At 57.6% G+C, this 56,042-nt stretch carries 55 protein-coding genes and 1 pseudogene (1 of these 56 running past the window's edge); 31 read left to right on the forward strand and 25 right to left on the reverse strand.

Annotated features, from left to right (window positions below; all coding sequences use genetic code 11):
- Nucleotides 1-384: 384 nt before the first annotated feature.
- Nucleotides 385-1,908: an aldehyde dehydrogenase (NADP(+)) gene (locus PL597_RS14395; protein ID WP_416372233.1), complete on the reverse strand. Its 1,524-nt coding sequence runs from the start codon at nt 1,906-1,908 to the stop codon at nt 385-387.
- Between the two features lie 255 nt (nt 1,909-2,163).
- Between PL597_RS14395 and PL597_RS14400 the strand changes: the two genes are divergently transcribed.
- Together PL597_RS14400 and PL597_RS14405 are read left to right on the forward strand one after the other, a co-directional pair.
- A complete protein-coding gene (locus PL597_RS14400) occupies nt 2,164-2,682 on the forward strand; it encodes a Dps family protein (RefSeq protein ID WP_191218736.1) in 519 nt (172 codons plus the stop codon).
- A gap of 146 nt (nt 2,683-2,828) precedes the next feature.
- Complete coding sequence (locus PL597_RS14405; RefSeq protein WP_191218735.1) at nt 2,829-3,554, forward strand: cysteine hydrolase; 726 nt, start codon at nt 2,829-2,831, stop codon at nt 3,552-3,554.
- Between the two features lie 297 nt (nt 3,555-3,851).
- On the opposite strand, the gene PL597_RS14410 is transcribed toward PL597_RS14405, so the two are convergent.
- The 8 genes from PL597_RS14410 to PL597_RS14445 form a co-directional block, all read right to left on the reverse strand.
- A complete protein-coding gene (locus tag PL597_RS14410) occupies nt 3,852-4,541 on the reverse strand; it encodes a CbtA family protein (protein ID WP_191218734.1) in 690 nt (229 codons plus the stop codon).
- A 10-nt stretch (nt 4,542-4,551) separates the two neighbouring features.
- Nucleotides 4,552-4,731, reverse strand: a complete 180-nt coding sequence (locus PL597_RS14415) for a CbtB domain-containing protein (RefSeq protein WP_020808383.1) — start codon at nt 4,729-4,731, stop codon at nt 4,552-4,554.
- A gap of 17 nt (nt 4,732-4,748) precedes the next feature.
- Complete coding sequence (locus PL597_RS14420) at nt 4,749-5,060, reverse strand: DUF302 domain-containing protein (RefSeq protein WP_271365536.1); 312 nt, start codon at nt 5,058-5,060, stop codon at nt 4,749-4,751.
- Nucleotides 5,061-5,149: 89 nt separating this feature from the next.
- The gene (locus PL597_RS14425) at nt 5,150-5,908 is read right to left on the reverse strand and encodes an aquaporin (protein ID WP_191218732.1); all 759 of its coding nucleotides are present in this window, start codon (nt 5,906-5,908) and stop codon (nt 5,150-5,152) included.
- Nucleotides 5,901-6,245 (reverse strand): nitrile hydratase, encoded by a 345-nt coding sequence (locus PL597_RS14430; protein ID WP_376751450.1) that lies wholly within the window; start codon nt 6,243-6,245, stop codon nt 5,901-5,903. The genes PL597_RS14425 and PL597_RS14430 overlap by 8 nt, the downstream gene beginning before the upstream one ends.
- Nucleotides 6,242-6,916, reverse strand: a complete 675-nt coding sequence (locus PL597_RS14435) for a nitrile hydratase subunit alpha (RefSeq protein ID WP_191218730.1) — start codon at nt 6,914-6,916, stop codon at nt 6,242-6,244. The genes PL597_RS14430 and PL597_RS14435 overlap by 4 nt, the downstream gene beginning before the upstream one ends.
- Nucleotides 6,913-7,245: an SH3-like domain-containing protein gene (locus tag PL597_RS14440; protein ID WP_191218729.1), complete on the reverse strand. Its 333-nt coding sequence runs from the start codon at nt 7,243-7,245 to the stop codon at nt 6,913-6,915. Before PL597_RS14440 ends, PL597_RS14435 begins: the two co-directional genes overlap by 4 nt.
- 446 nt (nt 7,246-7,691) lie before the next feature.
- The gene (locus tag PL597_RS14445) at nt 7,692-8,468 is read right to left on the reverse strand and encodes an alpha/beta fold hydrolase (protein WP_191218728.1); all 777 of its coding nucleotides are present in this window, start codon (nt 8,466-8,468) and stop codon (nt 7,692-7,694) included.
- Between the two features lie 214 nt (nt 8,469-8,682).
- Between PL597_RS14445 and PL597_RS14450 the strand changes: the two genes are divergently transcribed.
- Together PL597_RS14450 and PL597_RS14455 are read left to right on the forward strand one after the other, a co-directional pair.
- Nucleotides 8,683-9,147, forward strand: coding sequence for a hypothetical protein (locus tag PL597_RS14450; RefSeq protein ID WP_271365538.1), 465 nt, complete (start codon nt 8,683-8,685; stop codon nt 9,145-9,147).
- Entirely contained in the window at nt 9,128-9,598 is a 471-nt protein-coding gene (locus tag PL597_RS14455) for a very short patch repair endonuclease (protein WP_210256925.1), read from the forward strand. The genes PL597_RS14450 and PL597_RS14455 overlap by 20 nt, the downstream gene beginning before the upstream one ends.
- 471 nt (nt 9,599-10,069) lie before the next feature.
- On the opposite strand, the gene PL597_RS14460 is transcribed toward PL597_RS14455, so the two are convergent.
- Both PL597_RS14460 and PL597_RS14465 read right to left on the reverse strand, forming a co-directional pair.
- Nucleotides 10,070-10,990, reverse strand: a complete 921-nt coding sequence (locus PL597_RS14460; RefSeq protein ID WP_137411795.1) for an efflux RND transporter periplasmic adaptor subunit — start codon at nt 10,988-10,990, stop codon at nt 10,070-10,072.
- A gap of 4 nt (nt 10,991-10,994) precedes the next feature.
- On the reverse strand, nt 10,995-11,711 hold the full coding sequence (locus PL597_RS14465) for an ABC transporter ATP-binding protein (RefSeq protein WP_271365539.1): 717 nt from the start codon (nt 11,709-11,711) through the stop codon (nt 10,995-10,997).
- Here PL597_RS14465 and PL597_RS14470 point away from each other — a divergent pair.
- Nucleotides 11,710-13,248 (forward strand): IS3 family transposase, encoded by a 1,539-nt coding sequence (locus tag PL597_RS14470; RefSeq protein WP_271365541.1) that lies wholly within the window; start codon nt 11,710-11,712, stop codon nt 13,246-13,248. The genes PL597_RS14465 and PL597_RS14470 overlap by 2 nt on opposite strands.
- A 33-nt stretch (nt 13,249-13,281) precedes the next feature.
- On the opposite strand, the gene PL597_RS14475 is transcribed toward PL597_RS14470, so the two are convergent.
- Together PL597_RS14475 and PL597_RS14480 are read right to left on the reverse strand one after the other, a co-directional pair.
- Nucleotides 13,282-13,548, reverse strand: coding sequence for a hypothetical protein (locus PL597_RS14475; RefSeq protein WP_271365542.1), 267 nt, complete (start codon nt 13,546-13,548; stop codon nt 13,282-13,284).
- Nucleotides 13,549-13,982: 434 nt separating this feature from the next.
- Complete coding sequence (locus PL597_RS14480; RefSeq protein WP_271365543.1) at nt 13,983-15,992, reverse strand: 3-hydroxyacyl-CoA dehydrogenase NAD-binding domain-containing protein; 2,010 nt, start codon at nt 15,990-15,992, stop codon at nt 13,983-13,985.
- Between the two features lie 225 nt (nt 15,993-16,217).
- Here PL597_RS14480 and PL597_RS14485 point away from each other — a divergent pair, with 225 nt between their 5' ends.
- The 13 genes and pseudogenes from PL597_RS14485 (at nt 16,218) to PL597_RS14545 (ending at nt 31,053) form a co-directional block, all read left to right on the forward strand.
- Nucleotides 16,218-16,943, forward strand: coding sequence for an alpha/beta fold hydrolase (locus PL597_RS14485; RefSeq protein WP_191217404.1), 726 nt, complete (start codon nt 16,218-16,220; stop codon nt 16,941-16,943).
- Nucleotides 16,944-17,025: 82 nt separating this feature from the next.
- Complete coding sequence (locus PL597_RS14490) at nt 17,026-18,090, forward strand: AbrB family transcriptional regulator (protein ID WP_080796449.1); 1,065 nt, start codon at nt 17,026-17,028, stop codon at nt 18,088-18,090.
- Between the two features lie 227 nt (nt 18,091-18,317).
- Nucleotides 18,318-18,818, forward strand: coding sequence for a tripartite tricarboxylate transporter TctB family protein (locus PL597_RS14495; RefSeq protein WP_187772264.1), 501 nt, complete (start codon nt 18,318-18,320; stop codon nt 18,816-18,818).
- 9 nt (nt 18,819-18,827) lie between these two features.
- Nucleotides 18,828-20,339, forward strand: coding sequence for a tripartite tricarboxylate transporter permease (locus PL597_RS14500; protein ID WP_080794152.1), 1,512 nt, complete (start codon nt 18,828-18,830; stop codon nt 20,337-20,339).
- Nucleotides 20,340-20,504: 165 nt separating this feature from the next.
- Complete coding sequence (locus PL597_RS14505) at nt 20,505-21,503, forward strand: Bug family tripartite tricarboxylate transporter substrate binding protein (RefSeq protein ID WP_080794151.1); 999 nt, start codon at nt 20,505-20,507, stop codon at nt 21,501-21,503.
- Nucleotides 21,504-21,594: 91 nt separating this feature from the next.
- On the forward strand, nt 21,595-22,797 hold the full coding sequence (locus PL597_RS14510) for a CaiB/BaiF CoA transferase family protein (RefSeq protein WP_149148372.1): 1,203 nt from the start codon (nt 21,595-21,597) through the stop codon (nt 22,795-22,797).
- Complete coding sequence (locus tag PL597_RS14515; RefSeq protein ID WP_191217405.1) at nt 22,798-24,168, forward strand: MmgE/PrpD family protein; 1,371 nt, start codon at nt 22,798-22,800, stop codon at nt 24,166-24,168.
- A 110-nt stretch (nt 24,169-24,278) separates the two neighbouring features.
- Nucleotides 24,279-25,079 (forward strand): enoyl-CoA hydratase/isomerase family protein, encoded by an 801-nt coding sequence (locus PL597_RS14520; protein ID WP_149148370.1) that lies wholly within the window; start codon nt 24,279-24,281, stop codon nt 25,077-25,079.
- A 10-nt stretch (nt 25,080-25,089) separates the two neighbouring features.
- Entirely contained in the window at nt 25,090-27,156 is a 2,067-nt protein-coding gene (locus tag PL597_RS14525; protein ID WP_271365545.1) for an acetate--CoA ligase family protein, read from the forward strand.
- Between the two features lie 77 nt (nt 27,157-27,233).
- Nucleotides 27,234-28,436 carry a 3-oxoadipyl-CoA thiolase gene (gene pcaF / locus PL597_RS14530; protein ID WP_271365546.1) on the forward strand — a complete coding sequence of 401 codons (1,203 nt, stop codon included), beginning with the start codon at nt 27,234-27,236 and terminating at the stop codon, nt 28,434-28,436.
- Nucleotides 28,437-28,546: 110 nt separating this feature from the next.
- Nucleotides 28,547-29,440, forward strand: a complete 894-nt coding sequence (gene gcvA / locus PL597_RS14535) for a transcriptional regulator GcvA (RefSeq protein WP_149148368.1) — start codon at nt 28,547-28,549, stop codon at nt 29,438-29,440.
- Nucleotides 29,441-29,444: 4 nt separating this feature from the next.
- Nucleotides 29,445-30,569: pseudogene (locus PL597_RS14540) on the forward strand (adenylate/guanylate cyclase domain-containing protein); the annotation flags it as partial.
- 205 nt (nt 30,570-30,774) lie between these two features.
- Nucleotides 30,775-31,053, forward strand: a complete 279-nt coding sequence (locus tag PL597_RS14545) for a hypothetical protein (RefSeq protein WP_271365548.1) — start codon at nt 30,775-30,777, stop codon at nt 31,051-31,053.
- Here the strand turns inward: PL597_RS14545 and PL597_RS14550 are convergent.
- From PL597_RS14550 to PL597_RS14585, 8 genes are read right to left on the reverse strand one after another with little or no spacing between them, the layout of a single operon-like run.
- On the reverse strand, nt 31,050-31,892 hold the full coding sequence (locus PL597_RS14550) for a Pnap_2097 family protein (protein ID WP_271365549.1): 843 nt from the start codon (nt 31,890-31,892) through the stop codon (nt 31,050-31,052). The two genes, PL597_RS14545 and PL597_RS14550, sit on opposite strands and share 4 nt — an antisense overlap.
- Nucleotides 31,889-33,145, reverse strand: a complete 1,257-nt coding sequence (locus PL597_RS14555; RefSeq protein WP_191217409.1) for an MSMEG_0569 family flavin-dependent oxidoreductase — start codon at nt 33,143-33,145, stop codon at nt 31,889-31,891. The genes PL597_RS14550 and PL597_RS14555 overlap by 4 nt, the downstream gene beginning before the upstream one ends.
- A gap of 11 nt (nt 33,146-33,156) precedes the next feature.
- Nucleotides 33,157-33,435: an MSMEG_0570 family nitrogen starvation response protein gene (locus PL597_RS14560; protein ID WP_191217410.1), complete on the reverse strand. Its 279-nt coding sequence runs from the start codon at nt 33,433-33,435 to the stop codon at nt 33,157-33,159.
- Nucleotides 33,428-34,399 (reverse strand): sll0787 family AIR synthase-like protein, encoded by a 972-nt coding sequence (locus PL597_RS14565; protein WP_191217411.1) that lies wholly within the window; start codon nt 34,397-34,399, stop codon nt 33,428-33,430. The genes PL597_RS14560 and PL597_RS14565 overlap by 8 nt, the downstream gene beginning before the upstream one ends.
- Nucleotides 34,396-34,938 carry an MSMEG_0567/Sll0786 family nitrogen starvation N-acetyltransferase gene (locus PL597_RS14570; protein ID WP_191217412.1) on the reverse strand — a complete coding sequence of 181 codons (543 nt, stop codon included), beginning with the start codon at nt 34,936-34,938 and terminating at the stop codon, nt 34,396-34,398. Before PL597_RS14570 ends, PL597_RS14565 begins: the two co-directional genes overlap by 4 nt.
- The gene (locus PL597_RS14575; protein ID WP_191217413.1) at nt 34,935-36,056 is read right to left on the reverse strand and encodes an MSMEG_0568 family radical SAM protein; all 1,122 of its coding nucleotides are present in this window, start codon (nt 36,054-36,056) and stop codon (nt 34,935-34,937) included. Before PL597_RS14575 ends, PL597_RS14570 begins: the two co-directional genes overlap by 4 nt.
- A complete protein-coding gene (locus tag PL597_RS14580) occupies nt 36,049-37,059 on the reverse strand; it encodes a Nit6803 family nitrilase (protein ID WP_191217414.1) in 1,011 nt (336 codons plus the stop codon). Before PL597_RS14580 ends, PL597_RS14575 begins: the two co-directional genes overlap by 8 nt.
- A gap of 44 nt (nt 37,060-37,103) precedes the next feature.
- Entirely contained in the window at nt 37,104-37,586 is a 483-nt protein-coding gene (locus PL597_RS14585; protein WP_080794113.1) for an MSMEG_0572/Sll0783 family nitrogen starvation response protein, read from the reverse strand.
- Nucleotides 37,587-37,855: 269 nt separating this feature from the next.
- On the opposite strand from PL597_RS14585, the gene PL597_RS14590 reads away from it, so the two are divergent.
- The 10 genes from PL597_RS14590 to PL597_RS14635 all read left to right on the forward strand — a co-directional run bounded on the left by PL597_RS14590 (nt 37,856) and on the right by PL597_RS14635 (nt 49,056).
- Nucleotides 37,856-39,226: an aminotransferase-like domain-containing protein gene (locus PL597_RS14590; protein ID WP_191217415.1), complete on the forward strand. Its 1,371-nt coding sequence runs from the start codon at nt 37,856-37,858 to the stop codon at nt 39,224-39,226.
- A gap of 361 nt (nt 39,227-39,587) precedes the next feature.
- A complete protein-coding gene (locus PL597_RS14595; protein ID WP_416372232.1) occupies nt 39,588-40,826 on the forward strand; it encodes an ABC transporter substrate-binding protein in 1,239 nt (412 codons plus the stop codon).
- A 59-nt stretch (nt 40,827-40,885) separates the two neighbouring features.
- Nucleotides 40,886-41,779, forward strand: coding sequence for a carbohydrate ABC transporter permease (locus PL597_RS14600; protein ID WP_236760885.1), 894 nt, complete (start codon nt 40,886-40,888; stop codon nt 41,777-41,779).
- 16 nt (nt 41,780-41,795) lie between these two features.
- Nucleotides 41,796-42,674: a carbohydrate ABC transporter permease gene (locus PL597_RS14605; RefSeq protein ID WP_416372234.1), complete on the forward strand. Its 879-nt coding sequence runs from the start codon at nt 41,796-41,798 to the stop codon at nt 42,672-42,674.
- Nucleotides 42,675-42,678: 4 nt separating this feature from the next.
- Nucleotides 42,679-43,755, forward strand: coding sequence for an ABC transporter ATP-binding protein (locus tag PL597_RS14610; RefSeq protein WP_191217418.1), 1,077 nt, complete (start codon nt 42,679-42,681; stop codon nt 43,753-43,755).
- Nucleotides 43,756-43,770: 15 nt separating this feature from the next.
- A complete protein-coding gene (locus PL597_RS14615; protein ID WP_080794098.1) occupies nt 43,771-44,319 on the forward strand; it encodes a carboxymuconolactone decarboxylase family protein in 549 nt (182 codons plus the stop codon).
- A gap of 56 nt (nt 44,320-44,375) precedes the next feature.
- Nucleotides 44,376-45,098: an alpha/beta fold hydrolase gene (locus PL597_RS14620; protein WP_121459738.1), complete on the forward strand. Its 723-nt coding sequence runs from the start codon at nt 44,376-44,378 to the stop codon at nt 45,096-45,098.
- A gap of 57 nt (nt 45,099-45,155) precedes the next feature.
- A complete protein-coding gene (locus tag PL597_RS14625) occupies nt 45,156-46,853 on the forward strand; it encodes a glycoside hydrolase family 3 protein (RefSeq protein ID WP_246666584.1) in 1,698 nt (565 codons plus the stop codon).
- 371 nt (nt 46,854-47,224) lie between these two features.
- Nucleotides 47,225-47,686, forward strand: a complete 462-nt coding sequence (locus PL597_RS14630) for a DUF4126 domain-containing protein (RefSeq protein ID WP_137411834.1) — start codon at nt 47,225-47,227, stop codon at nt 47,684-47,686.
- Nucleotides 47,683-49,056, forward strand: coding sequence for an FAD-containing oxidoreductase (locus tag PL597_RS14635; protein WP_191217419.1), 1,374 nt, complete (start codon nt 47,683-47,685; stop codon nt 49,054-49,056). Before PL597_RS14630 ends, PL597_RS14635 begins: the two co-directional genes overlap by 4 nt.
- An 80-nt stretch (nt 49,057-49,136) precedes the next feature.
- On the opposite strand, the gene PL597_RS14640 is transcribed toward PL597_RS14635, so the two are convergent.
- The 3 genes from PL597_RS14640 to PL597_RS14650 form a co-directional block, all read right to left on the reverse strand.
- The gene (locus PL597_RS14640) at nt 49,137-49,949 is read right to left on the reverse strand and encodes an alpha/beta fold hydrolase (protein WP_137411836.1); all 813 of its coding nucleotides are present in this window, start codon (nt 49,947-49,949) and stop codon (nt 49,137-49,139) included.
- Between the two features lie 396 nt (nt 49,950-50,345).
- Nucleotides 50,346-50,651 (reverse strand): hypothetical protein, encoded by a 306-nt coding sequence (locus PL597_RS14645; RefSeq protein WP_077983164.1) that lies wholly within the window; start codon nt 50,649-50,651, stop codon nt 50,346-50,348.
- A 76-nt stretch (nt 50,652-50,727) separates the two neighbouring features.
- On the reverse strand, nt 50,728-51,090 hold the full coding sequence (locus PL597_RS14650; protein ID WP_137411837.1) for a hypothetical protein: 363 nt from the start codon (nt 51,088-51,090) through the stop codon (nt 50,728-50,730).
- 236 nt (nt 51,091-51,326) lie between these two features.
- Here PL597_RS14650 and PL597_RS14655 point away from each other — a divergent pair, with 236 nt between their 5' ends.
- Nucleotides 51,327-53,015 (forward strand): dihydroxyacetone kinase family protein, encoded by a 1,689-nt coding sequence (locus PL597_RS14655; RefSeq protein ID WP_271365554.1) that lies wholly within the window; start codon nt 51,327-51,329, stop codon nt 53,013-53,015.
- Nucleotides 53,016-53,070: 55 nt separating this feature from the next.
- Here the strand turns inward: PL597_RS14655 and PL597_RS14660 are convergent, their stop codons facing one another.
- The gene (locus PL597_RS14660; RefSeq protein ID WP_080794082.1) at nt 53,071-53,529 is read right to left on the reverse strand and encodes an Lrp/AsnC family transcriptional regulator; all 459 of its coding nucleotides are present in this window, start codon (nt 53,527-53,529) and stop codon (nt 53,071-53,073) included.
- A gap of 123 nt (nt 53,530-53,652) precedes the next feature.
- Here PL597_RS14660 and PL597_RS14665 point away from each other — a divergent pair, with 123 nt between their 5' ends.
- Together PL597_RS14665 and PL597_RS14670 are read left to right on the forward strand one after the other, a co-directional pair.
- Nucleotides 53,653-54,936 carry a cystathionine gamma-synthase family protein gene (locus PL597_RS14665; protein ID WP_271365556.1) on the forward strand — a complete coding sequence of 428 codons (1,284 nt, stop codon included), beginning with the start codon at nt 53,653-53,655 and terminating at the stop codon, nt 54,934-54,936.
- A 179-nt stretch (nt 54,937-55,115) separates the two neighbouring features.
- Nucleotides 55,116-56,042, forward strand: the 5' portion of a protein-coding gene (locus PL597_RS14670; RefSeq protein ID WP_077983203.1) for a cache domain-containing protein. Its footprint extends 471 nt past the window's final position; 927 of the gene's 1,398 nt are visible here — the first part of the coding sequence; its start codon is at nt 55,116-55,118; its stop codon lies off the right edge, out of view.

Raw genomic sequence — 56,042 nt, forward strand, 5'->3', positions numbered from 1 at the left:
GCCAGTGCAATATTCTGCTCCACCATCCACCGCACCCCTTTTTGAGGGGCCAAAGATGGCCGATTATCGTTAACCGTCAGTTAATCTGCCAAAGTAGTGCTAACGTAGCTGAAGTTCCCGAAGTACCATATTCACGATTGACTGCGGGGTGGGTAGCCAGAGGTCGAATCGTGTCCCGTACCGTCTTTTCCCTCGCCGGGACCTGCCTTTGGCGTCACCACCGGGCAGCCGCTCAGCGCCTACAATATGTGCCTCGATGAGCGTGAATGGACTTCAGCGCGGCGGCACATTTGGCCGCCTCGGTCGGCCATCGGCGACAAGGCGAGGTCATTCCTTTTCGGGCGAAAGGGCCTTGCGCACAAGTTTTTGCCGTTGTTGGTATCTTTATCGTTTGTTGAACGCGGAGGGCGTCAGCGACGCAGGGAAATCCTGGTAGGAAACGGGCCGCAGGAACCGATAGATCGCCATCGTGCCGACCGAGGTGGACCTACCGTCGGACGTCGCCGGATAGGGGCCCCCATGGACCATGGCCGGCGAGACCTCCACACCCGTTCCGAAACCGTTCACGAGCAGGCGTCCCGCTAGCAGTTCAAGGGCCGGAATGAGCGGTTTTGCGATCTCAAAGTCATCTTGGTCAATGTGAAGGGCAACCGTCAATTGACCTTCCAGCGCGGTCAGAACGCGCTGAAGTTCGTCATGATTCGCGCAACGGACCACAAGGCTAGCCGCACCGAAGATTTCCTCCTGAAGCTGGGCATCTTGAATCAATGCCGATCCTGTGGTCGCGAAAAGCACCGCTTGGCCCTCGAGCATGGTTCCAGGTTTTCCTCGACCTACTACCTGAACGCTCGACTTGGACTCCAGCGTTGCAGTTCCACGTCGGAAAGCATCACAGATCCCGGCGGTCAGCATCGTTTGGGCTGCCGCTTCCGCGATGTGGGTCGCTGCCTTGTTCAGAAACTCATCGAGACCCATTCCCTCGACTAGAAGAACCAGGCCTGGATTTGTGCAGAATTGGCCAGCGCCAAGCGTTAGTGAGCTGATGAACCCCTTCGCAATCTCATTTCCTCGGTTCGCAAGAGCAGCTGGGAAAATAATCACCGGGTTTATGCTGCTCATCTCCGCGTAAACAGGGATCGGCTGCGTTCGACGCGATGCAATATCGAGCAAAGCCAGACCTCCGCGGCGGGAACCCGTGAATCCGACTGCACGGACGCGACTGTCTGCGACCAACGCCTGGCCTACCTCGAACCCGGCGTCGAACAGCAAGCTGAATACGCCCGGGGCTAACATGGAATCGGCGACGGCTTTCTGAACGGCCCTTCCGACCAGCTCGGAAGTGCCCGGGTGGGCCGAATGAGCCTTGACGATCACCGGGCATCCCGCAGCAAGGGCAGAAGCCGTGTCACCACCCGCGACGGAAAAAGCCAGCGGGAAATTCGAGGACCCAAACACGGCTACAGGACCCAACGGGATGTTGCGAAGCTTGAGATCAGGCTTCGCGTTGGGCTTCCGCTCGGGGTCAGCAGGATCGACCCGAAGCTCCTGAAAACGACCGTCCCGCGCCTCCTTTGCAAAAAGCTTCAATTGCCCGACGGTGCGCGCACGTTCGCCTTCAATCCGGCCTTCAGGAAGCCCCGTCTCCGCGCCAGCCCTTTCCACCAGTTCGTCTCCGAGATCGAGGATGTTCTCGGCGATGCGTTCAAGAAATAGAGCGCGTTCCTCCAGCGTTGTTTCGCGATAGGTCCCAAATGCTTCCCAAGATAACGCCAACGCCTTCTCCACCTGATCTGGTGTCGCTCCATGAAAGGCCCCGCCCAGCCGGTTGCCAATCGTCTGCTCGGTGGCAAAGAACGCCGTTCCTTTGCCCGAGAAGCTCTCGCCGCCGATTAGAAGTTCGCCCTTGATAGCCGTTTGTCATTCTCCGATTTCGATTATGCCGACATCGTCTGCGCGACCGTCGCTTCAGTTAATTGTCTACTATCAGCGTTGATATGAACGTGATTGGCGGATCCGCTCCGCTCGTACGCAAGACGATCGGTTTTTGGAGACGATATTTGCAAGATCTCCGCGCTCAACGCTCGCATAGTCCGTGCGTACTCAGATCGGCCCGACGGAACGCATATTGTGGTTCGGGACCGCGGCAAACGCAAGGAACCTCACATGGACCAACAGCTACACTTACGCCGTATGGCAAGCCTCAGGACGCCGACAGGCTTGTCCGAGAATGCCGTTAAGGACATCTCTGCCGCTGCTACGACGCTGCTCGCCGATGTGTTTGCGCTCTATCTAAAGACCAAAAACTTTCACTGGCATATGAGCGGCGCGAGTTTCCGCGACCACCATCTCATGCTTGACGAGCACGGCGAGCAGTTGCTGGCGATGACTGACCCGCTTGCAGAAAGGGTTCGAAAGCTCGGTGGACCCGCCCTCAGGTCTATCGGTGATATCGCAACGCGCCAGCGTATTGCCGACAACAACGCCGATTTTGTTCATCCTCATGAAATGCTGGCGGAACTCCGTGAAGACAATGCCGGCCTTGTTGCAAGCTTGCGCAACCTCCATGGCGTCTGCGATGAGCACGCTGACATAGCAACGACAAGCCTTCTGGAGAACTGGATTGATGAAGGCGAGCAACGAGTCTGGTTTCTCTTTGAGATCCTGCGTGACACCAACCGCTGAGTGGACGCCAACTTTCCGTGCAGCTACAGCCTCGCCAACATCGCAAGCCCGGTTGGCGCGGGTTTGGGCTTTCAAGCCGGCTGTCCCACTAATGCACATCAAAACGCCAGCGGGCCGAGTCTCGGTGGCAACATTAGGAGATTCCAATGACCAGCGTAATTCCAACCGCGTATAAGGATCCGGAAAACCCTGCGCTTCCCAAGGTTGAGTTCGATATCGATCTGTCGACCACGGCTCTTGTGATCACTGATCCTCAGATCGACTTTCTCAGCCCCAAGGGGGCAGCTTGGGGTGCATTTGGTGAGAGTATCACCGAGCACAATACCGTGGAGAATATCGGCCGCCTCTTCGAAAACTCGAAGCGAGCCGGCATCAGTGTCGTCATCTCACCGCATTATTACTACCCGGTCGATCATCGCTGGGACTTCGCCGCGACAGGTGAGTCCCTCATGCACAAACTGCGTATGTTCGACCGTCGCGATCCGCTCTCACTTGAAGGTTTCGACGGATCAGGCGCTGATTGGATGCCTGAATATAAGCAATACATCGAGGACGGAAAGACCATCGTCTGCTCGCCCCACAAGATTGCCGGGCCACAAACGAATGACGTGATCTTCCAACTGCGAAAGAAGCGCATCGACAAGGTTATCCTTGCGGGTATGGCGGCCAATTTCTGCGTCGAGTCACACCTTCGCGACTTCGTGGAACACGGGTTCGAAGTTGCCGTGGTACGCGATGCTACTGCGGGCAGCAAACTACCCGAGGGAGACGCCTACATGGCGGCCCTCGTAAACTTCCGGTGGTTCGCGAACGCGCTATGGACGACCGACGAGGCTTCAAACCACCTTGAATTAGCTGCACGCAAAGCTTAAGGGGCTTCCCCGCCCTTCGGGGCGGGATTGCCTGTCTGACATCAGGCAGCGAGGGCGAACGCTTTTAGATGAGATTGCGCTGCGAGCGCAGCACCGGCTGCCTGCTCGGAGCGGGCCGTTCGGGTCCGGAGAATACCGGTGGTGGCGGGAGTATGGGCTCGCCGCGGGATCGTCGCTGAGCCATTGCTTGGCAGCGATCGCCAAGGTCATCGCCGTATGTCGGGGTTCAACAAGGCGGCGGATCACGGAAAGCCCCTCGGTATATACGCGAGGGGCTTTGTCACCTGTAAAGATTGGCTAGCTGCTGAGCGTCGCCAACCGCGGACGTGCAGGAGACCTTATCATCCCGAGGGAGAGCCCCATTACGAGCCAAGTCACGAGGTTTGCCGCAAGGGTCCCGATCACGAACTCATGATGCAGAGTTGCGGGCACCAATGTCTCCATTTCTGGGGCAGCTGGAGCGCCAATTAGGAATGGCATTGCCACAAGAACCGCCGCAGCAATGAGGGCCAGAGGACTACGATAGTTGACGGCGGACACGATCGCACCGGCAGTGCAAGCCGTGCAAGTAATCCACCAAACCTGACGTTGAAGGAGGTCCGGGGCGGGCATCCCGGGAAGCTCCGGCGGAAGGCCTAGTGCGGGAACGAGGCTGAAGATAAGGTATCCGGCAGCGCCCCAGGCAAGACCGGATTTCCAAGAGGCCAAGCTCCCTTTTAGTTCGGCGAGCACAGTCATCATAAGCGCGAAGCCGACATGCGCCAGCATCATGCCGACGACCGTCAACGTGTTTCTCGCGAATGCGGACATCTCAGGGTGCTCGTGCCCCCCCTGTTCGCCAGCATAGGCGTGTTCAGCTGCATGCTCGGATATCTCTGCTTGGAGGATCATCGGCACAGTAATCGAGATATTGAGCGCCGAGGCGAAAATGCCGCCGATGGATCCCGCGATTATCGCCGCGAAGAAGAGCTTTTGAAGATAAGCCATTGCATCAACCTCAATGGCACGGAAAACTTAGGGTGTGACGGACATCATGGGCGGCATTGTGGACTGCTGGGATTCCGGCGAAGCCCACACCGCCAACTAGCAGTACGCCCAGAAAGCCGAGCATGAGTAGTGCGAGCGCTTTTGCTGGCGCTCGTACGTGGGCAATTTTTTGTTCAGTAATTGTCGTCATAACGGTTCCTCTGTCTCTTAGGATACTTCGTTGCTGGTGGCCGCAATTGCAGCGGATTTGAGTGCCTCGGACATCTTCTGAATTGGCCCGTCGATCGAGAGGCCATGTCGCCGGGCGATGTAGGCAGGCTCGTTGTACGACAGCCACTGTTTACCTTGATGGGTCCACGCAAGTGCCTTGAGCGGCAGATCGATACCTGAATGCGGCGCGTCGATGAGCAGAAGAGTGCCGACTTTCGGATTGCCGAAGATGAGTAGTACTGCGTCTTCCATAACCAACCCGTCATCCCTTGCGTCCGCTGCGAAGTCGATGAGAGCAAATACTTTCATTCCGGCCCTTTCCACCGCGGAACGAAACCGCTCGATCACAATGCTCGGCGGTAGCCGGGTCTCCAGGACCGTCATACCCTCAGGTCTGATCATTGGGCTGACCTCGAAATTGGACGGCGTTGGCGAGGTATGTCCCGCGTATTCTCGAACGCGACTTTGGTGATACCAAGCGCCACAAGCAAACCGACAACCTGAGCCACGGCAAACGTAGCCGCGGACGCCACGCTCAACGCGACCGGGCCAGCGGCGAACGCTGCGGCAAGAGTGACCGCGGGATTGGCAAAAGACGTTGAAGGAGTGGCTAAAATGGCTGCAACAAGCCAGGCGCCAACGGCGAACGGACCCGTATCTGGCTTGCCACTGCGTTCGCAACCGATGACGATCGTAAGCAGGCCCGTTGAAGCTACAATCTCGCTGATGACTAGGCCAATTGAGGGCGTGTGGCCCATGATCGGACTGGAGGATGCTCCGAACATCGTTGTGGCAATGATCGCGCCAAGGGCCCCGCCCAACATCTGGGCGATTACATACGCGATCGTGCATGTAGTCGGACGTTCACCTCGGAGCCACTGCCCGACAGTGATCAAGGGGTTATAGTGGCCCCCGGAAACTCTTCCGAGAGCGATGATCAATCCCACTAACGAACCGGCGATGGAGATCGCGATAACAAGCGATGTGGCGATCGGTTCCCCCGCGAGCTTATGCTCGACGGTGAGGCCGGAGCCCACCATCGCAACCGCCAGCAAGCAAGTCCCTACTGCCTCGACAAACGAACGCCTAAGTACCGGTATCGTCCCATCTGCCTCGAAGAAGCAAGCCGCTTCGCGCGTCACTGTGAGGTCAGCCATTAGCTTGGCCTTGTGACTTCGAGCGCGCCTCGACTTCAGCCATTTTGGTGGCGATATCGCTCGGGGTCAGAATACCTTTCTGGAACAGGATGTTCGCGAAGGCGATGATCCAGCGCTCATAATAGGAGAGCTTCCCGATCATTTCCGAGCCGAGCGCTTCGACGCCGCGGCGCTTCTCCTCCGTATTGATGATCTTGTGAAAATCAAGGACGTCCGCGAGTGCGTGGCAGCGCTTTTCCCACGGCAGAAGTTCGTGTTCGACACGTTCAATTTTTCCGCCAATGTCCCCGCCGATATCATTGGGGAGTTTCTTTACGAGGCCTTCGCTGGACATCATGCAACCCTCTTTTGATATTCGACAGGGATGACGCCGATCATCGCGTCGCGCGTCACCAGTGCAGCAAGTTCCTCTTCAGATAGTCCTTCAGTTCCCGCCGGCCGCATCGGCAGCACGAGGTAACGAACCATGGCCGTGGAATCGCTGACGACGATCTCGACATCATCGGGAATGTGCGTCCCGAACTCCTCGAGAACAGCACGAGGTTCGTAAACGGCTCGGGCCCGATACGGCTTGAGCTTGTACCAGTCCGGCGGCAAGCCCAGTACGGGTCGCGGGTAGCACGAGCACAGCGTGCAGACGATGAGGTTGTGGACTTCAGGCGTGTTTTCCAGAACGATCAACTGCGTGTCGTCGTAGAACGTGACGCCCAGTTCCTCGCAACCCTTTCGCCCGTCATCGAGTAGACGTTTGCGGAATTCGTCGTCGACCCAGGCTCGCGCAACGACCTTGGCACCGAGTGCCGGCGTGCGGGAATCCAAGACTTCGATCTGTCGCCGGATTTCGTCTGCGCCGAACAATTTGCGTTCGACGAGAAGCTCGCGAACCGCTGTTTCCATCATGTCGTAATAACTGGGAGGCTCCGTGATGGAGATGTCTTCATGCGGATGCGCGTGGTCGTGATGATGATCGTGCTCATCGTGATCGTGATTGTCGTCGTGCAAGGTCAAATCCTTTCGAGCCAGGTTTCAAAGACTTCGATCCTCAGGCCGTCTGTTGCTTGGCCCTCGTACTCAGCCCAGATTTCGGTCATCGGGATCGCAATACGGTAGTAATGACCTTTCGACCCGGCATTCCGGCCATAGCCTTCCTCCTCGTTGTCGACACCCATCGTCGGGATGACTCGTTCAACGATGCCAGCCTTGCCGCGGAGGTACGTGGGAAGTCGGTAGTGGCCGACTGGAAAGCGCACTGCCGTCCGTACCTGGTCGCCTACCTGGAAGTCGGGGACTTCTCCGAGGGCGGGTACGACGGATTGCGCTATCGACTGTGAAGTCATTTCAACGCTCCTTCATTTGGATAGCCCAAACTGAGGTCGTTGCTCCGAACAATATTGTAAAATTCAGCAGCCGCGGTGCTGGCTTAGTTTAAAGGCGTGAATCCCAGCCCCGACGCCAGCCGTATCGCAAAAGAATATTCCGCCCGCGTCTGTTTTGGGTCGCAGAGGGATGGTGGCCACGCCACCCGGCGGGAAGTATCACTGTTCGCGCGCTAAAGCGGAAGTGCCGCTCCGGTAGTCGTCGTCAGTAGTGCCAGGTCCGCCCCACTAACAGCACAACGCCGAACGACGTCAATCACATAACGACCGATGTGGAGAACTTTATCAAGACGCTCCCTCTGTGCGCGGCCAGCAGAGTTTTCTTTGGAAGGACCAGGTGGGCGCAACCCGCATGCAAGAGACGAGTGGTGGGCCAGCGGCTTACGAGACTCCGCTGACCCGCTGCTTCATTCAGCGTTGGCAGCATCTTCTATGATTTTAGCCACCTTATCAGGGTGCGAAACCATCACGACGTGCGATGCGCCCTTGACGACGACAGTCTCCTTGGAGTGGGCGCGCTCGGCCATCCAGCCGATCGCCTTTGGCGGGATGTTCTTGTCCGCGTCGCCATAGATGAACCAGGACGGGATTTCCTTCCATGCGACGTCCTTCGCCTTGTCTTCCAAGGCAGCTTGCGTGACCGGACGCTGGGTGGCAGCCATCAGCTTGGCTTCCGAACGCGGAACATCGGCTGCAAACTGTTCCGGAAATTTCGCCTGATCGATGTAAAGGTCTTTGCCATTATTCTCGAGAGCGACCGGCGCGGCGAGCGTCGGTGGCAGTGTGCTGCCTGGGAACTTCCCTGTCAGATCGAGAGCGGACTCTCCGGCGTCCGGCGCAAAAGCTGAAACGTAGACGAGAGACTTCACGGATTTCGAGCCGGCAGCTGCTTGGGTGATAACGGCCCCGCCATAAGAATGGCCGACAAGGACGACATTCCTGTTGAGGCTGTCTACGATGCGCCGGACATAGTCGGCATCCCCGGTAACACTACGAAGCGGATTGGCGACGGCAACAACGGGATAACCGTCCTTCTCCAATTTGGCGACAACGCCGTTCCAGCTGGAGCCGTCGGCGAATGCCCCGTGGACAAGAACAACCGTCGGCTTGTCTGCAGAATGTGCATATGCGGGAACGCCGAGCATCGTCATCGAGAGCAGGGCGAGCAGGGTCTGTTTGCGCATGGTAACTCCTTGTAATTTTGTCGGACGTCGAACGACGACGATAGGGAAATGGTCTCACTATTCAGGGTCTTCGGCTTGTATAATCGAGTAGTCGAAGCGGGCGGAGATATTCCTCAGGCGCTGTCGGCGGATCAAACATGTTCAAAACGATGCGGAAACGCGATTTTGAAATCGTCTTGGCGTATGGGTTTGCGTGTCCCCCGCCTGCGACCTTGTGCCCAAGCAGAAGAACCAGATCGGCATGAGCGGTTCATCGAAGTCGTTGACCAAACCGTTCCTCGCTGTGCAGCTCCACGCAAGACCGAACGTCGAACGCGCTGACGTGAATTCCAACACTATGGTCTTCTTGCTCGACGAGAAGGAGAACAAGGTCGAGCCCTACAGTGTTTTCCCCAAAAAGGGCGAGTACGGTTCACCCATCTGGAGGATAATGTTCGCGAGCAAGCACGGTCGCTTCAAGATCAAAGCCGACAAGACCGCCGATCTGTCACTTCGCATAGTGAGCGGGGAGTCGGGCGAGCTCGAGATAAAATCCTTCGATGCCCACATCATTGCCCAATTGCGCTACGAGTATGCCCTGAACCTAGTGAACAAGCTGGGCGTCGAATTCACCCGCATAGGCTTGGACTTCGTCGCACCAGCCGCTTCCGAGAACGAGAATGAAGGGACCGAAGCCTGAAAGGGCGAGCCAGCGACGTACAACGCCCACCGATCTTCCGGCGTCCGACGTCAGCCCGGAGCGTCGCCGCAACATGCAGGCGATCCGCAGCGGCGACACGAAGCCTGAGATAGCCGTTCGAAAGCTGCTCCATCGGCTGGGTTATCGGTTCCGACTGCGACGGTTGGATCTTCCCGGCAAGCCAGACATCGTCTTGCCGCGCCACCGGTTGGCCGTCTTCGTACACGGTTGTTTTTGGCATAGCCATGACTGTAAACGGGCGACGATGCCGAAGACAAGAACCGAGTTCTGGGAGGCCAAGCTTACGGCGAACGTGGCACGCGATACGCGGGTGATCGAAGCGCTGCGTGAGCTTGGATGGCGAACCGTCGTGATCTGGGAATGCGAAATTGGTGATCACCAGCTCATCTCTCATCGCATCACTGCCGCCCTTGCGTCTGGAAAAAGCTAAGTTCAACCAAGAACGGTCGTTCCGTTCACGGCCATTTCGGACGACGAGATTGCCAATGCATAATGGGCGCTTCTTGCCTAATCGCAAATTGTCAACGCTGGGCGGGCTCGAGGCTAAGAATTTACAAGTCTCCATGCCCTCAGGCCCCCGCAACCAATTCCTACATACTTCCCTATTTGTCCAAGTCTGACAAAGACTTACTGGCCAAAATCGGCATCCAAACCAAAGCCCCGCAGTCGATCGACGACGTGGGGCTTTTCGCGTTTGTGGAGCAGTAATACCAAGAATCATTGAATATGACTCTTGGTATTCCTTTTGCAAATATCTCAAGCGTCTGATGCATTTGAGATATTTGCAATCTCTTCAAGGCGAGGATGCGTCAGCATCTCGGGCCTTGGTATATATGCAGGCCGCGGGCGTGAAGGTCCTTGAAGTTACCACACCAGATCGTCACGACCGTCGTAGCACGACCTATTTGTAGACGCGAATAATGACCCGTTGCCCTACCCGGAACGGAGCGTCGCGGCTCACCATCACGATGGAGGTTGCTGTGCGAATGTCATTGCGTTCGCCGGGCATGCCGGTTGACTGCATCAGAACGGGAGAAATCCGGCTGATGCGACCCTCATATGCCTGCCCCGTTCTGTCTTCTGCAAGCACCTCAACAGGCACACCGGGTTTGACGTTGTCGAGAAACTGCTCGGGGATTTCCGCCCTGACGATCTTCTGGCCTTCCGGCAGGATGGTGAACATCTCGGTCGCGCCGCTGGCGGCGGCAAATTCCCCGACTTTAATCCCCTGCCTGATGATGAAACCGTCGACCGGAGCGCGGATTGTTCGTATTTCGACTTCGCGGGCGGCGATATCGCGCCGCATCTTTGCGGCAGCGAGAACCGAGGCGGCCACCTTCAGTTCGCCGGTGAGATTGTCCCTGGCTGCTATGGCTTCATCGAGAGCTTGGTCCGAGACGGCATTTCCCGCTGCGGCGCGCTTGACCCGATCTGCCTGGCGAGAAAGGTTTTTCATCTTCATCTGAAGAAGATTATGTTGCTCTTCGGCCTGCAGAGCTTCCTCCGATGCGATCTTCGCCGATAACGTTTCCTGACTGGAATCGAGTACCGCCATGACGTCCCCCGCTTTGACCTGGTCACCCTCGTTGACCAGCAGGGACGCAACGATGCCATCGCGGGGGGAGGCGACCCGCAGAAGACCGCCCGGGATATCTACGACCCCCCTAGCGGCAGCCAGGATGGGTGGACCGACCAGATCCGGCCGGTCGGTATCTTCCTCGGCGTTTGGGGAAAGTGCGGTGAAATACAAGAGCGCCACGCCGATCATCCCAGCCGAAACCGTTGTCACTGCCGGACGTTTGATACGAGGGAGAAATTTCATGTCTTCAGGATCCTGTGGAACTTTTACCGGAGATGGGCCTGATGTCTCGGAGCAGGCGTCCGTCCTCCATCTGGAGGACACGATCAGCCTGCTTGACGAGACGCATGTCGTGCGAAACACACAGCACCGCCGAACCGGAGTCTTTTGCGATGGACTGGAGAATCTCGACAATGTTTCGACCGTTTTCGCTGTCGAGGGCGCTGGTCGGTTCGTCTGCGAAGAGAATGGCGGGTTTTTTGACGATAGCGCGGGCAATCGCAACACGCTGTTTTTCACCGCCGGACATTTCCGATGGCCGTAGATGACTTCTCTTTGACAAGCCGACGCTTGCCAATGCGCTTGCGGCCCGTTCCCGGGCCTCTGCAGCGGGAACAGACATGTAATCAAGCGGCATCTGCACCTGCTCGACCGCGGTGAGGCCCGGGAAAAGATTAAACCCCTGAAAAACAAATCCGCAATTCTTCAGGCGAAATTCGTCCCGCGCTTCATCGCTTAAGGCAGACAGCATGACATCACCTGTGCTCACCGACCCGTCGTCTGGCTTCGTCATGCCGCTGAGGATGGCAAGCAGCGTGCTCTTGCCACAGCCCGAAGGGCCAATCAGTAGCGTGAATTCTCCAGCGAAAATGTCGACCGACTGTTGATTTGCACTGAAAGCTGACCCGGGATTGCGGGAAAGGGGGTGCGGACGAAAACTTGGACCACCAAGGAGGTAGTTCATGTATTCCTACGCAGATAGACTTCGAGCGGTTGAGCTCTATATCCGGCTTGGGAAGCGGCTTAACGCGACCATTCGCCAGCTGGGGTATCCGACGAAGAATGCGTTGAGGGGCTGGTACCGCGAGTACTTGCAGCATCTCGACCTGCGTGTTCAGGCGGTAGCCCGCGCGCCAAAATTTTCAGAGGCTCAGAGGCAGGCGGCACTTGAGCACTTTCGCACCCATGATCGTTGCATTTCTGCGACGATGAGAGCGCTTGGCTATCCCGGTCGAGGAACTCTCACCAAATGGGTTCGCGAGGCCTTTCCGGAGACACGGACATCGATGGCGGGTCGATCGTGGCATCCTGGCTATTGCGAGGATGTCCGGCAAGCAGGCGTCATCGGGCTATGCAGTGGAGATGAAACCGCTCAACAGGTAGCTGACCGACTAGGCGTCTCAAGGCCAACATTGTACAGCTGGAAGGACCAGCTTCTCGATCGTGAGGCCCCGTCATCCATGAAACGCCGCAAAGCCCATCCCAAGGTGCCTGAACGTGAAGAGCTCGAGCGACAACTTGAAGCCCTTCAGCGTGATGTCCGCCAGTTACAACTCGAACATGATCTCCTGAAGAAGGCCAATGAACTCATAAAAAAAGACCTGGGCGTCGATCTGCAGATCCTGAGTAATCGGGAGAAGACACAACTGATTGACGCCCTTAAGGACACCTATTGCTTGCCGGAACTGCTCACCCAGATGCGAATAGCCCGAAGCTCCTACTTCTACCACCGCGCCCGCTTGTGTCTGGCAGACAAGTATGCCGCCGTCCGCCACAGCCTTGCGGAAATCTTTGAGGCGAACCGCCGTTGCTACGGTTATCGCCGACTGCAGGCGTCGTTGGCCAGGCAGAGCGTGACTATCTCGGAAAAGGTTGTCCAGCGATTGATGAAGCAGGAGCGGTTGGTCGTTCCCAGACCACGTCGACGGCGGTTCGGATCCTATCTGGGAGAGATCAGTCCAGCGCCCGAGAACATAATCAATCGCGACTTCCATGCAAAAGCGCCGAACCTGAAGTGGCTCACAGACATCACCGAGTTCCAGATCCCCGCTGGCAAAGTGTACCTTTCGCCTATCATCGACTGCTTCGACGGCATGGTGATCAGCTGGTCCATCGGAACCCAACCAGATGCGGGTCTCGTCAATACCATGCTGGATGCAGCCATCGGGACCGTAACCGACGGAGATGAACGGCCAATCATCCACTCCGATCGCGGAGCCCATTACCGCTGGCCTGGCTGGCTCAACAGGATCAGCAATGCGCAGCTGGTTCGCTCTATGTCCCGAAAGGGATGCTCGCAAGACAACGCCGCGTGCGAAGGCTTCTTCGGCCGCCTGAAAACAGAGCTCTTCTATCCACGAGACTGGAAGGCCATCACGATCGAGCAGTTCGTCGCCGAGGTGGATGCCTACATCCGGTGGTACAATGAGAGGCGCATCAAAATATCGCTGGGATCGCTCAGCCCGCTCGAGTATCGTAAAAGTCTCGGCCTGATCTTATGAACAGTCCAACTTTTTATCCGCACCCCCCCCGGGTCAGCTCTCAGTGCAAATCAACAACCAGTCGAAGGTCGCTGTCAGCCAGTCGCGCAGGGCGGAGAAGAGCGGTCCCACATACTGCTGGAGAGCGAGCGTCAGTAGGACGAAGCCAACGATGGTCAGACCCGAGATCAGGAAAACAGGGTTATGCACGTCGAGGCCGAACGGCCCGATCCGGGGTGTGATGTTGTCTTGTCCAACCATGTAAGTTGTATCGATCAGTTCGGTTGGACCTTCGGGAACGGGAATGCCGCTGTCGCTCATAGTGTTCTCCAATGATAACGAGTTTTCCGTCTGGGTGACACGCGCTGCGGACTGCAGCAAATCAGGACGGAGAAAATCCCCGTAGGTTCTTTGAAAGTTTGGAACATCTTGCCCGCATAATGCAGTATTGCTGACAGGACGACGCGGCATGGATCATGCATCGACCAGATTTGGTCTATATGCGACCTCCATATCTTTCATGTTCCACCCCGAACCGTAATTGCGGAACTCGAAACATGGTCATTTTGAACTGTCCGGGCAATTCCTCCAGATTGGGCTAGGGGCCGAACGGTTGCTTGAAAAGCGTGACTGCCTGGTCGTGTGCTCCGTCAACTATTTGGAGCCGGCTGAGCGGAAACTGATCTTCGATGGAAGAAAATCCGGATCGGCGGCTTTAGTATCAGCTGCATGTCGATTCCACGCATCTGGTTTACTCATGATCGACTGCGTTCGGAGTTCGGCAATTCTAACTGCTCGGCAAGGTACATCGGACCACCGCGGTGACGGGGGAAACCGAAGCCGGTCAGCATAACGATATCAATATCCGACGCGCTCTCGGCTATTCCTTCGTCAAGCAAAGCCTGGCCCTGGGTCTGCATGACGTCGAGGATGCGTTGCATGATCTCTTCGTTCGAGAAGCGGTGTCGTGTTACTCCGGCTTTCAATCTTTCCTCTTCTATGATGTGGGCAACCTCGGGATCGATCTTCTTCGGACCCGTAGTGTAGTCATACCACCCCCTTTTAGTCTTGTGCCCCAGGCGACCGGCTTCGCAAAGCCGGTCTGCAATGCGGCTGTAGGGGACGCTCTCGGATGAAGCCTTGTTTTTGCGTTGCGCCCAAGCAATATCCAGACCGCTGAGATCCTGCACTTCGAAAATCCCCATGGGGAAACCGAAGTCACGCATTGCAGCATCGATCTGTTCGGGCAGAGCGCCGAGTAAGAGCATGAGTTCACATTCGCGCCGGTATGCAGCCATGATCCGGTTGCCGATGAAACCATGACAGACACCGGAAACGACGGCTGTCTTTCTGAGTTTTTTTGCGAGCGCTGCCCCGGTAGCGAGCGCACGATTCCCGGTATGGCGTCCCCTTACGATCTCTAGAAGCCTCATCACATGAGCTGGCGCAAAAAAATGAAGTCCGAGAACCCGGGTGGGATCAGCCGTCGTTTCAGCCAGCATATTGATGTCAAGATAAGAGGTGTTGGTGGCGAGTACCGCATTTTTGGGCATGACGGCGTCAAGTCTGGAAAAGACGTTGCGCTTGGCTTCCATGTCTTCAAACACCGCTTCGATCACGAGACCGCAAAAACGAAGAGCTGCTGCGTCTGTCTCGGCCACAAAGCGATTGATCGCGTCATTCGCGGCGTCTTGTGAAACCACGCCGCGGGCGATGCTTCCATCCAGCATCTCCTTCACACGCGTTCGGGCGGCTTCAGCAGCACCGGAATCACGCTCCAGAAGGCGAACCTCAGACCCGGAAAGAAGAAGTGCGATCGCAATGCCGGCACCCATTGTGCCTCCACCAACGACGCCGACGCATTGAAGTTCCGCCGGTGCACTTTCGATTGTGGCGAGGCTACGTCCTGTGCTCCGCTCGGCAAAAAAGGCATAGCGCAGTGCCGCGGCCTGCTCGGAAGACGCAAGGCGAAGGAATCGTCGTCTTTCTTCCTTGAGAGCTTCGCGCGCCGGCAGGTTCAGGTTGTCCCTCAGGGCATGCAGCGCTTCCACAGGCGCTTCTGCGCCGCGTGCCTTGGCCTTGATTGTCTTCCTCAATTCATCCCAATCGACGCCATCTACATTGCGACAGGGCCGGTCAAGCAAGCTCAACGGCTTGGGCTTGCCGGAGAGCGCCGAAGCGAAGGCAAGTGCGGATGAAAGCAGATCCCTCTCGCAAAGGCGATCGACAAGACCGGACGACAATGCCTTCAGCGCCGTTACGGGTTTGCCGCCCGTCACCATGTCAATGGCGTCGCTCATCGGAATAAGACGCGGTAGCCGGACTGTTCCGCCTGCGCCCGGCACCATCCCGAGCGTCACCTCGGGCAAGCCGAATTTTGCACTGACGTCAGCGATGCGGGCTGCGCAGGCAAGCGCCAGTTCCAGTCCGCCGCCGAGCGCCGTGCCATGGATAGCGGCAACCCAAGGAATGCGGGCAGTTTCGATAGCATCCAGAACCTCGGGCAGCACGGGCGAGAGCGGCGGCTTGCCGAGTTCGCTGATGTCCGCTCCCGCCACGAATGTTCGGCCTGCACAGCAAAGGACAGCAGCCTTTATGTCCTGATCGCGATCGATCTCCCGAACCATTGCAAGAAGTTCTGACCGGACACCCTGACCGAGCGCATTCACAGGCGGTGAATCAATCGTGACGATTGCAATCCCTTCGTGCAATTCGCAACCTACCAGAGTTGCCATACTCTCCTCCCGTTTGATGGTCTGCATCATCAACCGGCGCCCTGCGCAAATGCAGGCGCATAATACCGGTCATCCGGGTTTCTATAGCGACGAACGCTCAATTGGTAACATAACCAATAGTTTGAAATTGCCCTGCCGATAGTTGGGTTCAACACGCAAGGGTTTCTGGTAGCGTCTTCTTTGGAGTGAGGAAGACTGATAATTTCGATGACGCTACATATCGATGCGGATCCCGAAAACGGACGCCCGGCGCTTTTGCTGGTCCACGGCATGCTGTCCAGTCGGAATCACTGGCGGCCCAATCTGTGCCTCTCGCGGGAGTTCCGCATCATCAGGATTGATTTGCCGGCACATGGTCTTTCGCCTGCGCCAAATAGTGAGGTCGACGCCACACCTGAAGCTCTGGTGATGGCGATCGAGGCCGTCCGGGAGCGTCTCCAGATCTCCAGGTGGCATATTTGCGGCCAGAGTTTCGGCGCTGCCCTGACGCTTCGCTATGCGTTGACCTTTCCCGACCGGGTAGTTGCCCAGGTCTTTACCAACGCCAATGGTGCGTTGCGGGAGGCGTGGGATGTCTCTCAGCAGCGCCAGAACCTTAAGCAGATAGAAGAGATATTGAGAGAAAGGCACGTTGCCCTGCGTCGAATGGCCTATCATCCCTGCCACGCGAAGCGCTTCCCGCCCGATCTCAGAGAGCTTTTGAGCCAGGACGCGGATAGCAGCGATATCCGTGGCATAGTCATGCTTCTGGCGCAGGCAACGCCGCATCTGTCCGTTCGCGGACGGCTGGGCGAGTTACGTGTGCCGACACTGCTGATAAATGGCGCCTGGGAAAAGCGGTTTCAGAACGCGCGCAATTGGCTGCGTGACTCTCATCCGCATATTGCGATCAAGGATTTGCCGGGCGGCCACTCAATCAACATCGAATGCCCCGACGGGTTCAACACAGCTGTGTCGCTGTTTCTTGCGGAACACCGCTGATGTGCATCATCGCCCTGCACGCATCTCGTCAAAAAAACACGCCGCTCACCGGGTGGGCGCGAAGCGCGTTCGGGCGGTGACGATGTTTCGGTATGTTGGATGGCTTCTGCTCGTTTATGCGTTCGGTTCGCTGGGCGGGCTTGTCGCCGTCAGCGTCGGTTTGCCTTTGCCATGGATGATAGGCCCCTTGCTGTTCACGGCAATGCTCTACCTGACCGGTATTGCCGATATCGTCATTCCCGTAAACACGCGCCCCGCCGGACAGATCGTTGTGGCATCGCAGGTGGGCGTCTATTTTTCACCCGCTGCCTTTGCAATGTTGCTGACGCTTTCTCCGCTTCTCGTGGGAATGGCGTTGGCAACGGCGCTGTGCGCATTTTCCGTTGCGCTGTTGCTGGCGCGCATTGCGCGACTGAATCTGACGGCTGCCTTTCTGTCATCCTTACCCACAAGTCCGGTCGAGGCTGCGATTATGGCGGAGCGTTTCCAGTGCAATCCAGGCCCCATCATCCTGGCTCAGACCGTTCGGATCGCAGCCGTCGTCGTCCTTCTTCCCGTCGTCATATATGCGATTGACGGCTGGCCGCTCTCTGCCGGTATGCGCACTTCCGCTGTCTTCGATATGGCGGGTACTGCAATTCTGCCGGCAGTCGGCGTGGCAGGCGGCTTGCTGTTCCGCCTCCTGCGCGTCGCAAATCCCTTCTTCCTCGGGCCGCTTGCAGCATCGTCGGCCGTTGCGGCCATGGGGTTCGGACCTTTCGTCTATCCTCCCATCATCCTCTCGGCTGCACAGGTCATTCTGGGGGTCTGGTTGGGGTCGACCTTCCGCAGGGCCCTGTTTCAGGCCGCCGGGCGACTTGTCATTACGTCTGTCCTTGCGACACTTGCTTTGCTGGCCATGACCTCAGGCGTTGCTGTCGTCATTGCTGTGGGGCTGGGGCTCGATTGGGAACTTATGGTTCTTGGTGCGGCGCCGGGCGGGGTAACCGAAATGGCGCTCACGGCGAAATACCTCGGTCAGGACGTCGCACTCATCACCGCATTCCATCTGACCCGAATCTTCATTTTTATACCCAATATTCCGTGGATCGTAGGGCTGATCCATCGTTATGAGAAACGCCGTTCAACGGGTGTCGGTGAGGAATAATCGGCTCTGAAGGCGCGCGCGGTTCGGGCTGGAATTGCTGCCCAAAGAAATGGGGCTTGTTGGCCAAATCAATTCTCAGTTCAATTCGCCAACCTCATCTCCGATAACGATGCCAGGTCCGTTTCGAATTGTTCCAGGCCATGGAGTTTCGAGACGGCCGCTTTGTACACCCCTTGAGGAGGGGGTGGGGCGCGAGAGTTTTTCGTGCTGCCCAGAGGAGGAAAATTATGAACAAGGAACCTGTATCGGCAGGCAAAGAGCGCTTTGCTGGCTCCGTAAGCATTTCCCTGCCCGCGCTCGAGGTGGTTTTCGGCTCGGTGCTTCTCGCAATATTGATCTGGTATGGCTTGCAGGCACGAAGCTTGCCCAAGCCGTTCAACGCGACTGACATCGGTGCAGGAGGGTTCCCTCTGCTGATTGCGGCCGGTACTTTGATCGCGACCATCCTGATGATCGCATTCGGCGTGGCGGGCCTGCTTCGTAAGAGCGAGCGAGAGACATCGCAGTGGCGTCGCCCCCTTTATGTGTTCCTTACCAGCGTGATCTTCATTGCCCAGGCTGCCTGGTTCGAGGCGATGGGCGTCTACCTCTGCGTCGGTATCTTTTCGATGGCAGTAATGCTTGCCGCCGGCGAACGTCGTCCCCTGCACGTCATCGGCGTTCCCCTGGCCTTGGTCGCATTCATATACGTGGTGTTCGACACCGCCTTGAATGTCGTTTTTCCCTGAGGAACCGAAATGTTTGAAAATCTCCTGTTGGGCTTCTCCGCGTTTGGTAATCCGATGGTATGGGTAAGCTTGGTCTTTGGCTCGCTTGCCGGTTATCTGATCGGCGCTATTCCTGGACTTGGGCCGAGCCTTGGCGTTGCCTTGCTTATTCCCTTTACCTACGGCTTGGACCCGGTCATTTCGATCGTCGGATTGGTCGCGCTCTATGCCGCAGCCGAATATGGTGGTGCGATCACCGCTATCTTGATCAATTCGCCGGGAACGTCGGCCGCAGTCGCCACCGCATGGGACGGCTATCCGTTGACGCAGCAGGGGAGGGCGGGCGAAGCGCTGATGGTGTCGATTATCGCGTCCGGTATCGGCATATTCGTCAGCGCTCTCTTCCTGCTTTTCACAGCGGTTCCGCTGTCGGAACTTGCACTTCGTTTTGGCCCCGGCGAATATTTCGCGCTGGCCATTGTCGGCCTTAGCCTGGTCGTTGGTCTGGCCGAGGGCTTGGTCGTCAAAGGCGCCATTGCGATGGGCATCGGACTGGCGCTCGCAACTGTGGGCCTCGATACCCAGACCGGCACACCGCGCTTTGCCGTATCCACGGAGCTTTTTGAGGGTCTTCCTCTGGTGCCGGTGCTGCTTGGCCTTTATGCGCTATCGGAAGTGCTGTTCATGGTGGAGGAGGGTGCTGCCAAAAAGGTAAAAAGCCCTCCGGTTGGCGGCTTCATGTCGTGGAACTGGAAAGGGCTTTGGCCACTCAATGGCGTCATCATGAGAAGTTCTGTTCTCGGCTACGTCATTGGCATTATTCCCGGCGCGGGCGCTTCGATCGCTTCCTTCATTGCCTATGCAACGGCCAAGAGAACCTCCCGGCAGCCGGACCTTTTTGGCAAGGGGTCTGTAGAAGGCGTTGCCGCATCCGAGGCCGCCAACAACGCAGCCGTTTCGGGTGCTATGGCGCCGCTCCTTGCCCTCGGCATTCCCGGATCGCCGACAACGGCTGTGATGATCGGAGCCCTGATGATTCAGGGAATCCAGCCAGGTCCCTTGCTTTTCAGTCGCAACCCTGAAATCCCCTATACAATCTTTGCCTCTCTTTGGATCGGCGTGCCCATTATGATGCTGATCGGCCTTGCTGGCGCGCGCGGCTGGGCTCAGGTGGCCAATATTCCCCGGCCGGCTATCGCTGCTATCGTTTCGGCCATCTGCCTTGTCGGCGCCTATTCATCAGAAGGCACGATGTTTCCTGTCTACGTAATGACGGCCTTCGGCATCCTCGGCTATCTGTTGCGGAAGATACAGATACCGTTGGCGCCGATCATCCTTGCACTGGTGCTCGGTGAAATGATGGAGACGAACTTCCGCCGCGCTTTGATTACATCCCATGGAAGCCTCGACATCTTCTACTCGTCTCCCCTGACCCTGGTTCTGCTGTTGATCGCAGCTCTCGCCTTCGTTCTACCCGCTATCGGCTTTATCCGGCGTCGGCGGCGTATCGCGCGGGATGAGGGTGAGACCGCAGCAAGCTGAGGTCGACGTAAAGGGCCGGCCCATGTCGGCTCTCCACCCGCCAAGACCAATTTTCTCGTTCATCTGGACTGACCAAAGCTTAGTTCAGTTCTTTGATAAAATCAGCACACTGATGAGGCGCCGGAGAGGAGCCGGTTTTTCATCTTGACCCCTGGGAGGAACGTGATGTCATTCAATCTGTCCAACTTCGTGCGTGCCGGCAGCCTCGCGGCCTGCATGGCAGCCACTGCCGCCTTCGCGGTGAGCCCAGCCTTTGCGGAGACGTCCTGGAAGCCGACTGGCCCCGTCAACGTCGTCATGCATACCAAGCCCGGCGGAACGGCGGACATCTTCATCCGCACTCTTGCCCAATCGCTCGAACCGTTGATCGGACAGACGATCGTTGTGGTAAACGCACCGGGTGCGGGTGGTGCGACGCAGATGGCACGTGTGGCCAGTGCGAAGCCTGACGGCTTAACCCTCGGTATCAATACCATGACGCATTTCACCAGCATGCTGACAAATCTGAAGGGAACGTTCTCGGCCGATGACTTCGCCTGGATCGCCTCGACGCAGGAAGACCCGATCATCTATTTCACGCGCGCAGATTCCGACATCAAGTCAATCGGCGATCTGGTCGCCAAAGCAAAAGAGCGTTCCGGGACGATCAATATAGGCGGGTTCGGTCCGGTCGGATCCATGCAGCATCTGGGCACGTCAATGCTTGAACATGCGGCCGGCGTAAAGTTCAACTGGGTGGGTTTTGATTCTACGCCAGACATCATGACGGCACTGCTCGGTGGGCACATCGACGTCGGCGTCTCCAACCTCGGTCCCACTGCGCCTTTCTTCGAGTCCAAGCGGATCAATGGTCTCGGTGTTCTCGGAGAGAAGCGACTTGAGGGGGCTCCTGATGTCCCGACTTTTGGCGAACAGGGCTTCAAGGTCGATACCAGCTGGGTGCAGGTACGGGGAATTTTCGGTCCGAAGGACATGCCTCCCGAATTGCAGCAGCAGATCGCCGATGCTTTCCACGAAGCGATGAAGGCGAAGGTTTATCAGGATTATGCTCATAGCACCGGCGTAGTCGATTCCTGGATGGGGCCGCAGCAGTATACGGCGTTCGTACGTTCGGTCAGCGATACCGCGACGAAGCAACTTCAGACCGCGGGCCTCCTGCAATAACGCGAATGTCCGCATGCGACGGGCTGCATGCGGACAAATTCTTCGGCGATTTTCTGCCGATGTGATCGGGACTTCGAAAAGGGAATCTCACATGAAAGCGCTTGCCGGACTCCGTGTCATCGACACGACCCATGTTCTTGCTGGTCCTTTTGCCAGTTACCAGATGGCCGTCCTGGGTGCCGAAGTGATCAAGATTGAAGATCCCTCCGACCCGGATCAGGCCCGCCTTCAAGGGGCGGATCGCGCCCTGAGCAATTTGGGTATGGGGACGGCTTTCATGTCGCAAGCCTCTAATAAAAAGGCCATGGCGCTCAACCTGAAGGTCGAGAGTGCGCGCGAGGTATTAAAGCGTCTCATCAAGACAGCCGATGTCTTCGTTGAAAACTACCGACCCGGAGCCTTTGAAAAGCTTGGGCTCGGCTATGAGGACATGCGAGCGCTCAATCCCGGCATCATCTATTGTTCGATCTCCGCATTCGGAGCGACCGGTCCACGGCGCGAACAGACCGGCTATGATTCCGTATTGCAGGCTTTCTCCGGAATGATGGCAATGACCGGCGATCAGGACGGCGATCCGTTGAAATGCGGAGCGCCGGTTGTCGACTATGCGACCGGCACAACGGCGGCGTACGCGATCACGGCGGCACTGTTTCAGCGTGAACGCAACGGCGGAAAGGGACAGTTCATCGACGTATCCATGCTCGATGTCGCCCTCATGCTTTGCAGTCCCTCAGTGACTGGCTACCTCTGGAACGAGAGCCATCCCAAGGCAAAGGGCAACCGCTTCCCCTTCGCCACAATCGGGCTCTATCCCGCATCCGACGCGGAGTTGATGGTCGCGGCCTCCAATCTTGAGCAACAGCGTCGTCTCTGGATTGCTCTCGGGCGCGAGGACCTGATCAAAACCACCAACGACGAGCGGCTGGATGGCCATGCCGAGGAAGAACGGGCTCTCAAGCAGATATTTGCGACCATGCCCGCCGACTACTGGGAAAACTTTCTGAACGAACGCCGAATTCCTGCAGCGCGGGTACGTCAGCTAAAGGAGGCCTTGGCAGATCGGCAGATCGCCACTCGGCAGGTTCTCCACAAGCATGACGCGCCGGGAAGCCAGATTGACGGCCTGGTGGTGCCGGTTGCTGGTTTTACCATGTCTGACAGTCCTCCGGGCCTTACCTTCCCACCACAGACGGTGGGGGCGCAGACCGAGGAGCTTTTGCAGTCACTTGGCTTCGACGGGGAAACGATCGCGCAACTGCACGCCGACGAGGCCATCTTTGCAGGGGCCGCATGAATGACCAATCCGCTTTTGAGATTGGCCGAAGTTGCGGCGGACTGGCGTCACCGCCCGGTCGAAGAACCGGTGCGTTGGGCAACGCGTCGCGCCATCCTCGACTGGTTTGCCACAACGCTTCCCGGATGCGTTCGGGCGCCGGCGACGATCATGGCCCCCGCGATGATGGAAACGGAAGGAAGCGGCCGCGCCTGGTGCTATGTGGACGAAAAATCATGCAGCCCGCGACGTGCGGCTTTCCTGAACGCTGTTGCCAGCCACACGGTGGAATTCGACGATATCTTCAAGGATGGCGGCTACCACCCCGGAAGCCCCACAATCTCGGCAGCCCTGGCGTTCGCACAGCATTTGGATTCCACGCTCGACGACCTGCACCGCGCCATCATCGCGGGTTATGAGGTCGGCTGTCGTATATCGCTTGCAATCCAGCCCAGTCATTACGCGTTCTGGCACACGACCTCTACCGTGGGAACAATCGGCGCCGCGGTGGCGGGTTCGATCTTAATGGGCGGCGACAGTCGCGTTATCGGCCACGCCATAGCGCTTGCGACAAGTTTTGCCGGGGGGCACCAGCAGAACCTGCAGGGAGAAGGAATGGCAAAAGCGCTCCATCCGGGGCATGCTGCGGATGCAGGGCTCATGGCAGCATTGGCCGCTGCGGCCGGCGTGACGGGGTCATTGGAAAGCCTGCATGCCGATAAAGGCTTCGCAGCTGCCACGAGCGAGACCTCCGGTGACTGGGGGCGCGCCCTTGACGGTCTCGGTACCTGGACGCCGATCACGCGCATGACGGTGAAGGCGCATGGCTGTTGTGGGCATATCTTTCCTGCGCTTGATGGGATTGGCAGCATGCGCAAGCAGCACGGATTTAATCCCGCGGACATAGAGCGCATCGAGGTGTCCGGTTATCGGGCGACCCAGAGCATGTGCGATAGACCGGAGCCCGTTTCTGCACAGGATGCCCGCTTCAGTCTGCAATATTGTCTTGCAGTCTACCTGTTTCTCGGAGGGGTCAGGCTCTCGGCGTTCGAACCGGCGATAATGGGACGCGCTGACATACGTGATTTCATGCAGAGAATACGGATTAGTGAAGATCCGGTTCTTTCCGCCAATTATCCGGTGAAACGGCAGGCGCGGCTAACGGTCACACTCAGGGGCGGACATACGCTCCGGCATCTGCAGGAAACGCGGCGCGGTGATCCCGAAGACCCGCTGAGCGACGCGGACCTCATCGCGAAATTCCACGAGCTCTCCTCCGGTACCATCTCCAGGGGAGATCGCGAAAGCCTTGTCACGACGGTTCTTCTTGGTGAGGAGCTGCCGGCTCGGTTGAAGCGAAGGGCGAGCGAGGATTGCAGGGCGCAAAATTGAGAAAAGTTACAGCAGGATCGGCCAGATGGCTGTCCGGCTTCACATCCAAAAAAGCGGAAAATGATGCTTGCCCTTGGCAAGGCTCGTAAAGACCAGAAAGGACCAAAACCATGACCATCAATGTGCGCGAACACGAATTCGTTGCGATATCGCACAAGAACGGCATCGCAACCGTGACATTGAACCGGCCCGATGTGCGCAACGCCGTGAACGACCAGATGCGCGCGGAGTTGATCGAGCTTTTCGAACAGCTCGCGACCGACAAATCGGTTCGGGCGGTGATTTTGACCGGAGCCGGCAAAGGCTTTTGCTCGGGCGGTGACGTATCGGGAATGCGTGCTCGTCTGGACGCTGCGCCCGGCGATGTCGCCTTCAATGGCTGGACCCGTCAGCGGAGCACGCATAAAGGCGTGGCAGTCATCCATGGGATCACCAAACCTGTGATTGCGGCGGTGAACGGAGCGGCATTCGGACTTGGGCTCGATATGGCGCTTGCCTGTGATTTCATCATCGCATCCGAGGGCGCAAAGATGTCGATGAGTTTCATCAAGCGCGGGCTGGTCTCAGATGGAGGCGGAATGTATTTTCTGCCACGCCGCGTCGGACTGTCCCGAGCCAAGGAACTGATCCTTACCGCGAGGGTCGTCGAAACCGCCGAGGCGCTTCAGATCGGGATGATCGATCGCGTTGCTTCGCCGGAATCGCTGCTCGAGGAAGCACAAGTCTGGGCCGAACAACTAACCATCGGCTCGCCGGCTGCAGTCGCTCTAACGAAGTCGATCCTCAACAAGACCTTCGAAAGCTCGGACGAGACGATTTTTGCGCTTGGTCGTGAGGCGCAGGCGATCTGCTATACAACCGCCGAACACCGTGCGTCGGTCGAGGCATTCCTCAACAAGTCGAGCGAATAAGGAGGATAAGATGACGTTCATTCAGGCATTGCTCAACCCTGAAAGTGTCGTGGTCGTTGGCGCATCCTCCGATCCGACAAAACTGACGGGGCGGCCGATCTCCTATCTGCAGCAACACGGCTACAAGGGGAAGATATACCCGATCAACCCGCGTGCAGAAATGATCGGCGATATTAAATGCTATCCCGATGCAAAAAGCCTTCCCGAGGCGCCGGATGTCGGCCTCATCCTCGTCGGCGCAAACCGGGTCATCGACTCCGTTCGCGACCTTGCCGCAGCAGGAACCAAGGCGGCCGTCGTTCTCGCAAGCGGTTTCGGTGAAGCCGGAGAAGAGGGTCAGCGGCTTCAGGCGGAGCTGCGCGAAGCTGCCGGCTCGATGCGTATCCTTGGACCCAATACAATCGGCCTAGTCAACCTCAGCGACAGAATCATGTTGACTGCGAGCGGTGCGATGGACATGACCGACTTTCGCAGCGGGACGATTGCTGTCCTGTCGCAGAGCGGTGGTATTCTCGGTTCACTGCTGTCTCGCGGGGTCGCTCGCGGTATCGGCTTCTCCAAGCTCGTTGCGACAGGAAATGAAGCGGATCTGGAGGTTGCGGACCTGCTCGAGGCAATGGCGGACGATCCGGCTACAACCGTCATCGCGCTCTATCTCGAAACTATCCGCAACGTTGAAAAATTCCGCCGGGCGGCGGCCAGGGTGACGGCGGCAGGTAAGTCCATCGTGGCCTACAAGGTCGGCCGATCGGAAACGGGGGCGCAATCGGCGGTTTCGCATACAGGCGCCTTGGCGGGCTCGGATCGTGTCTATGATGCGCTGTTCGCACAACTCGGTATCATCCGGGCGCAGACCTTTGCAGATCTTCTCGATATTCCGATCGCCCTGGCACAGGGCCGTGTTCTTGCGGGTCGAAGGATAGCTATTGTCACCTCGACGGGCGGGGCGGCGACAATCGTGGCTGATAATGTTGGTCTGGCCGGCCTCGAAATGCCAAAACCGGACGCTGAGACGGCGCAGAAACTGCTCGAACTCGATCTCAAGGAGGCAGTCCTCGACCGCAACCCCATTGATGTTACGCTCGCGGGCCTACGGCCCGACCTGTTCAGGGCCATCCTGAAAATACTTGCCGAGAGCCCCAGCTATGACGCCATCGTGGTTGTTGTCGGTTCTTCGTCGATCGGCCAGCCGGACGTTGTGGCCCGGCCTCTTTTGGACTCCATGAACCTTAGCCGCAAGCCGGTCATGGCCTATGTGAGCCCCGATGCACCGGGAATCGTCCAACATCTGAATGCAAGCGGCATTCCCGCCTATGCAGCTCCCGAAAGCTGTGCTGCGGCTTTGAAGGCACTTGTTCAAGGCCCTCCTGTCCCGGCTTCGTCCGAAAGGAAGACACAAAATATCGATATTTCCGATTTGATCCCCGGCGCATTGAACGAGGCTGACGCGAAGCGACTGTGTGCGCGCTTCGGCTTCCCGATCACGCGTGAGGTGACAGCTTCGACGCCGGTCGAGGCCGCAACCAAGGCAAAGGACTTCGGCGCTCCGGTAGTGATCAAGATCCTTTCGGACGAAATTTTGCATAAATCCGAGGTTGGTGGCGTCGTCGTAGGGGTCCCTCCAGAAGAGGTTGAGGCCGCCTGCGAGGCGATGCTGGTGAGGGTAGGGCGCGCAACGACAGCACGGATTGACGGGTTTTTGATCCAGGAACGTGTCAAAGGAGGCGTTGAGTTCATCCTCGGCTATAATCAGGATCCTCAACTCGGGCCTGGAATTCTCTTGGGCGCCGGTGGTGTGCAGACCGAACTTTATCAAGACGTTGCGATGCGACTGCTGCCCGTAACGCGCGATGAGGTCAGGGCTATGATTGGTGAGCTGAAATGCGCCGCTCTCCTTGATGGATTTCGCGGGCGTCCGATCGCCGACACCGAAGCCCTGATTGACGCCGTCTTGTCCTTTGCCGACATGGTGCTTGCCCTGGACGGCCGCCTGGCGGAGGCGGAAATCAATCCGGTCTTCGTGCTCGAAAAGGGTAGTGGTGTGCGCGCCGGCGATGCGTTGGCCGTTCTTCGATAACAACACCATTCGCCCGGCCAATTTGGCCGGGCCTTTCCCAACTTACTCTCTCACGTCGATTTTTGTGGTTTGCAGCTATGTCCGATGTCTACCTCTGTGACTTTATCCGTACGCCCATTGGCCGGTTCGGCGGAACACTTGCGTCCATGCGTCCGGACGATCTCGGTGCCGTTGTGCTGAAGGCTCTGATGGGGCGTCATCCTGACCTTGACTTTGAGGCCATCGATGAGGTCGTATTCGGCTGCGCCAATCAGGCCGGCGAAGACAACCGCAACGTTGCCCGCATGTCCTTGCTTCTGGCAGGGGTGCCGATAAGCGTTCCAGGAACGACAATCAACAGGCTGTGCGGTTCCGGCATGGATGCGATCATTGCAGGCGCGCGTGCCATCAGGTCGGGAGAGGCGAACCTCGTCATCGCGGGCGGCGTTGAAAGCATGAGCCGCGCGCCGTTTGTCGTACCGAAGGCGGAGTCCGCTTACAGCCGCTCCGCCATGATCGAAGACACGACCATCGGCTGGCGATTGATCAATCCGCTTATGAAAGCGCAGTATGGCGTGGATTCGATGCCGGAAACCGCTGAAAATGTGGCTGAGGAGTTCGGCATCTCAAGGCAGGACCAGGATAGATTCGCCTGTCGCTCACAGACAAAGGCGCTCGCAGCCCAAGCCAATGGCCGCCTGGGACAGGAAATTGTCCCTGTCGAGATACGCCAGCGGAAAGGCCAGACTGTTGAGTTTACTCAGGATGAACATCCGCGCTCGACAACACTTGATGCCCTTGCGGCGCTTAAAGCGCCATTTCGGGACGGCGGCAGCGTTACGGCGGGAAACGCCAGCGGCGTCAACGACGGAGCAGCAGCTGTGATCCTCGCCAGCGATGATACCATAAAGCGTCACGGCCTGACGCCGATCGTTCGAATACTCGGAGGCGCCGCTGCTGGTGTTGCGCCTCGCATCATGGGCATGGGCCCGGTACCTGCTCTCAGGAAACTGATGACGCGCCTCGACCTGCAACAGACCGCTTTCGATGTCATCGAACTGAACGAAGCTTTCGCCAGTCAAGGTCTCGCCTGCCTGCGCGAGCTTGACATCGCGGACGATGATCCGCGGGTAAACCCAAATGGCGGAGCCATTGCGCTCGGTCATCCACTCGGCATGTCAGGCGTCCGTATCACCGGAACGGCCGCGCTTGAACTTGCAAAGACGAGAGGCCAATATGCAGCAGCCACGATGTGCATCGGGGTTGGCCAAGGGATAGCGGTCGCGATGGAGCGAGTATAAGGCGCGATACCGATGATGGTGAGCCACTATAAAATCTGCCTCGGCGGCCAGCACCGCCAGTTCGCTGACGGCGGATTTGCGCCCAGCATCCAATGCGTTATGAATGAATCATGAGCAATTCAATCCCGCCCCTCAACCCGCTGCGGACCTTCGAAGCGGCAGCACGCCTGTCCAGCCTGACCCATGCGGCGCAAGAGTTGAACGTGTCGCAGGTTGCTGTCAGCCGGCAGGTCAAGGTTCTGGAGGATTACCTTGGCGTCGTCCTGTTCAAGCGGCTGCATCGCGGCATCGAGTTGACCGATGAAGGACAGCAGCTCTACGACGGTGTCACCCGCGCCTTCCTCGAGATAGGTAACGCTGCCAAGCGCGTGTCGCGGCGGGGCAGGCGAGACATTCTGGCGATCCAGTCCTACACAACATTCTCTCAGCGCTGGCTCATCCCGCGCCTGACGGAGTTCCATGACGCCTTCCCCCGCATCGAGGTGCGCTTGAGTTCTTCCATCGCGCCGGTGGATTTCGAAACCCAGAATCTGGATGCCGCCATTCGTGCGGGGAAAGGAAACTGGCCTGATCTCCATTGCGAAAAGCTCGTCGACGTCGAGCTCATCCCGATCTGTTCGCCGGCATTTCAGGCGGCCCATAAACTCAAGGACCCTACCGACCTCAGCCGTGTCAGGCTTCTCCACTCCATGGCTCGCCCCACCGACTGGCATGCATGGCTCAAGCGCGTGGGGGCGGCAGTCGACCCCGAGCCCGGCATCCGCTTTGAAAGCTCCGCCCTTGCCTATGAAGCTGCGTCGCTGGATATTGGCGTCGCCATCGCGACGAAAGTCTTCGTCACCCGCCACCTCCAGGCGGGCAGCTTCGTCGCCCCTTTCGACATGACCTGCTATAGCGGCGAAGGATATTTTCTAACCTGGCCCAAGAACGTTTCGCCGTCTCTGCCGCTCCAGAAGTTCCTGGTTTGGATGCGTGAGCAGATCAACGCGGAGGACGGTTCCTAAAGCGATGATCGAGATCATTGAATGGCTAACAGGAGACGAATGCCACGAAGCCGACGACGCCGGCCTGGCCGCAGGCTTGGGACAGCGTCTCACGACAGCAGGCTTGCCTCTCGACCGGCTGACACTCCATCTTCGGACACTTCACCCCGAAATTCTCGGACGGACTGCAGCCTGGGCGCCCAACGAGACGGCGGAGGCGCGGGACAGAGAGTATGGCATCGAAATATCTAAGGCACTGGCTGACAACCCGATCCGACGTGTTATGGAGACGCGCGAGCCGCTGATCGTGCGGCTTGACGGCTCGAGCGACCCTGCCTGGATCCATACTGACCTTTTCGAGGGGCGCGGGCTCGTCGAATTCGTCATTTTCCCTTTGTGCAATGCCGACGGGTTGGTCAGCGCGGCGTCTTTCTCAACGACCCGACCAAGCGGGTTCGCTGCTTCCGAGCGTGCGGCATTAAACCGTATCGTCCCGGCGCTGCGCAATGCTTGCGAACTGCGCACTCTCAGGAGAGTCGAGTTGACGCTCCTCGATACCTATGTAGGCCCTACAACAGCACAACGAATCCTGGCCGGCGGCATCCGCCGCGGCCAACTTGAAACACTCGAAGCCGCTTTGATGCTTTGTGATCTGCGCGGATTCACGCAGCTGTCGAACAGACTGACCAACGAGCGCGTGCTCGAACTGCTCAACGCTTATTTCGATCATGTCGTACCGGCGATTACTCATGCGGGCGGCGAGGTGATCAAATTCATGGGTGACGCTGTCCTTGCTTTTTTTCATTACAACGAGGCCGCCGCGGCCTGCTCTGCTGCACTGCAAGGCGCTCAGGATGCGCTGGAGAGTCTGGGCCGGTTTACAGCGCCCGATGCGAAACTCCAGGCCGGTATCGCACTACACTACGGAGAAGTAAGCTACGGCAACATCGGCTCGGGCCTTCGGCTCGATTTCACCGTGATCGGGCCGGACGTCAATCTTGTGAGCCGAGTTCAGGCCATTTGTAGCGAGACAGGCCGTTCGCTGTTGATGTCGGAGCGATTTGTAAAGCTTCTCAATTCGAGCGGGACGACGACCATCGGTCGCTACGACCTAAGGGGATTTGACGAGCCGGTCGAGCTCTATACACTCGGTAATCTTGCTCTGCCCGGCGGACAGAGGCCAGAGGAAAGGAAAGTGCGCAACACGGCCGACACGCCGGCAAAAGCGCAATCAACTGGCAAGCGGATTATGCGTTCTCCAAAGGTCTGAGTGTTCAAGCGATCAAAGAGTGGCCCGCAGGCTGTGAGGGCGTCGGCAGTGCGGACAACCCCTTGGAGCGACGGGGATCTGACTGTTGTCCGTGACAACCCTGATCGCATCTATTGCAAAGCCGCCAATGGAGGTCTCGCGCAATGAAATCGATGCTGCATATGTTGATCCTCCGATGGATCAGATGCATCCTCTTCCCAACGGCAGCAATTCTGAGCCGGAGCCACTTTTCGGTGCAGATCAATGGCTGGACGCCAGCGCCTTGGCGGGGCCGCCGGTCGTGCTCTTTTTCCATGCCGCGCCAGTCGACGGCGACGTCATGGACCGGATGCATTCTCCCCAAACCCACCGTGAGGATCGTTAACTCTGTGCTCGCGTTCGGATGCGCATTGCGGCCAGCGGACGATCATCGACACCGAATATCCCGATAACATATCCACGAGCGGTGCGCTTGAATGTCACTGTTATGATTTCGCCAGGCTCGACATTCCCAACATACGAAACTTCTCTTGCAGCGATGAAATCTGTTTGTGTTTCCCCCGCCTGAAAGAGTGCACGATCGGAGAGGGCGCTGTAAGACGGGAAGTAGAGCAGGCCTGCGGCGTTAAAGTCCGTGGCCGGGCAAGGCAAGATTTTTTCACCCTTGCTTGCTTCAGACCCTTTATTTACCTCAAGCCATGCGTGCCTGTCTTGGAGCATCCGACGTGCGGTGGCGGCTGCCCTGTCGACGATACGCTGGACCGGCACTGGAGCATCTGGTGGAACGGCCAGTGCTTTCGGGCTGCGTCTGACAATCGTGCGATTGCTCCCGTCTGCTGATCGACCGACGAAGGTGGACGCCAATGTCAGGCCACCGATAACTTCGCCGTCGAAAGTTATTGTTTGTCGCGACGCCAGATGCCCTTGCGCCGAGCGGTAGAGTTCTCCTGATAGTTCAAGATTCCCCCCCAGATAAGGTGCCGCCGGCCTGATCATACGCAAGCTGGTGGAACGGAAGGCCGCGTAGAGCGGCTCTCCCTTGGCGCATGTGAAGAGGGTCTCGGTTTGCCCCATCGCTCTTGCGATGAGCCGCCAATGCAGATCACCTGCACGTCGCAGGAGCCACTGCTCGGAAAGCCCGCGATACCCCATTTCCGCCATGCCGAGAACATGTCGCTCGGTGAGGGGCGTCTTTTGCTGGACGAGCAAAGGTCTGGCGCTCATGCCGCAAACCTGGCCTTTTGAAGCGCGACAATTTGCTCGGCCAGGTAATGGCTATCCTCGTCAATGCCGAGAAATCTCCCCGAACCCCAGGTATTGAGCCAACCCAGGCCAATAAAATATAGCCCCGGCGATTTGGTCACCCCGCGATGGAATTTCGGCTTGCCTCGCTCATCAAGGCAGTCCACCTCAAGCCAGGAGTAGTCGGGGCGAAAACCTATCGCCCAGATTATCGACGAGATTCCGGCAGCTGACAGGTCTATTTCCTCGATTTCACGTTCCGGTTTCCACACCTTCTCGAATGGTGGTTCTTCCGGTGCGGTTATTCCTTGGGAACTGATCCATTTGTCGATCTGCTGGCGAATTCCCATGTAGCTACGGTCTGCGTCATCAAGGTTTTTCTCGAGGTCAGGAAGGAAATTCATTGTCAATCCCTTACCGTCTGCTGCCGAACCGTAGAGCCTGACACCTTCGAGCGCGTATTTCCGAAGATCGATTTCCTTTCCGCCATCGCGCCCTGACATATAGTGATTGGTTTGGGTAAGAGCTTTTACCGGGTCCGGATGCTCATCGATGGTGACGGCGTAAGTGCCGGCATCGTATAACCAGTCGGTGGCGTCGCGACCGCGATATTTCCTCGGGCTACGCGGAGCAGGACCGACGGCCAGATGTACCGGCCGGCTTTCAAGATGAAAATCATCCATAATCTGCACACCGGATTGGCCCGTGCCAACGATGAGAGTTGCGCCGTCTGGCAGCTGTGAAGGTCTCCGGTAGTCGCGCGAGTGCATCTGCACGATGGATGGATCGATATCTCTGGCAAATGGAGGTACGATAGGGTGATCGTAGCCACCTGTGGCGACAACGACCTGATCGGCCAACCATGTGCCTGCAGTCGTCTCGACACGATAGCCGCCCTCGGGGCGGGGTTCCACCTTGGTGACATCCACGCCTTCGACCAGGGGTGGGTTAAAGCTTTCGGCAAAGCCGTCGAGATAATCGACGATCTCGTCCTTTAGCATGAAGCCGTCCGGATCCTTTCCCTTGTAAGACCAACCCGGCAGGCGGCACTGCCAGTTTGGCGTCACTAGACAGAAAGAGTCCCAACGGTTATTCCGCCAGCTCTCGAACCGGCGGTGACGCTCGATCACGATATGCTCGACTCCTTCGCGGGTAAGGTACCAGCTTACGGATAAACCCGCCTGTCCGCCCCCGATGATGACAACGGGGATATTCGACTCTCGACCATCAGTCATGGCTTGTTCCTTCAGGAGAACGATAGGCAAGCGACTTGGCCCTCAGCGGCCTGGCGCGTAGCGGTTTCTTCAATCTTGGCCAATTGGTCCAACGCGGACGAGCAGGTGAAGCCGTACTTGGCGGCGACACGTTCCGAAGCTTCGTTTAAGCCAGCTCGCACGTGCTGTAGAAATTCTGGGACGGGATAGGTTTCTCCGACCTGGAGGTGGTTTTGTATTGCTGTCGAGGGAGAATAGCATTTCTCCTCCATTCCATCCGGCCAGCGGATCGTGAAGTGAACTTCAGGCATTGGAAGCCTCCTTGGAAAGCGTGAGGTAAGGTGAGATTCCGTAATTCCAGAATGTCGCCTTTGAACCTTCATGTTTGAAATTTATCTGTGCGTGATTGGTGGCGTGGCCTATCGCAACCGCGCTTATGTCGCGTGCTGCAAAAGCTGCGCAGACTGAGGTTGCCTTCGCGGGATCGACAGAAAGCAAAAATCCAAAGCTTGGGAATGTTCGCAGCCACCGACCAATCTCGACGCCGTCAGGCCGAGGGATGGCCTCAAGGTCAATATCGAAACCGCATCGTGAGCATTCCGCCAGCATCAAGGCCGTGCCGGCGATCCCGCCCTGGCTGATATCCTTGCCCGATCTCGCCAGACCTGATTCAGCCAATTGCGGCAGAAGTTCATAATCGCCACGAAGCCGGGAATGAGGCGCGTCGAGTGCAGCGCACCAGTTGTCGAAGCGTGGACGATAGCGTCCTCTATGATCTATCGCCGCGACAAGAACGTCACCGGCTTTTGCCGTGAAGCTGGAAATCAGTTGTCTTGCATGTCCTAGAACCGAAACTGAAAGGTTGAGCTCGGTAGTGCGCAGATTGGTGTGCCCGCCGACGATAGGAATACCGTAAGCTGACGCTGCATCCTTCAAGCCTTTGAGCAGAGGTTCAGCGGTCGCGACATCCGGAGCCCAAACGGCGTTGAGAAGTGCGGTTGCGCGCCCCCCCATGGCGGCGATGTCGGAGAGGTTGACCATTACGCCGCACCAACCCGCGAACCACGGATCATCATTGACGAATTGGGGCATGAACCCTTCACCCGCGAGCAGATCCCAGCCTCCTTCGGGACGTTTGATGGCGGCTGCGTCATCGCCGGGCCTGCCGATCGTCGAGGCGGAAAGCCCGAGAGCTTTGGTGGAGGCAGCAATATCGAGTTTTCCGAGTATCGAAGGGTGGGCGGCGAGCTCTTTTGCCAGGGCTTCCAACATCATCCCGCCCTCCGAGATCTTGCGCACCAACCGGTCTCGGGGCTGAGAATAGCGGGATAATGATCCAGCGCCGCGCGCATATGCATGTGAGGAACGCCGTGAAGATCGACCGGGCCAACACAATCCCAATGAAGGCGACGGAACAGTGGAACGTTCTGCTGTTGAACGTGAGCGTTGAACTGGACGCACCCCATGCCGTTCGCGGAGCAGACCGCCAGGCGGATCAACTCGGCGCCGAGCTTGCCTACCCGTCGATAATTACAGTCGACAGCGAGCCTCGAGCCCCACCAGATTCCGGGAGAATTTTGATGGATGCGGACCGTGCCCACGACTTCGGCAGGTTCTGCCGCCATCGTCGTAATCGCTGCAAGAGGGATCGCCACATCATCGACCTCGTCACGGTCGTGCAGTTTGAAAATCCGTTGTTCGTCAACAAACACCGCGTGACGAAGCCGCGCGACGCCCTGGAGCTCCCAGTTTTCGGTCGCGGCACGAATAATGAATTCCGGGCTTACAAAGGACGAATGGCTCACGCCGCTCATGCTGGCACCCTCAACTTCTCGTAGGTTGAAAGGGCCGAACAGGCGCCGCATTTGCCACAACCTGCCTTGATGTCGGTTGCCCTGAGCCCGCCATCCAAAATGATATTGGACAGAGGTTTCAGGATGCTCGCCATAAACTCGGAGCTTGGCGCGGCGTGGCTCTCCAGCGGGGTGCCGGAAATCGGAACGAACGGAACGACAAAAGGATACACCCCCATCCGTACGAGACGGTCGGAGACATCGAGGATTGCTTCGGCTGTATCGCCAAGACCGGCGAGGATATAGGTTGAAACCTGCCCGCGCCCGAAAACCTTGACAGCTGCTTCAAAACTCGAGAAATATTTTTCAAGCGGCACGGTTGCCTTGCCTGGCATTATCCGATTGCGGACGTCAGGGGTCACTGCCTCAAGGTGCATGCCGAGCGCATCGGCGCCAGCGTCATTCATTCGCTGAAGCCAATTGTCGTCTTCAGGCGGCTCACACTGAACCTGGATGGGTAGATTGACGGCTGCTTTTACTGCACGAGCGCTTTCTGCCAGGATCGCTGCACCGCGATCTTGGCCTGGCGGCGTGCCGGTCGTCATGACCATGTGCTTCACGCCGTCCAGTTCAACTGCGGCTTTGGCTACTTCAGCCAACTGTTGAGGCGTCTTGTGCGCGATCGTACGCCCGGCTGCAAGACTCTGTCCGATTGAACAGAACTGACAGGTTTTCTTCCGGCTCTCATACCGGATGCATGTCTGCAACACCGTGGTGGCGAGGACGTCGCGAGAGTGAAGAACCGCGATCTTGTTGTAGGGGATACCGTCTTCGGTCGTCAGATCATAGAATTTCGGCCGGTTCGGAAATCGGACTTTGGCAACTTCTATTCCCTGCCTGGTGATGCGGGCACGTCCATTGTCGTCCGGTGCTTCCACAAGGTAGGGGCTGTCGAAAGCCGGTGCGGTATGGACCGGTATCATCACAGTCGTCTCGCCAAAACTTACGGCCTTGTGGTCGGAGGGACCGGCACCGCCGCGACGGCTCTCGTGTCCGGCGCGTGGATCCACGAGCCGCATCCCCTTTGTTTGAAGGTCGTTGATGAGCTCAGGAATGACCATGTCGACGTTATCACGCATCTTCACGCTCCTGTTTCACGGGGGTTTGCTCTGCGTTGAGCAGCGGCAGGTTTGGTTCAAGTGTTTCCAGTGCCTTTGCGGGCCGGGCATCATGAACGAGGTGGAGAAGTTCCGGTCTCGCATAATGGCCGACGCTGTCCATCATCCGCTTGCGCTTTGTGATCAGCTTCATATCGAGATCGGCGATGAGGACGCCCTCCGAGGCAGTCAACGGTGGCACGACGTGGCGACCCTCGGGGGTTATGATGCAGGTCATGCAACCATCCCGAAGTCCTTTTTGCAGTTTGGGATCGGGATTGATCGAGGCGATCTGTTCCTCGCTCAACCATGCCGTCGCATTCACGACGAAACATCCCGATTCCAGGGCGTGGTGGCGCATTGTCACCTCGATCTGCTCTGCGAAGATCGGTCCTACCAATGAGCCCGGGAAATGTGCTGCGTGAATTTCTTCGTGCTGGGCCATGAGCGAATATCGGGCGAGGGGATTGTAATGTTCCCAGCAGGCCAAAGCGCCCACGCGCCCGACAGCCGTATCCACGACTTTCAAGCCGGACCCGTCGCCCTGACCCCAGATCATGCGCTCGTGATAGGTTGGGGTGATCTTGCGGCGTTTCAGTTTCAAACTGCCGTCCGCATCGAAGACGAGTTGTGTATTGTAGAGGGAGCCGTGATCGCGCTCGTTCACACCCAGCACGACAACGACGCCGCGTTTGCGTGCGGCATCTGCAACGGCCATAGTCTCCATGGAAGGAACCGTAACGGCTTCCTCATAGAGGCGAAGGTGCTCGGGACCCTGCAGCATGGGTGGCATGACAAAACTGAAATAGGGATACCAGGGAACGAATGTCTCTGGAAAGACGATGAATTCAGCGCCTTTGTCGGCAGCCTCGGCAATGGCGTTAAGCACCCGTTCAATCGTACCTGCACGCGAAGTGAGGTCGGGGGATATCTGTACAGCGGCGGCGCGAACGATTTTGGACACGGCTGGCTCCTTTACAATCATCTTGCTGAAGGCGCGGCGCGAAATGGCCGCGCCGCACAGGTCGCTTAGACCGTCCAGGTGTCGATGATCAGCGCGTTGGCCTTCTTGTGCAGCAACACGCAGTCGAGAACGTCTTGGGGAAGGACGGGAATGATACCCGGGATCAGCGATGGCTCGCCATGGCCGTAAAGCGCCTGAAGAGCAAAACGACATGCATAGACCTTGCCGCCTTCCTTCATGAAACGCTCCAGGTTCTTGTTGAAATTCAGGTGGCCCGGGAAGGCTTCGTCGCCAAGCTTCGGGAAACCTCTTTGGATGCCGAGTGTGACGCCGGGGCCATAAAGCAGAATGGATGTTTCGTAACCCTTGCGCTGAAGGCGGATGGCATTCAGAATGTTGACAAGGCCGATGGATCCTTCGAAAGCGACAGTGTGAAAGGTCACCAGCGCTTTCTCTCCCGGATCTGCTTTTACATCCTCAAAAACCTTCGTTTCGTAGTCCACGAAGAAGTCGCCGTCTTTATGGGCTTCGTGCGTTACCTGAGGCATCAATCTCGCTCCTGTTGTGCGGTTGGGATGCTAAAGCGTACGACGAAAATTGTATGAATCAATAACAAGTGCAATACCCATACAATAAAATCGAAAAAGCAAAAGAACAATCGATAAATTGCACCAAACTTGTCCGTCTTGACGAATAAATAGGCGCGTATCGCCCAAATAATTGTCATTTTTGTTGCGATGTTGGATGGGTTGAAATGTGCGGCAGACTTACATACAATGCGAAACAATTACAAAATTATCCAGAAATGAGACGCGTAATGGCAAGTTGGCCCCCCGTATTGAGACAGGATGGTAAGCCCAGATATCTGCAAATTGCGGATGCGATTGAAGCGGCGGTGAAGAGCGGTGAGTTTGCGCCAGGAGACAGGCTGCCGCCACAGCGCAAACTGGCCGACCGTCTGGGGATCGACTTTACGACCGTTACCCGTGCCTACGCAGAAGCCCATGCAAGGCGGCTGGTCGAGAGCCACGTCGGCCGCGGTACGTTTGCTTGCGCTCCTGCTCACTCACGTCATGAAGCAAATCCTCATCGTGCCCGGGATGAAGATCTCTCCATGAACATGCCGCCGGAGCCGCAGGACGCCGAGTTGATTGCCCGCATGCAGGACGGCCTTCGCACGGTGTCGGCAAATCTCATACCGTTGCTTCGATATCAATCAACGACCGGCAGCAATCAGGATAAAGCCGCGGCCTCGTCGTGGCTCTCCAAGAGAGGAATGGTTCCAAGCCTCGAGCGCATCTCGATCACCCCTGGAGCGCATGCGACGATGACGGCAATATTGTCGACAATGACGCGTCAGGGCGACGTTATCCTGTGTGAAGCGATTACCTATCCCGGTTTGCGGGCAATTGCGGCGCGTATGGGGCTGCAACTGGTTGGCTTGCCGATGGATGGTGCGGGCATTCTTCCGGACAAACTGGATGCCGCCATTCACCTGCATCAGCCGAAAGCGCTTTACCTGAATCCCACTGTCCAGAACCCGACAACAATAACAATACCTCAAACACGGCGCATGGAGATTGCCGAAGTGCTGATCCGTCATCGGCTTCCACTGATCGAAGATGACGCATATGGCTTTATTCCCGCGTCGGCGCCAGCTCCGTTTGCGACCATGGCGCCCAACTTGACTTGGCATATCGGGGGGCTTGCCAAATGTCTGGGTGCAGGCCTTCGTCTCGCCTATACGGTTGCGCCGAGCGCCAAGGCTGCCTACTCATTGGCGCAAGCGATCCGAGCCAGCGCGGTCATGCCGTCTCCGCTTTGTATGGCTCTTGCAACTCGGTGGATCGAAGATGGGACTGCGGACGCCATTCGCCGGTTTGTCAGGACAGAAAGCGCGGTGCGTCAGAAGATTGCTGCCGAGACGTTCAAAGGATATGAATTTCTGGGGGAGCCTGAAGCCTTCAACATTTGGCTAAAGCTGCCAACCGGCGCCAGTCGGGCCGAGTTGATGGGACGCATGGCGGGGCGCCATGTGGGACTGATGCCCTCGGACGCATTTACCGTCCTCGGCACGCCCGATGAACACGTCCGGGTTTGCCTTGGCGGTACGGTGAAGCGTGAGGAGTTGCAGGCCGGTCTCCTGTTTATGGCCAATACACTCTCGGATATTGGTTGGATGGGTTAACTTCGAAACTTTCACTTTCTGGACATTCTGAAAAAAAGGCTAGCTCGGCAAAATTGCGTGCCCGGTATAGTGGAATGCTGCTTGACTTTGGCTTTGGAGGCTGTGTCTCTTGACGAGACGGCATAACACAGCACATCGGCTTTGAAAGCAAAAGCCGGCCTTGGCGCGATCAAAGTCTACTCTCGCGCGCATATTTTGCTCTCTGTTCGGCCATCTGTTGGGCCGGCAACGCTCCTGGGATTCCATCCCGTGGAGGCATGCCCAATTTATGGTTGGCCTGAGCCTAATCAAGAGTCTCCGTTACTAGAGAGGAAACCTCTGTATTAATCGTTTTAAATTTGGCTATGACGATGCAGAGGAGGTGCATGTGAAACATTGGTTGTACGCGACGGTTGCCGTTTTAGGTCTGAATACCGTTAATGCTGCCAACGCGACCGAGCTTGAGGTGACTCATTGGTGGACGTCCGGTAGCGAAGCGGCGGCGGTTCGCGTACTGGCGGAGGCATTCAACGCCACGGGCAATGTCTGGAAGGATGGCGCCATTGCCGGGGCCGGTGGTGTGGCCCGGCCGCTCATCACCAGTCGAATTACCGGCGGAGACCCGATGGGTGCGACGCAATTTACGCATGGCAAGGCTATGAAGGAGCTGGTTCAAGCCGGCCTCATGCGCGATGTCACCGATCTCGCAAAACGTGAAGGCTGGCTCGACAAAATCCATCCGCAGTCTTTGCTCGAAGACTGCACCTATGAGGGGCGTGTCTATTGCGTCCCGTCGAATATTCATTCCCAACAGTGGCTGTGGCTCGGACACAAGGCTTTCGAGAGGGCTGGACTCCCTGTGCCGAAAAACTGGAACGAGTTCGTCGCCGCTGCACCCGCTCTCGAAGAGAAGGGTATCGTTCCTCTGGCCGCGGGGCGACAGCCCTGGCAGATCCAGCTCCTCTTCAATGTGCTGATGGTTTCGATTGGCGGCCCCGAAATCTTTGAAAAGGTTTACGGAGACAAAAATACCGACCTTGCGGCAGGTCCGGAAGTTGCGAAGGTTTTTGCAGCCGCTGCGGATGCGCGGCGCCTGTCGAAAAAGTCGAATGTCCAGGAATGGAACACGGCGGCCCAGATGGTCATTGATGGTCGGGCGGCCGGGCAGATCATGGGTGACTGGGTTCAGGGCGAATTCGAGCAAGCCGGACTGACGGCCGGCAAGGATTATGATTGCCTCGCAGGGCTCGGCGTTCATCCCTACATTACGACAGCAGGCGATGCGTTTTATTTCCCGAAAGTAAAAAGCAAGGATATCGAGGCGGCTCAGGAGGCGCTGGCGTCCACGATTGTTGACGCTTCCGTCCAGGTGAAATTTAACCTGATCAAAGGTGCGCTGCCGGTGCGCAGCGACATAGAGGTCAAGGAAGCCAGTGTCTGCATGAAAAAGGGGCTGGATATCCTGGCAAAGGGGCAGGTTATCCGAAGCGTCAACAGCCTGCTCTCGCCGGACTCCGTGGGGCGCATTACCGATCTTGTCGTGGAGTTCTTCAGCGATGACAGCTTTACGGCGGAACGGGCGCAAAGCGAGTTTGTCGCAATAATCGCGGACGCCGACTGACGGGGACGTCGCCGGGGGTCTCCACGACGCCCAATTTCGCTCAAATCAGAGAAAAATTTATGTCTAAGGTTGCTTTCAGGCGATGGCGGCTCGGCAATGCGAGCGCACTTGCCGCTTCAATTCCCATGGTGGTGACGGCTCTGGTCGTTTACCTCGGCTGTACACTGTGGACCATCGGTTATTCATTTACGAATTCCAGGCTTCTTCCCAATGCGGAATGGGTGGGGCTGAGCCAGTATCAAAGGCTCTGGGGTTCGCGGCGTTGGCTAATATCAATCGAAAACCTTGCCATCTATGGCGCGATGATGCTTGTCCTTTCCCTGTTGCTGGGTTTCGTGCTCGCGGCGATGCTGGATCGGAAAATACGTTTCGAAAACACGTTTCGCGCGATCTTTCTATATCCCTATGCGCTGAGCTTCATCGTCACTGGACTGGTGTGGCAATGGCTGCTCAACCCGGAATTCGGCATCCAGAGCTTTGTTCGGGGGCTTGGATTTACCGGCTTCTCCTTCGATCCGCTTTACGACCCGCAACTGGTCCTCTTTGGCGTCATCGCCGCAGCGCTCTGGCACGGTGTCGGGCTGGTGATGTGCCTGATGCTTGCGGGACTACGCGGCATTGATGAGGATATATGGAAGGCAACGCGGGTGGACGGTATTCCCACCTGGAAGACCTATCTTTTTGTTATTCTTCCGATGATGCGCAATGTCTTCGTCACTGCGCTTGTTCTTATCGCGTCGGGCATCATTAAACTCTACGACCTCATCATCGCCCAAACCGGGGGAGGTCCTGGCCTTTCATCGGAAGTGCCCGCGAAATACGTCTTCGACTATCTTTTCCAGTCGCAAAATCTTGGACAGGCCTTCGCGGCCTCCACAATGATGTTGGTCGCCGTGACTTTCGTGATCATTCCCTGGGCCATTCTCGAGTTTGGAGGAAAAAAACGTGCCTGATTATCCAATTTCGCGCGTGGAGCCTCGTGGCCCTCGTCCCCAGCGTTTTATCTCGCGAGACAAGGTGTTGCTTTATAGTACACTGATTGTCTTCGCCATTTATTATCTGCTTCCTCTTTACGTCATGGTCGTCACGTCCTTGAAGGGAATGCCGGAAATCCGGCTTGGGAACATCTTTGCTCCCCCTGTCGAGATTACGTTTCAGCCTTGGGTCGAGGCGTGGTCGTCAACCTGTACAGGCCTAACCTGCGAAGGTCTTTCAAGGGGATTTCTCAACTCCGTTAAAATCACCATCCCCTCGGTGATCCTCTCGATCCTGATTGCCTCCATCAACGGCTACGCTCTGGCCAACTGGCGTATCAAGGGGGCGGATGTCTTCTTTACGATCCTGATCGTCGGAGCCTTCATTCCCTATCAGGTGATGATCTATCCGATCGTGATCCTGCTTCGAGAAATTGGTCTCTATGGTTCTCTCACCGGCCTGACGCTTGTCCACACCGTCTTCGGGATGCCGATCCTCACGCTTCTTTTCCGGAACTATTTCAGTGCAATTCCTGAAGAGCTCTTTAAGGCCGCGCGCGTTGATGGCGCCGGTTTCTGGGGAATCTATCTGAAAATCATGCTGCCGATGGCGCTGCCCATTTTCACGGTCGCGGTCATTCTCCAGGTGACCGGCATCTGGAATGACTTTCTCTTCGGCGTGATATTCACCCGGCCTGAGAATTATCCAATGACCGTCCAGTTGAATAACATCGTCAACTCGGTGCAGGGCGTCAAGGAATACAACATCAATATGGCTGCGACCCTCCTCACAGGTCTTGTTCCTCTGTCGATCTACTTCCTCTCGGGAAAACTGTTCGTTCGCGGGATAGCAGCAGGCGCAGTCAAGGGATAAAGCCATGAACCAGAGCATTTCAATTCGCGAACTCAAGCTTAACTACGGCACCGTCGAGGTTTTGAAGAACCTCAATCTCGATATCGGCAAAGGGGAATTTCTTGTCCTGCTTGGCTCATCTGGTTGCGGAAAATCGACCCTGCTCAATTGTATCGCAGGCCTCATTGAACCGACCGATGGCCAAATCTTTATCAATGACCGCAACGTGACCTGGGAGGAGCCCAGCAAACGGGGTATCGGCATGGTTTTCCAGTCATATGCGCTTTATCCGCAAATGACCGTTGCCGGAAACCTTTCCTTTGGCCTGAAGAACGCCGGTGTCGCGAAAGACGTCATTGCGGAGCGCATCAAAAACGCAGCGTCAGTGCTGCAGATAGAACCTCTGCTTGAGCGGAAACCATCGGCGCTTTCAGGAGGCCAGCGTCAGCGCGTCGCGATCGGTCGTGCGCTTGTCAGAGACGTTGACGTATTCCTCTTCGATGAGCCCCTGTCGAACCTTGACGCCAAACTGCGTGCGGACTTGCGGGTGGAAATCAAACGTCTCCACCAGAAGCTCGGCAATACGATGATCTACGTCACGCATGATCAGGTGGAGGCAATGACACTTGCCGACCGTATCGCCGTGATGAAGGGCGGTTCCGTAATGCAACTTGCGACCCCGCAGGAAATCTACAATACCCCCGCCAACAAATACGTGGCAGATTTCATCGGCTCCCCGTCGATGAATTTCTTCCAGGTTGGGATTGACGGTAGCGCTCTGCATTTCGGCGATTTACGCGTTCCACTCGATGGTTATTCTTTCTGTAGTGATCTGCGGCCGAAAAGTGCCTGGCTGGGTGTTCGTCCTGAACATTTCAACGTTGGTGTTGCCTCTGAGGGTTCGGATGTCTGCTTCCACACGGTTATTGAACTTGTCGAGCCGATGGGAGCCGATACGCTCGTCTGGGCTTCATTCTCCGGCCAGACATTGCGGTTCCGCATGGACGGACAGGCCGACGTTTCCCCTGGGATGACAGTGCCTGTCGGTTTTAACCTGCAACGGTCTTCTCTCTTCGATCTCGAGACTGAAATACGACTGTAATGGGAGGAAACGGGCATGCGCCTCGCCGCACCTGACCTGGACAATCTGGACCCTGAACAGAAGAGGGTTCACGACGTTATCGCCGGTGGTCCCCGCGGCCGCGTGAGGGGGCCACTTGCCCTGTGGCTGCATAGGCCTCTCCTGGCCGAAGCTGCACAGAACATGGGGCAATATTGTCGATATGGTTCTTCGGTCGCACCACGACTGTCTGAAATTGCGATCCTCGCACTCGTACGCCTGTGGAATGCGGAGCTACCCTGGTATGCTCACAAGGCGGATGCCCTCAAGGCCGGGGTGGAGCCTGATGTGATCGAGGCTATCCGCCTGGGGAAGGAACCGCAGATCGCTGATGCGGCTGGCCGGGCAGTTTATCGCTTTACGGTAGAAATCTACAATCAGCGCAGGGTTTCGGATGAAACCTATGCGGCTGTGCTTGACGCCATCGGAAGCGATGGTCTCGTCGATCTGGTGGGGATCGTCGGCTATTATTCGCTCGTTGCGATGACGGTCAACACATTCGAATTGCCTCTTCCTGAGGGAGTGTCCCCTGATTTTCCGGGGTAAGCCCGGATAATCCGATCCCTCATATTCCCCAAACAATGACGCTACAGGAAATTGTCATGACGCAAAAAACACCCCGATCCTTCGTTCTGGTTGCCGGCGCTGGCCATGGTGGCTGGGTTTGGCGGGATTTGGCCGCTTTGCTTGTTGCCGCCGGACATCGCGTGTTCACACCCACGCTGACAGGGCTGGGCGAACGCTCTCATCTGATCAGTGGTTCGATCACCCTTTCCACGCATATCAACGATGTGGTGAATGTATTTGAATGGGAAGATCTGCACGACGCCGTTCTCGTGGGGCACTCTTATGCCGGCTGGGTTGTTTCCGGTGCGATGGAGAAGCTTGAAGGGCGGGTAACCGGCCTTGTCTATCTGGATGCGTTCCTGCCTGACGATGGCCAGCGCGGGTTTGATTTCTTGAACGACCAGCAGAAAGCTGCGTTTCTGTCCGCGCAGGAGAATGGGGAAATTTCCCGCCCGGGACCAACCTCCGCCGCATTGAAAATTCAGGATAAAGCGAATGCTGCCTGGGTCGATTCCAAGATCACGCGGCAGCCGATCGGCGTTTCGCTGGAGGCACTTCACCTGACTGGCGCCCGTGATCGCGTGGCCACGAAAATCTACGTGAGAACGCCGCTTTTTCCGCAGCCGCTGTTCGACGCTGCCCTTCAGCGCTGTGAGAAGGACGCGAGCTGGCAAACCGTGGTCATGGAAGGATGCGGCCACGACCCCATGGTGGACCGGCCCGACGCGGTAGCGGATATTCTGACGAACATTCCGTGATTGCGATTTCGGGACGCTTGACGGCGGATGAGCGCCATAAAAACAGCAGGGACATGAATGGTCGACAACATGACAGCCCTCATGGGAAAGCTGCGTGAGAAACCTTTTTATCTCGATACAGTGGCTCTTGCCTGGGTTCAGGCAACCTTTTCTTCATTGAGCACTGAGGAGAAGGTTGGACAAATCCTGCTCCCGGTGTGCCGCGACCTTTCCGAAGAAGCGATCGATGGCGTCCTTGCCCATCACGTCGGCGGCCTTCATCGCATGATAAGACGCGATGAAGGTGAATTGCGAGGCAGTGCGCGATATGCCCAGTCGCGGACCAAGGTGCCGCTCCTGATGGCAGGCGACATCGAGTTTTCGGAAAAAAGTAGCCCCGCTGCGGGTACGGTATTCCCGAACCAGATGGCGGTGGGGGCGACCGGAGGCACTATTCACGCGAAGCGGATGGGAACGATTGCGGCCAGGGAGGGCTCATATCTGGGGTTCAACATCAGTTGGACCCCGGTTGGTGACCTCGCGCTCAATTTCCGCTCCAGCGTTGTCAACACGCGCGCGTTTGGGGATGACGTTGAGGCGGTCACCGGATATGTGCGTGCTTATCATGAGGGTGTGCGGGAAGCTGGATTGGGGACCTGCCTGAAGCACTGGCCCGGTGACGGCGTCGATGAGCGTGACCAGCATTTCGTCAAGACAAACAATACCATGGACATGGACAGCTGGCGCAGAAGCTTCGGCCAGATATTCGGCGCCGCAATAGCCAACGGCGTTCAGACGGTAATGGCGGGGCACATTAGCTTACCAGCCTACGCCGCTGAACTGGGTGCCCACGCCTCCTGTCAAGGATCGGCACCTGCTTCCCTCAACCGCGATCTCAATATTAAGCTGCTGCGCGGAGAGTTGGGATTCAACGGACTGATCGTTTCCGACGCGACGGGCATGGTGGGGTTCGGGTCGCAGGGAAAACGGAGCAAGATCGTTCCGCTCTGTATCGAGGAGGGATGCGATGTTCTCCTGTTCCCGACCAATCTTGCCGATGACTTCCGTTTCCTGATCGCGGGGCTGGACGAGGGAATTCTAAGCTATCGTCGTCTCGACGAAGCCGTACTGCGCGTCCTTGCCTTAAAGGCATCGCTAGGGCTTCATCTTGATCGGTTTGCCCTGCCAGACGAGCGGTGGAAGAAAAATTTGCTCGCATCGCCTCAACACGCTGCCTGGGCCGACGACGTCGCAAGGGCTGCGGTGACCTTGGTCAGGGACACTCGGAAAATTCTGCCTTTGAGGCCGGAAAAACATCCACGAGTTCTTTTGTCATGGCTCGAAAATCGAACGACCCCTTCCGGTCCGATCGCACAACTTCAGTTTGACCGGCTTCTTCGAGAGGCGGGGTTTGATGTGACAATTCTGCGGCCTGGCGAGAAAATAGAAGCGGTGCGATATGATGTCGGCGTCTATGTTCTGGCTGAAGAAGGGATGTCCGCCAGGGAGCACCTTGGTCCGCGGTGGGCAGATTTGCACGGGCCGTTTCCCGCATCGATGGAAAGATTGTGGGACTATCTTCCGACCATATATGTCTCGCTCGGTTCCCCGTTTCTCCTTTACCATATGCCGGAATGCGAAACGTTCGTGAACGGTTATTCTCCGATTTTGCCGGTACAACGCGCAACCGTTGCGGCTTTAACCGGAGAAATTCCATTCTCCGGTCAGAGCCCGGTAGATCCTTTTTGCGGGGTCGCGTCGGGAGCGCCCTTATAGATCAGGTGATCGTGGCTAGACGCCGGAAACAACGCGGCGGGACTTGACTGTAAATGTCAGGCCCAAGGAAGCCTGTTTGATCAAGCGCAGGAGGCGGGAAAAAAAATATCTCTGCTTTGATAAAATTATGTCGCCCTCTTGGGCGGCAGCGCGCGAAATGTTGCCATCGCCGTCGTGGATGCAACGTGTTATCCTGACGAGCCTGACCACTGAGCCAGTGCTGAGACAGTGTGGAGGATTCGGGACGGAGGCACGCTTTCCCTTGAAATAACGCTCTCGGACGTTGCTGGCCGCCGCGGGGTTGTCACCATGCGTCTGCCGAGCATGCCAGCGGCACGTTCTTGATTTACTAAACTTTCAGAGGAACTTGAATGCTCGTTCTTTTCCCAGTTCCCTCAGGAATCGCCGTCGACCTGCCCACCAGGACCGTTCCCTTCACAATCATCTGGGGCAGGTATCTTGGGTGGTTCGATATCTTCCGGAACACTCTTTTCTTCACTGGGTTGCTCCGAGCCGTGACGATTTTTATCGTGCCCGGCTTCGCTAAACCCATCGCCGACCGGTTCCCTGGCACACCGTCGCACAGTGTGTCCATGGCGTTTGGAGCATGCGTCGTGACGGGTTCTATCGGCCGCCCGACGACCGCCGCAACTGCAGGAATGGTGGCTCCGAGGCGTTTCACGGGCGTCATCGGCGCTGTCACCGAAACCTTGGGCGGCGCGATCAGTCGCTTCTGGCTCGCTCACCGTTTTGGGCTTGAGCTCCCCGTGGCGCTGGTCGAAGACACCGTTATCATAGCGTTCGCGCTTCTCGTCGTGGTGGCCGTGTCATGAGAGAGTACGACGCAATCTTCATCGGGGCCGGACAGGCCGGGCCGTTTCTCGCCGCTCGTATGGCGGCGATGGGCCGCAAGGTGGTCCTGATCGAACGGAAGTATCTCGGCGGAACCTGCGTTAACGCCGGGTGCATGCCGACCAAGGCCTTGGTCGCCTGTGCCAAGACCGCCCAGATGGCCCGGCGTGCATCCGAATTCGGCGTCACTATTCATGGTGAGCCGACGGTGGATATGTCGGCCGTGGCGGCCCGCGCCAGGAAGGTGACCCTCGATGCGAGAAGCGGCCTGGCGTCCTGGTTCGATAGCCTCGAAACGATGGATGTGGTTTATGGCCAGGCCCAATTCGCCGGTGCGAATGACGTTTATGTGAACGGTACACGCTACACGGCGCCGCAGATTTTCATCAACGTGGGCGCGCGACCACACATCCCCGATGTGCATGGGTTGACCGACGTGCCGTATCTCACAAGCACTTCGATGATCGAACTCGCTGAATTGCCGAGACACCTGGTTGTCCTCGGCGGCAGTTATATCGGACTGGAATTTGCCCAGATGTATCGCCGCTTCGGCGCGGCGGTCACTGTCATCGAGCGCGGACCGCACCTTGCTCCCCGGGAGGACAGAGATATCTCGGAAGCCATTGCGGATATCCTCACCAGGGACGGCGTCAACGTTCTTCTCAGCCAGAAACTGTTGTCAGTCGCCATGGACGGCTCAGACGTCGTCGTTCGGTCCGATCAAGGCGAAGTCCGCGGCAGCCATGTACTGGTCGCCCTCGGGCGCCAGCCGAATACCGACGATCTCGGCCTCGATCTTGCGGGCGTAGAGACTGATCCTCATGGATTCATCAAGGTGGATGAGCGACTTCAGACGAATGTCGAAGGTATTTGGGCGCTTGGCGATTGCAACGGACGAGGCGCCTTCACGCATACCTCCTACAATGATTTCGAGATCGCCGCCGCGAACCTCCTCGACGGCGGTGATCGCAAATTGTCCGATCGCATCCTCGGTTATGGCCTCTACATTGATCCGCCTCTCGGGCGCGTGGGCATGACGGAGCGTCAGGCGAAGGAGGCCGGCCACCGGGTCAAGGTCTCGACCCGACCTATGAGCCGTGTCGGTCGAGCCGTCGAGAAAGGTGAAATACTCGGCCTCATGAAGCTCGTCGCCGACGCTGACACCGACCGGGTGCTCGGCGCCGCCTTTCTGGGGGTCGGGGGTGACGAAGCGATCTACGGGGTGCTGGACGCCATGAACCTGGGGGCGACGACCGAAAAACTCCGCTGGGCGGTGCCTATCCATCCGACTGTCGGAGAACTGGTGCCGACACTGATTAACGACCTGAAGGTAACAATTTCAGCGATGTGACCGAGGGCTGAAGACTTATTCGGTGGCCTTTGTTCTGCGAAATTATACCGTTAAAGTGGCCTTGTTCGGTACTTTTACGGTCACCTGAAACTCCTCAAGACTGCGGCGACAATTGCTTCCGGGCAATCTTCCTGAACAAGGTGGCCGGTCTCGGGAAGCGAAATACAGTCTTTAGCGGAAATCAACGCCGCCAGACGCTCGCCCATGTGATGTGGAATCCATTCGTCATTCTTTCCCCAAAGTACGCTTACCGGGCAGTCCATTCGGGTATAAAGAGTTTCGACTTCATCTGTGAAACGCTGGTCCATTTGCGCGATTTGCCGGTAAAATGCAGGCTGCCCGACAGGACCAGTCCAAGGCGCGCTGTATATTTTCAGCGCCTCTTCCGACAATGGATTGCGCGCGGCGGATTGTAGGTAGGCGCGCAACACGGCACGATGCATGTAGGCTGGCATGTCGGAAAACGCCATTTCGTGCTGACGAACATGCTGCACAAAAGGGGACCCCCATGGGGCAAAAGCGACAGCATCGAAGATCGTTAAGGCGGAATAGCGCAACCCGTTGAGAAAGTAGGCACGAAGGACGGTTGCCCCGCCAAAGTCATGGGCCAGCATCTCTGGCCGTTCAATATTCCATTCTTTAAACAAGTTCTCCAGAACATTATTCTGTATTCCGAGCGAAACATCCTGTCCTTCGCGCATTTCAGACTGACCATAGCCAACCATGTCGAAGTAATAGATGGTCCGATCATGGGCAAAATGCGGGATGATCTTACGCCAGACCTGAGAAGAAAAGGGTGTGCCGTGAACGGCGACCAGCGGCGGGCCGCTGCCGATCTTCCCCCACCGAACAGCATTGCCTTCGATTGTTGACGTATTCGGGAGTTCCAGCATGAAAAATCCTATCCTCTCTCGAACCAAGTGACGCGACGCCCTTGCCTTGATTTGGGAAAGCATCAGTTTGAGAGAACAAAATCACCAGTTCATAATTTTTAGGATAAGGATCAGTCCGCTTGAGCCGCCGGCGCCATCGCCCATTTTGGCGGAGCCAGATCGACGGGCCTGCGACGCCATGTCCCCATTCGGCAACCGTTCGATAGTCGCGGCGGATTGAGGCTGGAATGAACCGTTGATCGGCGGCATAGTCTTCGTCGTTACGGACATCGATGAGGCACGGCAGGCTTGGCGTAACGATGATCCGGTGCAGCTTGTCGGGTGCGCAATGTCCAAAAATGACGGCATAGCGTGTCCCTCCGTTGGCTCGGGCAAGCACTGATCGAACCCGAACTTTCAGATCCCAGACCCATCAAGCTCCCGGTCGTCCTCGCCCTCCCAGGGAGCGGGCATCGTAAGACCATCGATATTGGCTGAAGGCATAGGCATCCAGCACTTCAATTCCGACTCCGAATATTCGATGATCCGCCCCGGCGAAGAGTCTGAAGCGCGCCAGCCCTCTGAGCCGTACTGGTCGCCCTTCGACCAATAAGCGAGGTCTACCTGGGACGGCCCTTGTTCGGACGACCGTATCGTGATGAGGATCCGATCTCCGGTTTTCGGCGCGCTCGCCATATGTCGCCATGGGTGTGGCTTGTCCATCGTCTCCCCCCGTAATACGCTCGGCCCTCAACGGCTTGCGGGCTGCGCCCGCACAAAAGAGCCGCCTTTCTGGATTTCAGGCTTCGACAGCTTCGCTGACATCATCCAGAAGAAAGTGCACGATCACATAGCGTGTCGTGTATTTCTGACCGCTATCGGAGACGCTTTCGATGCTGCCGCCGTCGGCGGGGTGCCAGTTCTGGTAATGGGGGTTGTTGGCGATCAGCGTAATCGCTTTGCCTGACAACCTGCCGCCCAGCCGGTAGCGGGCCTCTGCGAGATGCCAGATATTTTCAAAATCCTGTTGGCTGATACGGGCTTTCAAGGCCTTTCTGGATATTGTTTTCCCGGGCGAACCATCGTCATGCGCCGCCGATGGAATATGTAGGTCAACTTCTTCTGCACCGTCCAGCAGAAAGTTGAATTCGTCTGGCCACATCCGTCTCACGTATCGCTCCTCCCAAAGCTTACCGTCCTACAGCGCCATCATGATAGCGTCTCCGCCGCGAGAGGCAATGGCGGATATGCACCTGTGCTTGCCTCGCATACCCTCAATCGATGCTACGAGTTCCAATGCCCGGAACTTGAAATTGACCGGGAGATCGTGCTTGTTCACCTTCGGGAGGGCACGTCCGCGTCCCCGCCAGTCGACGAACTGCATCGAGGAGTAAAGGCATGAAGAAGCTCATCAACGATCCAGCCACCGTTGTGCGGGACATGCTTGAGGGCGTGGTGGCCCTCAGCCCCGCGACGGTCCTGCTAGCGGATGAGAATGTCGTCATCCGCTCTGGCCTTCCGGACCCGGAAAAGCGCAGGGTGGCGGTCCTGTCGGGCGGCGGCAGTGGCCATGAACCAGCTCATGCGGGTTATGTCGGCGCGGGTATGCTGACCGTTGCGGTGGCAGGCGATGTCTTCACTTCGCCGAGCACCGATGCGGTTCTTGCCGGCATCAGGGCTGCGGCCGGACCGGCCGGCGCTCTGGTTATCGTCAAGAACTATACGGGTGATCGACTGAACTTCGGATTGGCGGCCGAGCTGGCGCGGGCTGAAGGAATTCCGGTCGAGATCGTGGTCGTTGCCGATGACGTTGCGTTGAAGGATACAGTTCCCGACGATCGCCGCCGGGGTATTGCAGGTACAGTGCTTGTTCACAAGCTCGCTGGCGCGGCCGCGGAGCAGGGACTTTCCCTTCAAGAGGTGGCCCGCATCGCCCGGGAAGCCGCTGGAAACTTATCTTCCATGGGAATATCACTGGGCTCCTGCACGCTCCCTGCCGTTGGCAGGCCGGGCTTCGTCCTTGGCGACGCTGAAATCGAAGTCGGGCTCGGCATCCATGGAGAACAGGGCGTTCGGCGGATGCCCATCGCACCGGCGGACGAGCTCGTGAAGCTGGTGCTCGAAACGATTGAAGCCGATGGCAGGCTGAAGAGCGGCGACCGGGTTGCGCTTCTGGTCAACGGACTGGGATCGACGCCGCCATTGGAACTTGCGGTCGTGGCGCGATCCGCCGTCACACGTCTGGAGGCAAAGCGCGTCGTGGTCGAAAGGGCATGGGCCGGCACCTTCCTCTCCGCCCTCGATATGCCCGGCTTTTCCCTGTCGGTCATGCATGTGGACGACGCAATGCTCAATCTCATGGATGCGCCAACCGACGCCGGTGCATGGCCGCGCGGCGGTGTGGTGAACCGTAACCGCGTCTTGCCTTCGGCAGGCGTCAAGACGAGCGTGACCGCGCAAAGCAGCGTCACGGTCGCCGGTGAACGACTGCGTTCCGCCGCGGAGCGGGTCGCCGGTGCACTGATCGCTGCGGAGCCCAAACTGACGCAACTGGACAGTGTTACGGGCGACGGTGACCTTGGAACAAGCATGGTGCGCGGCGCCGAAGCAATACTGGCGCTGCCACTGCAGAGCTTCGCAGATATATCCGGCGGCTTGATGGAGATGGCAAATGCGATGCGGAAGGCAATCGGCGGAAGCTCGGGCCCCTTTTACGCCACGGGCCTGATGCGCGCTTCGCGCCATCTTGCCGGGATCGAAAAGCCGACGGCCCAACAGATGGCGGAAGCGTTCGTGGCGGCCGTTCTCGCGGTCTCAGAACTCGGCGGTGCGAAGCCGGGAGACCGTACGATGATAGATACGCTTCACCCAGCGGCAGCAACGTTCCGGGATAAGCTCGCAGCCGGAGCGTCGGCCGACGACGCCTGGCGATCCGCCTTGGCGGCAGGTACCGCAGGCGCCGAGGCGACGACGTCGATGAAGCCGCGGCTCGGGCGCGCGAGCTATCTTGGCGAGCGGGCTATGGGACATCCCGATGCGGGAGCGGTCGCCGTCAGCATCTGGCTTGAAGCAATCGGGAACGATTAGCGCCGATGGGCGGCAGGCTTGATGAGAAAGCGGATTGCCGCCGTGGCCATGACGTTCAGATGCGCCGCGCTTTAATCGTGTTCATGACGAAGCTGGTCTCGATGGTCTCGACGCATTTCAGCTTTGCAATCTTGTCCTTGATGAAACGCTCGTAGTCCTCCAGCCCACCGCACATAACCTTGAGCATGTAGTCCCTCGGACCCGTGACCAGATGACATTCGAGAACCTCGTCCCAGTCAAGAACGGCCGCCTCGAACATCCGGATTTCGTCATCGTGCTGGCGGCTGAGGCGGACGGACGCAAGGGCGGTCATGGTCCATCCCTCGATTGCCGGATCAATGATCGCGGAGTACCCTTTGATGGCGCCTATCTCTTCCAGGCGTCGAAGCCGCCGCAGGCACGCCGATGCTGACAGTCCAACCCGCTCGGCAAGTTCGTTGTTCGTGATCCGCGCATCGGCAGACAATTCCCTGAGTATCCGCCTGTCGATCGGGTCTGCAATTTTTTGCGACATAAATGACCATTCTCCGCAATATATTGCTTTATGAGACCGCTGTACGCTTCAAAATGCAAGGTATTTTGGTTTCACTGCGTGTAACCTTCAGGTAGTTCAACACTAGCTGAGGGATCATCGGAAATGACCGCGCCGCATCCGTCCAAAACCCACATCGGCAACCACGCCCTCCATCCTGAAACCCAGATGCTCAATTACGGTTATGATCCGGAATTGTCGGAGGGCGCCGTAAAGCCTCCCGTGTTCCTGACATCGACCTTCGTTTTCAAGTCGGCGGAAGACGGGCGTGACTTCTTCGACTACGTCTCCGGCCGCAAGGAGCCGCCCGAAGGCAGGGGCGCGGGCCTCGTCTATTCGCGCTTCAACCATCCAAACAGCGAGATTGTCGAGGATCGTCTTGCCGTTTATGAGCGCACGGAGAGCTGCGCGCTCTTTTCGTCCGGCATGTCCGCCATTTCGACAACGCTTTTCGCCTTCGTCCGGCCCGGTGATACTGTGCTCCACTCCCAGCCGCTTTATGGCGGTACGGAGACGCTGCTGGCCAAGACCTTCCATAATTTCGGCGTCTCGGCAGTGGGTTTTGCCGATGGCGTCAGCGAGACTTCGGTGATGGCTGCCGCAGAAGAGGCGATGGCGAAAGGCAGGGTCTCCGTCATCCTCATCGAGACGCCGGCCAATCCGACAAACAGCGTTGTCGATGTCGCGATGATGAGCCGGGTCGCCGACGCGATCAGCGAGAAGCAGGGGCACAGGCCGATCATCGCTTGCGACAATACGCTCCTCGGCCCGGTGTTCCAGCGGCCAATCGAGCATGGCGCGGACATCTCGCTCTATTCGCTGACAAAGTATGTTGGCGGGCATTCCGATCTCATTGCCGGGGCGGCGCTCGGTCGGAAGAATGTCATGAAGCAGGTGAAGGCGTTGCGTGGAGCAATCGGCACGCAACTCGATCCGCACTCGTGCTGGATGCTCGGACGTTCCCTTGAGACGCTGCAAATCCGGATGGAGCGGGCGGACAGCAACGCCAGGGTCGTGGCGGAATTCCTGAATGCGCATCCCAAGGTCGAGAAAATCCATTATCTTCCGTTCAGCGATCCGGCATCTGCGGCTGGCAAGGTGTTTGCTGCTCAATGCTCCGGCGCGGGATCGACCTTCTCGTTCGACATCGCCGGCGGGCAGGCCGCGTCTTTCAAGTTCCTCAATGCGCTCAACATATTCAAACTCGCGGTAAGCCTCGGCGGCACGGAGTCTCTCGCATCGCACCCCGCAACGATGACGCATTCGGGAGTTCCTGCCGATATCCGCCAGCGCATCGGTGTGCTGGATTCCACGATCCGGCTGTCAATCGGCATCGAACATCCCGACGATCTTGTCGCCGACCTGACCCTTGCCCTGGATCAGGCCTGACGAAAACGGGAGCGCCGACTGCCGGGCGCTCCCCGGACTTGATTGAAAGCCGCTCTTCAGGAACAGGCCTGAATAGGTCACTCATGGTCGCGTCGCGCGGGTCGCTTTCCAATGTCTCTCATTTGCGGCATTAAGTTTTGTGAAGTAAAGAGCACAAGATGGATGTGTCGGGAGGGGGCATGAAACTCAGGAGTCAGATTCTCGCATTGGCCATCGGGCCACTTGTTCTTGCGATTATCGTCATTACCGCACTGATCACGTGGCAGTCTATGACGCTGGCGCGCACGAGCATCGATGCGTTCGAACGAAACATGCTCGCTGCAAAGGAGGCTGAACTCCTCAACCTCACCAATCTCGCCCTTTCGGCGATCCGCTCGGTCTATGACAGGGCAGGACCGGATGATGAGGCCGCGAAGGAAGAGGTCAAGCGCATCCTGACCGGTCTCGACTACGGCACTGACGGCTATTTCTTCGTCTATGACTATGACGGGCTGAACGTGGTCCATCCACGACAGAATTTCCGTCCGGGGAATAACTGGCTGGATCTCCACGATCCCGATGGCAACCGGGTGATCTACGATCTGATCGTCGAGGCGAAAAAGGGGGGAGGGCTGGTCCAGTACAAGTGGGAAAAACCCTCCACCAAAAAAATGGCCGACAAGCTTTCCTTTGCGGCCGGCCTCGACAAATGGCGCTGGATGATCGGTACCGGCGTTTACCTCGACGACGTTTTTGCGACAACGGCGGCGGCGAAGGAGGAGTTGCGGCATTCAATCACCTGGAACTTCCTGATCGTCGCCCTGTTTGCGGTTCCCGCCGTATTGCTGGTGTTCGCCACCTGCATGCTGCTCAATCTGCGCCAGCAGCGGCTGGCGGATGGCCGGCTCAAGGACTTGATGCAAAGGATCATCGATACGCAGGAGGAGGAGCGCCTTCGCATTGCCCGGGAACTGCATGACGGCATTTCCCAAAATCTCGTCGGCGTGCGTTTCGCGATCGATCTCGCGCGGCGTAAGGTCACACCGGATAATGTCGGGGCTGTCGAGGCGATCGGCAAAGGCGCCATTGCGTTGAACGAAGCGATCAAGGAAGTTCGCCGCATCTCG

Origin of the sequence: Agrobacterium sp. ST15.13.013, from assembly GCF_027956525.1 — a bacterium.
Taxonomy (GTDB): Bacteria; Pseudomonadota; Alphaproteobacteria; order Rhizobiales; family Rhizobiaceae; genus Agrobacterium; species Agrobacterium salinitolerans.

What these genes read in the sequence shown, in the direction of transcription:
- PL597_RS14570 (WP_191217412.1), bottom strand. Translation starts at nt 34,938, where the DNA reads ATGAGCGGCGTGAGCCATTCGTCCTTTGTAAGCCCGGAATTCATTATT.
- PL597_RS14500 (WP_080794152.1), top strand. Translation starts at nt 18,828, where the DNA reads ATGTTTGAAAATCTCCTGTTGGGCTTCTCCGCGTTTGGTAATCCGATG.
- PL597_RS14625 (WP_246666584.1), top strand. Translation starts at nt 45,156, where the DNA reads ATGGTCGACAACATGACAGCCCTCATGGGAAAGCTGCGTGAGAAACCT.
- PL597_RS14640 (WP_137411836.1), bottom strand. Translation starts at nt 49,949, where the DNA reads ATGCTGGAACTCCCGAATACGTCAACAATCGAAGGCAATGCTGTTCGG.
- pcaF (WP_271365546.1), top strand. Translation starts at nt 27,234, where the DNA reads ATGTCCGATGTCTACCTCTGTGACTTTATCCGTACGCCCATTGGCCGG.
- PL597_RS14400 (WP_191218736.1), top strand. Translation starts at nt 2,164, where the DNA reads ATGGACCAACAGCTACACTTACGCCGTATGGCAAGCCTCAGGACGCCG.
- PL597_RS14580 (WP_191217414.1), bottom strand. Translation starts at nt 37,059, where the DNA reads ATGATTGTAAAGGAGCCAGCCGTGTCCAAAATCGTTCGCGCCGCCGCT.
- PL597_RS14420 (WP_271365536.1), bottom strand. Translation starts at nt 5,060, where the DNA reads ATGAAAGTATTTGCTCTCATCGACTTCGCAGCGGACGCAAGGGATGAC.
- PL597_RS14480 (WP_271365543.1), bottom strand. Translation starts at nt 15,992, where the DNA reads ATGATGCAGACCATCAAACGGGAGGAGAGTATGGCAACTCTGGTAGGT.
- PL597_RS14455 (WP_210256925.1), top strand. Translation starts at nt 9,128, where the DNA reads ATGAAGGGACCGAAGCCTGAAAGGGCGAGCCAGCGACGTACAACGCCC.
- PL597_RS14615 (WP_080794098.1), top strand. Translation starts at nt 43,771, where the DNA reads ATGCGCCTCGCCGCACCTGACCTGGACAATCTGGACCCTGAACAGAAG.
- PL597_RS14590 (WP_191217415.1), top strand. Translation starts at nt 37,856, where the DNA reads ATGGCAAGTTGGCCCCCCGTATTGAGACAGGATGGTAAGCCCAGATAT.
- PL597_RS14495 (WP_187772264.1), top strand. Translation starts at nt 18,318, where the DNA reads ATGAACAAGGAACCTGTATCGGCAGGCAAAGAGCGCTTTGCTGGCTCC.
- PL597_RS14585 (WP_080794113.1), bottom strand. Translation starts at nt 37,586, where the DNA reads ATGCCTCAGGTAACGCACGAAGCCCATAAAGACGGCGACTTCTTCGTG.
- PL597_RS14655 (WP_271365554.1), top strand. Translation starts at nt 51,327, where the DNA reads ATGAAGAAGCTCATCAACGATCCAGCCACCGTTGTGCGGGACATGCTT.
- PL597_RS14475 (WP_271365542.1), bottom strand. Translation starts at nt 13,548, where the DNA reads ATGAGCGACAGCGGCATTCCCGTTCCCGAAGGTCCAACCGAACTGATC.
- PL597_RS14445 (WP_191218728.1), bottom strand. Translation starts at nt 8,468, where the DNA reads ATGCGCAAACAGACCCTGCTCGCCCTGCTCTCGATGACGATGCTCGGC.
- PL597_RS14460 (WP_137411795.1), bottom strand. Translation starts at nt 10,990, where the DNA reads ATGAAATTTCTCCCTCGTATCAAACGTCCGGCAGTGACAACGGTTTCG.
- PL597_RS14465 (WP_271365539.1), bottom strand. Translation starts at nt 11,711, where the DNA reads ATGAACTACCTCCTTGGTGGTCCAAGTTTTCGTCCGCACCCCCTTTCC.
- PL597_RS14405 (WP_191218735.1), top strand. Translation starts at nt 2,829, where the DNA reads ATGACCAGCGTAATTCCAACCGCGTATAAGGATCCGGAAAACCCTGCG.
- PL597_RS14505 (WP_080794151.1), top strand. Translation starts at nt 20,505, where the DNA reads ATGTCATTCAATCTGTCCAACTTCGTGCGTGCCGGCAGCCTCGCGGCC.
- PL597_RS14525 (WP_271365545.1), top strand. Translation starts at nt 25,090, where the DNA reads ATGACGTTCATTCAGGCATTGCTCAACCCTGAAAGTGTCGTGGTCGTT.
- PL597_RS14555 (WP_191217409.1), bottom strand. Translation starts at nt 33,145, where the DNA reads ATGACTGATGGTCGAGAGTCGAATATCCCCGTTGTCATCATCGGGGGC.
- PL597_RS14665 (WP_271365556.1), top strand. Translation starts at nt 53,653, where the DNA reads ATGACCGCGCCGCATCCGTCCAAAACCCACATCGGCAACCACGCCCTC.
- PL597_RS14550 (WP_271365549.1), bottom strand. Translation starts at nt 31,892, where the DNA reads ATGAGCGCCAGACCTTTGCTCGTCCAGCAAAAGACGCCCCTCACCGAG.
- PL597_RS14645 (WP_077983164.1), bottom strand. Translation starts at nt 50,651, where the DNA reads ATGGACAAGCCACACCCATGGCGACATATGGCGAGCGCGCCGAAAACC.
- PL597_RS14410 (WP_191218734.1), bottom strand. Translation starts at nt 4,541, where the DNA reads ATGGCTTATCTTCAAAAGCTCTTCTTCGCGGCGATAATCGCGGGATCC.
- PL597_RS14600 (WP_236760885.1), top strand. Translation starts at nt 40,886, where the DNA reads ATGTCTAAGGTTGCTTTCAGGCGATGGCGGCTCGGCAATGCGAGCGCA.
- gcvA (WP_149148368.1), top strand. Translation starts at nt 28,547, where the DNA reads ATGAGCAATTCAATCCCGCCCCTCAACCCGCTGCGGACCTTCGAAGCG.
- PL597_RS14660 (WP_080794082.1), bottom strand. Translation starts at nt 53,529, where the DNA reads ATGTCGCAAAAAATTGCAGACCCGATCGACAGGCGGATACTCAGGGAA.
- PL597_RS14490 (WP_080796449.1), top strand. Translation starts at nt 17,026, where the DNA reads ATGTTTCGGTATGTTGGATGGCTTCTGCTCGTTTATGCGTTCGGTTCG.
- PL597_RS14610 (WP_191217418.1), top strand. Translation starts at nt 42,679, where the DNA reads ATGAACCAGAGCATTTCAATTCGCGAACTCAAGCTTAACTACGGCACC.
- PL597_RS14635 (WP_191217419.1), top strand. Translation starts at nt 47,683, where the DNA reads ATGAGAGAGTACGACGCAATCTTCATCGGGGCCGGACAGGCCGGGCCG.
- PL597_RS14425 (WP_191218732.1), bottom strand. Translation starts at nt 5,908, where the DNA reads ATGGCTGACCTCACAGTGACGCGCGAAGCGGCTTGCTTCTTCGAGGCA.
- PL597_RS14650 (WP_137411837.1), bottom strand. Translation starts at nt 51,090, where the DNA reads ATGTGGCCAGACGAATTCAACTTTCTGCTGGACGGTGCAGAAGAAGTT.
- PL597_RS14560 (WP_191217410.1), bottom strand. Translation starts at nt 33,435, where the DNA reads ATGCCTGAAGTTCACTTCACGATCCGCTGGCCGGATGGAATGGAGGAG.
- PL597_RS14515 (WP_191217405.1), top strand. Translation starts at nt 22,798, where the DNA reads ATGACCAATCCGCTTTTGAGATTGGCCGAAGTTGCGGCGGACTGGCGT.
- PL597_RS14470 (WP_271365541.1), top strand. Translation starts at nt 11,710, where the DNA reads ATGTATTCCTACGCAGATAGACTTCGAGCGGTTGAGCTCTATATCCGG.
- PL597_RS14520 (WP_149148370.1), top strand. Translation starts at nt 24,279, where the DNA reads ATGACCATCAATGTGCGCGAACACGAATTCGTTGCGATATCGCACAAG.
- PL597_RS14440 (WP_191218729.1), bottom strand. Translation starts at nt 7,245, where the DNA reads ATGACTTCACAGTCGATAGCGCAATCCGTCGTACCCGCCCTCGGAGAA.
- PL597_RS14630 (WP_137411834.1), top strand. Translation starts at nt 47,225, where the DNA reads ATGCTCGTTCTTTTCCCAGTTCCCTCAGGAATCGCCGTCGACCTGCCC.
- PL597_RS14620 (WP_121459738.1), top strand. Translation starts at nt 44,376, where the DNA reads ATGACGCAAAAAACACCCCGATCCTTCGTTCTGGTTGCCGGCGCTGGC.
- PL597_RS14565 (WP_191217411.1), bottom strand. Translation starts at nt 34,399, where the DNA reads ATGATGTTGGAAGCCCTGGCAAAAGAGCTCGCCGCCCACCCTTCGATA.
- PL597_RS14510 (WP_149148372.1), top strand. Translation starts at nt 21,595, where the DNA reads ATGAAAGCGCTTGCCGGACTCCGTGTCATCGACACGACCCATGTTCTT.
- PL597_RS14415 (WP_020808383.1), bottom strand. Translation starts at nt 4,731, where the DNA reads ATGACGACAATTACTGAACAAAAAATTGCCCACGTACGAGCGCCAGCA.
- PL597_RS14430 (WP_376751450.1), bottom strand. Translation starts at nt 6,245, where the DNA reads ATGATGTCCAGCGAAGGCCTCGTAAAGAAACTCCCCAATGATATCGGC.
- PL597_RS14575 (WP_191217413.1), bottom strand. Translation starts at nt 36,056, where the DNA reads ATGCGTGATAACGTCGACATGGTCATTCCTGAGCTCATCAACGACCTT.